Source organism: Allobosea sp. (genome assembly GCF_035944895.1).
In the GTDB taxonomy this organism is placed as follows: domain Bacteria; phylum Pseudomonadota; class Alphaproteobacteria; order Rhizobiales; family Beijerinckiaceae; genus Allobosea.
Window position 1 is genome coordinate 56,225 of the sequence record NZ_DASZAT010000017.1, and the last position, 55,397, is coordinate 111,621.

Consider the following 55,397-nt stretch of genomic DNA (forward strand, 5'->3'; position numbering starts at 1 on the left):
GCCGGCCATGGTCGACCGTCAGCTCGGCCGGCTTGCCGAGCTCGATCGTGCCGGAGACAACCTTGACCTGATGGGCGAAGACGTCGCCGAGCTTCTTCTGGACGTCGGTGACCTCGGCCTTGAAGCCGTTGCCGACAAGCGTGCCGGTGTCGCCGACCTGGCCGCCGGATTCGCCGTAGAACGGCGTCTGGTTGAGGATGACGATGCCACTCTCGCCTTCCGTCAGCGAGGTGACCTCGGCATTGTCCTTGACCAGTGCGGTGACCACGCCCTCGGCGCTCTCGGTGTCGTAGCCGAGGAACTCGGTGGCGCCGACGCGCTCGCGCAGCGGGAACCAGAGCGTCTCGGTCGCGGCCTCACCGGTGCCGGCCCAGGCGGCGCGCGCCTTGGCCTTCTGCTGCGCCATCGCCGCATCGAAGCCCTCGATGTCGACGCCGACGCCGCGGGCGCGCAATGCGTCCTGGGTCAGGTCGAGCGGGAAGCCATAGGTGTCGTAGAGGGTGAAGGCGACGTCGCCCTTCAGCTTGTCGCCGGAACCCAGTGCCTGCGTTTCCTGGTCGAGGATCGAGAGGCCGCGCGCCAGCGTGGTGCGGAAGCGGGTCTCCTCCAGCTTCAGCGTCTCCGAGATCAGAGCCTCGGCCCGGAGCAGTTCGGGATAGGCCTGGCCCATCTCGCGCACCAGCGCCGGCACCAGCTTGTGCATCAGCGGGTCCTTGGCGCCGAGCAGCTGCGCATGGCGCATGCCGCGGCGCATGATCCGGCGCAGCACATAGCCGCGGCCCTCGTTCGAGGGCAGCACGCCGTCGGCGATCAGGAAGGCGGAGCAGCGCAGATGGTCGGCGATGACGCGATGGCTCGCGCTCATCGGCCCGTCCGAGGGGACGTTGGTGAGATCGGCGATGGTACGGATCAGTGCCGCGAACAGGTCGATCGAATAATTGTCATGCGTGCCCTGGAGCACGGCGGCGATGCGCTCGAGGCCCATGCCGGTGTCGATCGAGGGGCGGGGCAGGTTGGTGCGAATGCCACCTGCGGCCTCCTCGTACTGCATGAACACGAGATTCCAGATCTCGATGAAGCGGTCGCCATCCTCGTCGGGCGAGCCCGGAGGGCCGCCGGGGATGTGGTCGCCATGGTCGTAGAAGATCTCGGAGCAGGGGCCGCAGGGGCCGACATCGCCCATGCGCCAGAAATTATCCGAGGTCGCGATGCGGATGATGCGCGAATCCGGCAGGCCGGCGATCTTCTTCCAGAGCGTGTGCGCCTCGTCGTCCTCGGAGTAGACGGTGACGGTGAGCTTGTCCTTGGGCAGGCCGAATTCGCGCGTGACCAGGGTCCAAGCATGGGTGATCGCCTGTTCCTTGAAATAGTCGCCGAAGGAGAAGTTCCCCAGCATCTCGAAGAAGGTGTGGTGGCGGGCAGTGTAGCCGACATTGTCGAGGTCGTTGTGCTTGCCGCCGGCGCGCACGCATTTCTGCGCCGTGGTGGCACGGGCATAGGGGCGCTTCTCCTGGCCGGTGAAGACGTTCTTGAACTGCACCATGCCGGAATTGGCGAACATCAAGGTCGGGTCGTTGCGCGGCACGAGCGGGCTCGACGGCACCACCTCGTGGCCGTTCGACTTGAAGTAATCGAGGAAGGTCGACCTGATCTCGTTGACGCCGCTCATCGCAATCTTGGCTCTGGTTCAAGCATGGGGCCGGCAAGCGCCGGCAGGGCTGAAAGGGTTCTAGTCAGCGCACTTATGCCTGTCCAGAAAGGGCCTGCATAGTTCGCAGGCGCGGCAAGCTGCTGACCTCAAAACGGAAACGGGCGACCCGAAGGCCGCCCGTCGACTTAATGGCTGAGTGCCCTGGTTTGAAGGCTCAGGCCTCGCCCTCGTCGAGATCCTCAGCGGTCGGGTCGGCATTCTCAAGGATGCGCTCGGCGACCAGGCCGGAATTCTGGCGGATGGTCGTCTCGATCTTGGCGGCGACGTCGGGATTGGTCTTGAGGAAGGTCTTGGCGTTCTCGCGACCCTGGCCGAGACGCTGGCTGTCGAAGGAGAACCAGGCGCCCGATTTCTCGACGATGCCGGCCTTGACGCCGAGATCGACCAGTTCGCCGGCCTTCGAGATGCCCTCGCCGAACATGATGTCGAACTCGACCTGCTTGAAGGGCGGCGCGACCTTGTTCTTGACGACCTTGACGCGGACCTGGTTGCCGGTCGCCTCGTCGCGCTCCTTCAGCGTCGAGACGCGGCGGATGTCGAGACGCACCGAGGCGTAGAACTTCAGCGCATTGCCGCCGGTGGTGGTCTCGGGCGAGCCGTACATCACGCCGATCTTCATGCGGATCTGGTTGATGAAGATGACCATGCAGTTCGAGCGCGAGATCGAGGCGGTGAGCTTGCGCAGCGCCTGGCTCATCAGGCGGGCCTGCAGGCCGGGCTGATTGTCGCCCATCTCGCCTTCGATTTCCGCACGCGGCGTCAATGCGGCGACCGAATCGACGACGAGCACGTCGATCGCGCCGGAGCGGACCAGCGTGTCGGTGATCTCGAGCGCCTGCTCGCCGGTATCGGGCTGGGAGATCAGGAGGTCGTCGAGATTGACGCCGAGCTTGCGGGCGTAGACCGGGTCGAGCGCGTGCTCGGCATCGACGAAGGCGCAGACGCCGCCCTTCTTCTGGGCTTCGGCGATGGTGTGGAGCGCGAGCGTGGTCTTGCCGGAGGATTCAGGGCCGTAGATCTCGACGACCCGGCCGCGGGGCAGGCCGCCGACGCCGAGCGCGATGTCGAGGCCGAGCGAGCCGGTCGAGACCGTCTCGATCTCGATCGCCTGCTGGTTCTTGCCCAGGCGCATGATCGAGCCTTTGCCGAAAGCCCGTTCGATCTGCGAGAGCGCCGCATCGAGCGCCTTGGCCTTGTCCATCGAAGAGCCTTCCACGAGCCTGAGATTTGCCTGATTCACGACGTGCGCTCCTTATGGCAGGGGCGCGACCACATCTCAATCCGCGCCATGGAAACGACTATGGTCATGGTTTGTTCTCTCTCGCAAGTTCTTTTTTTGTTCCTGTTTCGACGCGCGCCGGTTGTGTTAGGACAGCATGAAAGCAGCCTGATTTCAGAGCTCCGAAGCTGATGCGCAAGTCCCTGGTCAAGCTTCTCCTGATCCCGCTCGACCTCGTCGTCGGGCTCGTCATCCTGCTCGACGAGCTGCTGCGGCCGCTCTACCGGCCGCTGATCGCCTGGTTCGCCGCGCTCAGATTGGTAGCGCGGTGCGAGGAGGCAATCGGGCGGTTGCCGCCTTATGGCGCGCTGGTGGCGCTGGCGATCCCCTTCGCCATTGTCGAGCCGCTGAAGCTGCTCGGCTTGCTGTTCCTGGCGCGCGGGGCGTTCGTGGCCGGCATCGTCACGACGGCGATCGGCCATCTCGCCGGCTTCCTGCTGGTCGAGCGCGTCTACCATGCCGGGCGGGCGCAGCTCCTCACCATTCCCTGGTTCGCGCGGATCATGGGTTGGATCGAGGCGATCCGGCAGGCGGTGATCGGGCGGATCAAGGCGAGCGCCGTCTGGCAACGCGCGGTCGTGCTAGTGCGGGCGGCGCGGGAGCGCTTGCGGGGCCTGAGACTCTGGTTCGCCCGCCTTCGCGCCTGACGGAGAGGCCTCGCTCTCGGGCTCGGCCTGCCATGCGGCGGCGAGCCGCTCCAGCTCCAGCGTGTAGCAGTAGATCGCGAAGACGACCGCGAGGAGAAGGGAGGAGCGCCAGAGCAGAGTGAAGCCGTCGGCGATACTCGTCAGCGCCGGCAGGTGACGCAGGAAATAGATCGAAGCCAGCGCGCCGCCGACGATCGCGCCGAGGCGGGCAGCGAAGGCCAGGAGATGCCCGAGCGGCAGGTTGCGGAAGCCCTGTGGCACGGGCACGCGGTAGAGCCGCGTCCAGTAGCAGATCTGGCCGAGCAGCGCCGCCGCGCAGATCTGCGCCAGGCTTCCGGTCGGCAACGTCTGCTGCTCGCCGATATGTGCGACCAGGACGCGGAAGGCCGTGTGGATGTGGAAGAGGATGACCAGCGCGCAGGCCGTCTGCACGATCAGCAGCAGCGTGTAGGCGAGGGTCGGCCGTTGCGTCATCGGCGCAGGATAGAAGGGTGGCCGGCGCCGATCAAACCGTCTGGCTCCGCGCGGTTGAAGCGAGCGAGGCAGCCGCGCGGCCGGCGGCCTCGACATAAGCGGGGTCGCGATGGACGAGCATGACCGAGAAGGCTCCGTCCATCAGCAGCACGACCTGGCGGGCGAGCTCGTCGGGGGCGGCGACGCCGTGCTCGGCGCAGGCGCCGGCGAGCCAGCGCTCGAAGCCGGCCTTGTGGCGTGCACCGATCCTGATCGCCGGGTGGCCGGGCAGGTTGGCGAGTTCGGCGGCGGTGCGCAGGAAGCCGCAGCCTTTCCAGCGCGGGTGGCGGGCGGAGCGCGCGAGGTTCTGGAAGATCGCCTCGATCTTCTGCGGCAGCCCGCCCTCGGCCTTGTCGAACCAGCCGGCCATCAGCTTGAGATTGGGCTGGTCGCGCGCCTCGAGATAGGCGGCGACGAGCTCGTCCTTGCTCTCGAAATGATAATAGAGCGTGCGCTTGGTGACGCCGGCCTTCTCGGCGACGGCGTCGACGCTGACGGCGCGGATGCCCTCGCCATAGAAGAGCTTGCTGGCCGCTTCGATGATGCGCTTGCGGGTCGGGCTGTCGGGTTCGGCCATGTCTCATGTATACCGTATAGGTAGTATACATCGTCAAGCCCGGAGCGCAGCCTTCCGAGACCCGAAACCGGAAGGACGCCAAGGCCATGCCCGACAATGATCCCATCCTGATTCAACAGCATGAGGCGATCGCGACGCTGACGCTGAATCGGCCCGAGAAGCTGAATGCACTGAGCTACGGGCTGATCGACCGCCTGCTCGAAATCCTCGATGCGATCGAGATCGACCCTTCCATCCGCGCGGTGATCTTGACCGGCGCCGGCGAGCGCGCGTTTTCGGCCGGCGGCGACATCCACGAGTTCTCGCAGAGCGTCGCGGCCGGGCCGGAGCAGGCGGTGCGCGATTTCGTCCGCCGCGGGCAAAAGCTGACCGCGCGGCTGGAAGCCTTCGGCAAGCCGGTGATCGCGGCGGTGAACGGGCTCGCCTATGGCGGCGGCTGCGAGGTCACCGAGGCGGTGCCGCTCGCCATCGCCAGCGAGCGGGCGATGTTCGCCAAGCCGGAGATCAACCTCGGCATGCCGCCGACCTTCGGCGGGACGCAGCGCCTGCCGCGGCTGGCTGGCCGCAAGCGCGCCATGGAGCTGCTGCTGACCGGCGACCCTTTCACGCCGCAGCGCGCGCTGGAGCTGGGGCTGATCAATGCGGTGGTGCCGCATGAGGAGCTGCTGCCGGCGGCGAACGCGCTGGCTGCGCGTATCCTGCGGCATTCCTCTTTGGCGGCAGCGAGCATCCTCACGGCGGTGACGCGCGGCATCAACGCCAGCATTGCCGAGGGACTGCTGATCGAGAGCGAGCAGTTCGCCCGCGTCGTGCCGACGGCCGATCTGCGCGAGGGGCTCGACGCCTGGATGGCGCGGCGCCAGCCGATTTATTCCGGCGACTGGTCGCTGGTCGCCAGGGCCGGTTGAGGGAGCGGCCATGAGCGACCATGCGAGCTTCAGCCGCGAGGCTTTCGCCGCCTTCCGTGCCAATGAGCGGCCGGGGCCGGTGCAGATGCTGAACCTGATCCGGCTCAATGCCGAGGCGCAATATCCGGACGGCCCGAATGGTGGCGGCCGCGAGGCGTTCGCTGCCTATGGCCGAATCAGCGCGCCGGTGCTGACGCGGCTCGGCGGGCGGATCCTCTGGCGCGGCGGCTTCGAGCAGATGCTGATCGGCCCGCGGGGCGAGCGCTGGGACATCTGCTTCATCGCCGAATATCCTAGCGTCGAGGCCTTTGCCGCGATGTTCCGCGATCCGATCTATCGCGAGGCGATGATGCATCGGCAGGCGGCGGTCAGGGATTGCCGCCTGATCCGGCTGGAGGCGCGGGACGCAGGTGTGACCTTCGCGGGGTAGAGCAGGGTCGCTCAGCCCTGCTTCAGGCGCCCGATCAGGCCATGGATGTCGCCGAGCACGAAGAGGTCGCGCACGAGCCCGCCCTCGAAGGTGAAGGCCGGCGCACCATGCCACCACACATGGCGGCCGCTCGGCGGCACTCCGAACATCTCGCGGCGATGGAAGCCGTGGAAGCGCAGGCGCCCGAAGACGCGGTTGCCTTCCTCGACCAGCGCCAGGATGTCCGAGGTGTAGTCGCCGAGCGAGCCGGTGACCCAGTCGACATAACCTGCGAATTCGCGATGGCCATGCAGGACCGGCCCGAGCGAGCCGCGAAAGGTGAAGTCCTCGTGGAAGATCCGCGGGATCAGCGACTTGTCGGCACGGTCCCACATCTCCTTGTAGAAGATCCTGACGAGCTCTTTCTGCGGCGAGAGCGTGACGCCGCCGAAATCCAGTGCGGGTTCGTCAGGCGGCGCCTCGCGCCCCTGCGGCATCTGCGTCATGCTTCCTCTCCCGTGTTGCCGCAGGCTGTCGAGAAGCCGGCCGGATCAAACTCCGCCGAAGCTGCGCCGGAAGGCACAGCAAATCTCGCAAAGCGCTGGTGGCAAACTGCACATGCCGGGCTGGTCTGATCAGCCTGCCGCGTGAGGTGTTTCCGCCGGGGCGGGCGCGGCTGGTTCCTTGCGGCCCAGCCTCCGCGAAAGCCCTTCCATGTAGAGGAAGATCACCGGAGTGATGAACAGCGTCAGCACCTGCGAGACGATCAGCCCGCCGACGACGGCAAGGCCGAGCGGCTGGCGCAGCTCCGCGCTGGCGCCGGCGCCGATCGCGATCGGCAGGGCGCCGAGGATCGCGGCCAGCGTCGTCATGATGATCGGCCGGAAACGGCGCAGGCAGGCTTCGCGGATCGCGGTGTCAGGCGGCTCGCCGGCGCGCTGCAGTTCGAGCGCGACGTCGATCATCATGATCGCGTTCTTCTTGACGATGCCGATCAGCATCAGCAGCCCGATCACGGCGATGACCGAGAGGTCGAGACCGAAGAGCTTCAGCGTCAGCAGCGCGCCGAGCGCCGCGGCGGGCAGCCCGGTCAGGATCGTCAGCGGGTGGATGAAGCTCTCATAGAGGATGCCGAGCACGATGTAGATCGTCAGCACCGCGCCGGCAATCAGCAGGCCCTGGTTGCCGAGCGATTGCTGGAAGGTCTGGGCGACGCCGGCGAAGCTGGTGCCGATCTGCGCGGGCAGGCCGAGCTCGGCCTTGATCGCATCGATGCGCTGCACGGCCTCGCCGAGCGAGCGGCCGGCCGGCAGGTTGAAGGAGAGGGTGACGGCCGGGAGCTGGCCGAGCTGGTTGACGGTGAGGGGGCCGGCCTTGCGCTCGATCCTGGCGAAGGTGCCGAGCGGCACGAGCGCGCCCGAGGAGGAGCGGAAGCGGACCTGGTCGAGCCGGTCGTTCGACCACTGGATGTCGGGATTGAACTCGATGATGACCTGATAGCTGTCGCTGGTGGTGTAGATCGTCGAGATCTGGCGCACGCCGAAGCCGGAATAGAGGCTGGAGCGCAGCACGTCGGCGCTGATCCCCTGCGACTGGGCCTTGGCCCGGTCGACGACGAGGTTGGCGAGCAGGGCCTTGTTCTGCAGGTCGGTGGTGACATCGACGAAGAGCGGGTCGTGCTGCAGCGCCTCCAGCATCTTGCCCGACCAGTCGGACAGAGCGGGCTGGTCGATCGACTGCATCACGAACTGGTACTGGCTCTTCGAGGAGCGCGCGCCGATGTTGAGGTTCTGCACCGGCGACATATAGGTCGCGATGCCGGGGATCGCGGCGAGCTGGCGGCGCAGGTCGCCAAGCATCTGCTGCAGGGGCGGGCGCTCAGCCTTCGGCTTCAGCTCGACGAAAAGGCGGCCGGCATTAAGGCTGCTCGACTGGCCGCTGGAGCCGATGGTCGAGGCGACATGGGTGACATAGGGCGAGCGCCGGAAGACGTCCTCGACCTTCTGCTGCAGGCCTGACATGGCCTCGAAGGAGATGTCTTGGCGCGCCTCGGTCGCGACCTGGAGCTGGCCGATATCCTCCTGCGGGAAGAAGCCCTTGGGGATGGTCACCACCAGCCAGGCGCTGGCGGCGACGCTGGCGAGGAAGGCCATCAGCACGGCCCGGCGATGCTTCAGGCTGAGGTCGAGCCCGAAGCGATAGGCGCCGAGCACGGCGTCGAAGCCACGTTCGAGGAAGGCGAGCCGGTCCTTCTTGCCGGGCTCGGCATGGCCCGCCGCATCCGCACCGAGGCGCGCGCACATCATCGGCGTCAGCGTCAGCGAGACGAAGGCCGAGGCGAGGATCGCGACGGTGACGACCACCGCGAACTCGTTGAAGACGCGCCCGATCACGCCGCCCATCAGCAGCACCGGGATGAAGACCGCGACCAGCGAGAGCGAGATCGAGATGATGGTGAAGCCGATCTCGCTCGAGCCCTTCAGCGCCGCGTCGAAGGCGGAGAGCCCATCCTCCTCCATATGGCGGACGATATTCTCCAGCATCACGATCGCATCGTCGACGACGAGCCCGACTGCCAGCGTCAGGCCGAGTAGTGAGATGTTGTCGATCGAGAAGCCGAACAGGTACATCGCTCCCAGCGTCGCGATCAGCGAGATCGGCACGGCGACCGCCGGGATCAGCGTCGCGGTGAAGCGGCGCAGGAACAGGAAGATCACCGCGACGACCAGCACGATCGTCAGGCCGAGCGTGAACTGAACGTCCTCGACCGCCTGGCGGATCGAGGAGGAGCGGTCATTGAGCAGGCCGAGCGTGGTCGCCGGCGGCAGCAGCGATTGCATCTGGCCGATCGCCGCCTTGACCCGGTCGACGACCTCGACCGTGTTGGCGTCGGGCTGGCGGAAAACGGCAACGACGAGGGCGCGCGAGCCGTCATACCAGCTGGCGAGCTGCAGGTTCTCGACCGAGTCGATCACCTTGGCGACGTCGCCGAGCCGGACCGGGCGGCCGTCGCGGGTGGCGATGATGATATCGGCGAAATGGGCGGCGTCGGCGAGCTGGGTCTGCGCCTCCAGCGTCAATTGCTGCGGGCCGGACTGCATGGTGCCGACCGGGGTGTTGACGTTGGCGGCGGTGATCGCCGCCTGCAATTCGTTGATGCCGATGCCGCGCGCCGCGAGCGCGGTCGGGTCGACCTGGATGCGGACCGCGTATTTCTGGCTGCCGAAGATCTGGACCTGCGCCACGCCCTCGACCGTGGAGAGCGTCGGCGACAGCACCTGCTGGACAAAGGCGTCGATCTTGGAGAGCGGCGTGACCTCGCTCTTCAGTGCCAGCAGGAGGATGGGGGCGTCGGCGGGATTGAACTTGCGGTAGCTTGGCGGCGTCGTCATGTCGATCGGCAGCTGCCGCTGGGTCCGGGCGATCGCCGCCTGGACGTCGGCCGCTGCCGCGTCGATGTCACGGTCGAGCGCAAACTGGATCGCGATCGAGGTGTTGCCGAGCGCGTTGGTGGTCGAAATCGAGCTGATGCCGGCGATGGTCGCGAACTGCTTGATCAGCGGCGTCGCCACCGAGGTCGCCATGATCTCGGGCGAGGCGCCGGGCAATTGCGCTGAGACGTTGACGACCGGGAATTCGGCGCGCGGCAGCGCCGCGACCGGCAGGGAGCGCCAGGCGAACAGGCCGCCGAGGATGAGCGCGCACGACATCAGGATCGTCGCGACGGGGTGGCGGATGCAGAAGGCCGAGACCGACATGGCGCGCCCTCACGGCTTGGCGGATTGCGGGGCGGTGAGCCTGATCCTGGCCCCGGGCGAAAGCCGCGACTGGCCTTCGGTCACGACCTTCTCGTCCTGCGAGAGCCCCGAGGCGAGCGCGGCGACGCCGTTCTCGTTGGAGGCGACCTTGACCGGCCGCGCCTCGACCGTGTCGTCGGATTTGGTGACGTAGACGAACGGGCCTTTCTGCCCCTCCTGCAGGGCGACCGAGGGCACCGTGACCGAGCCGGACAGCATGCCGAGCTGGACGACGACGTCGACATATTGCCCCGGCCAGAGCCGGTGCGGGTCGTTCGCGAACAGCGCCTTGACGCTGACCGTGCCGGAGGGGATGTCGACGGCGGAATCGATGAAGGAGAGATCGCCGGTGGCGAGTTCTTCGCGCGTGCCCGAGGCGTAGGCGGTGACCTTGGCCGGTGTCGATGCCTTCGCCGCCGCCTGCAGCAGGGTCAGGTCGCGCTCGGGCAGGGTGAAGGTGACGCGAATCGGGGCAAGCTCCGTCACCGTCACCAGATTGCTGCTGGCGTCGTTGGCGCGCACCGCATTGCCCGGTGTCGCGGTGATGGCGCCGAGCCGGCCGGAGATCGGGGCGGTGATCGTGGTGTAGCCGAGTCGGACGCGGTCCAGCGCCAGGGTCGCCTCGTCCGCCTTGACGGCGGCATTGGCGACGGCCTCGTCGGCTGTCGCCTGGTCGAGCGCCTGCTGGGTGCCGGCGCCCTTGTCGACCAGGCTCTTCTGACGGGCGAGATCGGCGCGCTTTTGCGCCACGGTCGCCTTGTCGCGCTCGACATTGGCCTCGTCGCGGGCGACCTGTGCCTTGAGTTCGCGATCGTCGAGGGTGAAGAGCAGGTCGCCCTGCCTGACCTCCTGGCCTTCCTTGACGTGCATGTCGGCGATGACGCCGTCGAGGCGGGACTTGACCGCGACGATGGCGACCGGCTCGGCGAAGCCGATCGATCGGCGTGTCACCGGAATATCGGCGCGGCCGGCCAGCACGGTCGTCACCGGGCTGGCCAATGGCCCGGCCCGGCGCTCGGCATGGGCCTGCGGGCCGTCCTGCGGCCTGATCACGCGCCAGGCGGCAAAGGCGGCAATGGCCACCAGAAGAATTATGATCGCGTAACGTTTCATCGCTGGCCCCGGCGCGGCGCTGTGCACGCACGACTTTACCGCCTCCCGGCACGCGGGGCCTGTCCGCCGCATGAACTCTTCGTAATGCTGGCGAAGGGTGCGGCGAGCCGCGAGGCTGGGCGCCCGGTGACGACGCCGGATTCCTTGATCGGATAGGCGCCAATTCTACGATCTCGGGGATAATTATTTAATCTGTCTACGCTATCAGCCTGCCGGTGAATATTTGAGAAGGTTGCGCTGCATGAGTGCGCTGTCGCCGAATGAATTCAGGTCATCGATCGATCTGGAAAAGCGCAAGTTCCATATGAAATCCTATTTCGAAAGCAGCTTCTACCGGCAGTATCGCTCGGCGAATATGGCGCTGGGCGCGCTGGGACGCAGTCCTCGTGTCCTGTCCCTGGGGGCCGGTGGCGCTTTCGTCGAGGAAATCGTCCAGAAACATCTCGATGCTTCGGTTTTCGTCGTCGATTTCGCCGAGACCCTGGCGATCGAGAACGACCTCTACGGCAATTTTGCCGGAATGTTTGCCGGCGACATCTCGGCGCCCGACTGGGTCTCGCCGCTTGACGGCGTCGATGCCGTGTTCTGGTTCGACAATATCGAGCATCTGCGCATCGACCCGACCAGGATCCTCCGCAAGCTGCGGTCGGCCCTGTCGGAGAACGGCCAGGTCTTCATCACCACCGACAATTTCGCGCGGCTGCGGAACATCCTGAAGCTGATCTTCAACCGCTCGATCGTCGCCTTGCCGAAGGATCTCTTCGCCGAGGTCGATTTCGAGCATGAATACGTCCATCGCCGCGAGTATACGCGGCCGGAGCTGGAGGCCTGCCTGCGGGAGGCCGGCCTGAAGCTGGTCGAGGTCGAGATGCTCTGGCAGAGCCCGTCGGAGAGCCTGAAGAAGCTGCCGTTCCGGAGCTTCGAATATCTCTTCCCGCGCTTCCGCCCGCATATGCTGATCCGGGCTCAGAAGGCCTGAGGTGCACCGTGCGCCGATCGTTCACAAGACGGTGCAGGCGGCCTGCTGGACCGTAGGCTGGCGATATCTGATCGGGACGTCGCGACGGCGGGCCCAGCCTTCGTAAGCTGTGAAACCGGGCTTCAGGCGCCATTCGAGGGTGACCGAGCAGGAGCGCGCGCCGTCGGTTTGCAGCCGGATGGCGAAGGTGTGCGAGCGTTCTGCGACGAGGCGCAGCAGGGTGTTTTCGTTGAGCACCTTCCAGTGGGCGCGAGCGTCGAGGCCGTCGCCGAGGGCCCCTTCGCGAACGCGTCCGCGCCCGCCGTGATTGCGGTTGATTTCCTCCCTGACTGTACCGCCCTTGCCGAGGATGACCGTGAGCGTGCGACTCGCCAGCCTGCTCCTTTCCTCCGGCGCGATCTCCGGAACCGTCCAGGCCAGCAAGAGCTGGAAGCGGGCTTCCTGGGCGAGCGTATCAGTGGCCGGGCCGAGCAGGCTAAGGCCAGCGAACGCAGCAAGGGCGAGAGGCCGGTTCACAGAACGTCGCACCGGGCGTAGGGCGAGCTCGGCTCGCCGAGCTTGATAATCTTACCCGAACTGCTGCGGACCTGATACTCAGCAAAGCCCGGCTTCAGGCGCCATTCGAGTGTTGCGGTGCAGGAGTTCTTGCCCTGCGTTCGCAGCCAGATCGCAAACGTGTACGAGTCGCGTGCATGGAGTCTGACAAGTGTCGTTTCGTTGACGACCTTCCACGTGGTTGAACCGCGATCGCCGCGTGCCGCGCCCAGGACGGCGTCCGCTTCGCGCACGGCCAAGCCCGACTCGATCCGTTCCGTTATCGATCCATTCGCTTTGAGCGTCACCTGAAAGGTTCTCAGCCTCTGCACCGACCTGCGCCTGGACTCGACGTAGCTTTCGGTCCAGCTCGCCGTGATCCGGAACGTCACATCGTCTGCGGCTGATGCGGCCTGCGGCGAGAGCCCGAGCAGGAGGAGACAGGCCATCGCGGCAAGGATGAGAGGCCGATTCACAGGACGTCGCACCGGGCGTTGGGCCAGCTCGGCTCGGCGAAGCGAATCTGCGGTCTGTTCGGCTTGGTTGGAGCTTCAAAGAGCGTGAAGCCGGGCTTCAGGCGCCATTCGAGTGTCGCAGTGCAGGAATCCGTCCCTTGAGTCCGCAGCCAGATCGCGAATGTGTGCGACTCGCGTGCGACGAGTCTGACCAGCGTGGTCTCGTTGACGACCTTCCATGTGGTCGAACGGCGCTTGCCGCCGACCTCGCCGAGTTCCTTGTCCAGCTCGAGCAGTGTCGAGCCCGCCCAGCCATTTCCGGTGGTGCGCTCGAGCCGTTCCGTGACGGTTCCATCGCGCTTGAGCGTCACTGTGTAGGATCGGCGCGTGAGCACAGACCTCGCTTTGGGCTCGACATAATTGATGATCCAGGTCGCGGTGATCCGAAACTTCGCTTCGTTGGCGGATACGGCCTGCGGCCAGAGTCCGAGCAGGACGAGCAAGCCCGCAACCGGCATGCGCCCCGTCGATACGCGCTGGTTTTTTGCAAGGCGGCTCACAGGACCGTGCAGTCCGCGCTTGGCGAACTGGGCTCGGCAAAGCGTATCGGCGTATGGCGCCGGCGGGCCCAGCCCTCATAGACCTGGAAGCCGGGCTTCAGCCGCCATTCGAGCGTTGCCGAGCAGGATGTGCTGCCATTGGTGCGAACCCAGATCGCGAAGGTGTGCGAGGGCCAGCCGGCGAGCCTGACGAGGGTGTTCTCGTTGACCACCTTCCAGACGATCGGTGCGCGCCGGCCGCCTTCCTCGCCGAAATCGGTCTCCCGCGAGGAATGGGAGGCTCGCGCACGCCGGTTGCCGGCGCGGTGCTCGCTGTCCTCGCGAACGGTCTTGCCGTTCTTGAGAGTCACCGTGAGGCTCATCTGCACGTTCCGCGAAGCTTGCCGCGGCTCGATCTCGTTGGTGACCCAGCGCGCGTCGATGCGGAAGCGCGCCTCTTGGGCCGAGGCAATCTGCGGCAGGAGGCCGAGCAGAACCGGTGAAGCGAGCACCATCCGATGGAGGGCGAGGGCGCTCATTCGCAGAACGACTGGCCGTTGAAGTTGAAGCAGCGCCCGCGTGCCGCCGGGGCGGGCGCCCGTGCCGGAGCCGACGGGCGTGCGGCGGCCGGGCGGACGGAGCGCTCCTGCGCCACGCGCTTGGGCTTAGGCGCGACACAGTCGCCGTCCGCATCCAGCCGCTCGCCGCGGGGGCAGCTCTTGGCGACGCAGACGCCGTTGCGCTCGGTCTGCCGCGCCGAGCAGGTCAGCGGGCAGATGCGGCCGCTCTGGCGCTTCAGCACGTCGAGAAAATCGGTGGTCGGCGCGCCGGGAACATCGAGATGGGCGAGCCGCGCGAACTCGCGGACGGCGCGGCTGGTCGCCTTGCTCGACCATTCGCCATCGGGCTTGCCGCTGTAGCAGCCGACGCGGCCGAGCTCGAGATTGATGGTGCGCGTCAGGCCGGCCAGGTCGATGACCGCCGGCGGCTTGGCCGGTTCGGGCGTGCCGTCGGGCAAGGCGGCCAGGCGCGTTGCTTCGTCGGTGCGTGCCGGAGCTGCCGCGGTTTCACGCTGGACGCGCTGCAATTCCTCGGCGGCGCGCCGGCGCTCGGCCTCCAGTTCGGCCATGAGCCTGGCGCGGTCGCGCTCGCCGGCCTCGCGGATCTCCTGCTCGGCCTTGAGCCTCGCCGCGAGTTCGGCGGCGGCGCGCTTGTTCTCCTCTTCCAGCTTGGCGAGTCGCTCGGCTATGCGGCGGTCCTCGTCCTGCTTCTGGCGGTTCGCGTCGGTTTCGGCAGCCTTGAGCTTCTCGGACTGGGCGGTCGAGAGGCGCTCCCGTTCGAGGGCCTGGCGCTCGCGCTCCTTATCGTCCCGGGCGCGCCGCGCCTGGTCGTCGGCCCGCGCCGCGAGCTCGGCCTGGGCCTTGCGATTGTCGGCTTCGAGCTGCGCCAAGCGCTCGTCGAGCTTGCGGCGCTGCTCGGCCTGCTGCCTGGCCGCATCATCTTCGGCCTTGCGTCGTTGCTCGGCCTGGGCCGCGGCCAGCTTGTCCTGCTCCGCCTTGGCGGCTGCGAGGCGAGCGGCTTCCGCCAGCCGGGCACTCTCTGCAGCGGCGGCGGCCTTGCGGCGCTCTTCCTCGTAAGTCGCGAGCTGGCGGCGCAGTGCCTCTTCGCGTTGGGTGCGCTCGACCGCCTCGATCCGGGCCTTGGCGGCATCGGCGAGATAGCTCTTCGGAAAGCGCGTGAGGAAATCGCGCAGCTTCGGACCGTCCTCGCTATCGCGCAGCTTGGCCCAGGCCTGCTGGTCGGTCTCGCTGCGGTTGAAGTAGAAGTCGCCGAGCAGGGAGATCGAGAGCTCCGGCGTCTGGCGGCCGCCGGTGCGCTGGTTCACGCCGGCGGCGACGCGCCGGAAAAGCTGGCCGACTTCCAGCCCGGGCTCGGCGAGCTGCTCGACGAGGGCGGCGCTGAACGGGCTGTTGCGGCCCCTGCCGTCGGCGGCGACATCGTTCGCCTGCGTCGCATAGGCGATGACCATGCCTCGGGTCTGCGCGATGCGGGCGAGGCCGCGGCCGATCGAGGTATCGCGCGAGCGGCCCGAGCTGGCGATCCGGTCGGCCAGCGGGTTGTTGCGGCAGGCGTCGAGGATGAGCAGACGCACCCCCTTGGCGTTCTGCAAGGCATCGATGACGTCTGCGACCCGGGTCGTCTCGTAGGGGATGCCGAACTCGTCGTTCGGTGCGCTGTCGACCGGCAGCAGGAAATTCTCGCCGCGGAACTGCAGGCCGTGGCCGGCGTAGTAGAACAGCGCCGCGTCGGCATCAACGGCAGCGCGGGCGAAGCGGCCCAGCGCCTCGCCCATGCCGCGACGATCGAGATCGCGCCCCTCGATCACTTCGAAGCCGACCGCTCTCAGCGCTGCCGCGACGTCCTGCGCGTCATTGCCCGGGTTGGGCAGGGCCGGGGCGGCGCGATAGGCCGAATTTCCGATGACCAGCGCAACGCGCCGCTCGCCCGTCTCGGCCGCGATGGCGCCTGCCAGGCCGCAGAGGAAGGTCAGCGCGACCAGCAGAAACCGAAAAGAGATCTGGTGGAGCGTCGGCACAGTCGCGAGTCCAGCTCATGTATAGGACATGTTTTAGCTGTTGGCGCGGTCAGTGCAACATCCGCCATATGGGTATTGTCAGCTCATCGCCGCCTTCACCGTCTCGACGAGCTGCTTCATCGTGAACGGTTTGGGCAGGAAGTGGAAATCCTCCCCTTCCGGCAGGTTCTTGCGGAAGGCTTCCTCGGCATAGCCGGAGACGAAGACGACCTTGGTCGAGGGGCTGCGCTTGCGCAGTTCGCCGAGCAGGGTCGGCCCGTCCATCTCGGGCATGACCACGTCGGAGATGACGAGGTCGATCTTGCCCTCGTGCTTCTGGAACTGGTCGAGCGCCTCGACGCCGGAGGCGGCCTCGTGGACGGTGTAGCCGCGTGAGACCAGCATGCGGGCGTTGAGGGCGCGTACCGCGTCCTCGTCCTCGACCAGCAGGATGACGCCGGCGCCGGTATGGTCGGCAGCAGCCTTCTTCGGCGCCTCCTTGGCGGCGGCCTCGGCGGCGATGTCCTCCTCGGTGGGGATATAGCGCGGCAGGAAGATGCGGAAATTGGTGCCGCGGCCCACGACGGAGTCGCAGAAGACGAAACCGCCGGTCTGCTTGACGATGCCATAGACCATGGAAAGGCCGAGGCCCGTGCCCTTGCCGACATCCTTGGTGGTGAAGAACGGCTCGAAGATCTTCTCCAGGTGCTCTGGCGAGATGCCGGTGCCGCTGTCCTCGACCTCGAGCAGGACATAATCGGTCGCGGGGAGGGCGTCGTAGCCGAGCTCGCCGACCTCGGCCGCAGGCACGTTGCGGGTGCGCACCTGCAGCTTGCCGCCGTTCTGCATGGCGTCGCGGGCGTTGACGGCGAGATTGACCACGACCTGCTCAAGCTGGCCGAGATCGGCCTTGACCGGCCAGAGATCGCGGCCCTGGCGGACGTCGAGCGCGATCTTGTCGGCGACCACGCGCTTCAGCATCAGCGAGAGGTCGGAGAGCACGTCGCCGAGCGCCAGAACCTGCGGGCGCAGAGTCTGCCGGCGCGAGAAGGCGAGCAATTGCCGGACCAGCGAGGCCGCCCGATAGGCGTTCTGCTTGATCTGCATGATGTCCGGGAAGGACGGGTCGGTCGGCTTGTGGCTGGCGAGCAGGAATTCCGAGGCGTTGATGATGACCTGCAGCACGTTGTTGAAGTCGTGCGCGATGCCACCGGCGAGTTGGCCGACCGCCTGCATCTTGCCGGCCTGGTCCATATTGTCCTTGAGCTTGCGCTCGGCAGTGGTCTCCAGTGCATAGACGATGGCGCGTTCGCCATCGGTGTCCTCGCTCGCCGGGACAGGCGAGAGATAGAGCCTTGCCGAGCGGCCATCCTCGCCGGCGAGCACCACATCGAGCGGGGCGATCTCGCCCTTGCCGGCGAGTGCGGCGTCGAAGGCCTGAGCAAAGGCGCCGTTGCCGTTGACCAGCTCCTGGATCGTCGCTGGCTGGGCCTGGCCTTGCATCAGGCGGGCGAAGGACGCGTTCGAGCGCAGGATCGCGCCATGGCGGTCGACGGTCGCGATCGCCATCGGCGTCGCATGGAAGAAGCGGGCGAAGCGCGCCTCGGCATCGGTATGGCGGTCGGCTCCGGCCTCGCCGGCAGCGCGATTGAGCACGAGGGTGCGTGAGGCGCCGGCGCGTCCGTCCTGGCCGAAGGCGACCTGGTGGTGCAGCCGGACCGGCAGCGACTGGCCGTTGCGGCGGCGCAGATCGACGTCGAGCACCTCGATGCGGACATCGCCAGGCTGGCCGCGAATGGCCTGGATCAGCGCGGCGGCGTTGGGCGAGGCGATGTCGTCGAGCTGCAGGCCGCCGGAGCCGAAGCGGGCGAGATCATAGTCGAGCCAGCCGGCCAGCGTGGCGTTGAGGTAAGGCACTTCGCTGTCGGCATCGATCGACAGGAAGCCCGCCGGCGCATGGTCGAGATAGTCGATCGCGTGCTGCAGCTCCTGGAAGGCGTTCTCCTGCCGCTCGCGCTCGGGGGTGACGTCGGCGACGCTCCACTTGCAGGCCGGGCGGCCGGCGCGGGTGATCGGCGTCACGCGCACCCGGTACCAGCCGACGGCGCCGCGCTCGTTCAACGCCGGTTCCAGCCGGATCTCCTCCGACAGCCGGCGGCCGGCGCGGGCGGCGGTGGCAAGGCGGTAGATCGCCTCGGAGACCTCGGCACGGCCCTTGAACAGGCGCTCGACCGGAGCGATCTCGCTGGCGTTGCGGGCGCCGGCGAAAGCGAGATAGGCCTCGTTGGCGTAGACGATGCGGTTCTCGCCCTCGGTGACGACGACGCCGTCCTCGGCGCCGTCGACGATCGCCTTGGTCAGGTCGTTGCGGGCGGAGCGGCCAGCGAACTGGATCAGCCCGATCGCGAAGGCGAACAGGCAGAAGACGCCTACGACCGAGAGCAGGGCGAGCAGGCCGAGGATCAGCGGCTGCGCCCATTCATTGGCGATGAAGCCGAGCGCGATGGCGGCGCCGACCAGAAGGCCCGCGACCAGGAGAATAATGCCGACATGGCCGGGCCGGTCGGAGCGGTCGATCGCGCTCGGTGCCGTGCTTGCGCTCATTGCAGCGGGTCCGTTTCCTTCAGTCGCCCGTCGGTGATGGGTCGGCGCCGGGCATAGCGTAGAGAGGCCTGCCCGACCAGCGAGTTAGGCGCGGCGGCGCTTCAGGCGCAAGACGTATCCGATGACTTCGGCCACTGCCTGATAGTGTTCGACAGGAATTTCATCGTCGACATCGACGGTGGCATAGAGCGCGCGGGCCAGAGGCGGGTTCTCGACGATCGGGATGCGGTGCTCGCCGGCGACCTCGCGGATCTTGAGCGCGATCGCGTCGACGCCCTTGGCGAGGCAGAGCGGCGCGCCCTGGCCATTCTCGTATTGCAGGGCGATGGCGTAGTGGGTCGGGTTGGTGATGATCACCGTCGCCTTCGGGACCTGCGCCATCATGCGGGAGCGCGCGCGCTGGGCGCGCAATTGCCTGAGCTTGGCCTTCACCTCGGGATTGCCCTCGGTGTTCTTGTATTCGTCCTTCAGCTCCTGCTTGGTCATGCGCTGGCGCTGATACCAGGTGAAGCGCTGATAGCCGAAATCGCCGATGGCGATGATCGCGAAGATGGCGAGGACGCTGGCCATCAGCTTGATCGTCAGCACCAGAACAGCCGGCAGCAGAGCGTGCACGTCCATCTGGGCGAAGCCCTGCAGGCGGTCGCGCTCGCCCCAGAGAACCAGCCAGACGCCGACGCCGACCAGGGCGATCTTGGCGAGGCCCTTGGCGAAATTCACCCAGGCCTCCTTGCCGAAGATGCGCTTGGCGCCAGCCATCGGGGAGATCCGGTCGAATTTCGGCATCATCGGCTCTGTGGTCCAGAGCGGCTTGTGCTGGATCAGCGCGCCGGCGAAGGCGGCGATGAGGATGAAGCCGAGCGGCAGCGCCATGATGGAGAAGCCGGTCATCACGCCCTTGCTGGTGACGTGGAAGAGGGCGCCCGCATCATCCGAAACCTGATGGGCGTTCATCAGGAATGAGCGCAGCGAGAGCGTGGCATCGCGGGCCGCGCTGCCGGCAGCGACCAGCAGTGCCAAAGTGAAGCCGCAGAGCACGAAGAAGGTGCCGATCTCCTGGGATCTCGCGACGTCGCCCTTCTCGATGGCTTCGTCGAGCTTTCGCTGGGTCGGTTCTTCTGTGCGATCTTCGTTCTCGACATCTCCCGCCATCGACCGATCTCCTTACAGGCCGATGAACTGGCGCAGGAAGGCGCCGAGATCGTCGAGGAAGACGCCCATCATCACGCCGACCGAGGCGAGCAGCACCAGCATGCCGCCGAGGATCGAGGCGGGGACCGCGAGGAAGAAGACCTGAAGCTGCGGCATCAGCCGGGCCAGCACGCCGAGGCCGAGATTGAACAGCAGGCCGAAGACGATGAACGGCGCCGAGATCTGCACCGCGACCGAGAAACCCTGGCTCATCGCCTTGACCGCGAGCGTCATCACGTCGCCGATCTCGGGGAAGCCGCCGGGCGGCAGCAGACGATAGCTCTCATGGATGGCGGCGAGCGCCAGGTGATGCAGGTCGGCCGCCAGGATCAGCGTGATCCCGAGCATCGAGAGGAAGTTGGCGAGCGAAGGATTCTGCAGGCCGCCGGTCGGGTCGACCGTGACGGCAAAGCCGAGGCCGAGCGTCTGGGCGATGATGAAGCCGGCGGTCTGGAGCGCTCCCATCAGCAGGCGCGCGCTGGCGCCGATGACGAGCCCGACCAGGATTTCGCTGATCAGCAGGCCGCCCAGCGCTGCGGGGGCCTGCGGGACGGTGATCGTGCCACGCGCCATCGGCAGAATGACCAGCGCGACGAAGAAGGCAAGGGAGAGCCGGCCGCGCCCCAGGATGAGGCGTTCGCCGATGCCCGGCATCAGCATGACGAGCGTGCCGACACGCGCGAAGACCAGCACGAACAATGCGCTGATCTCGGGCAGGACGGAGATCTGCATCGGGCGGACCCGGCTCCCGCGCCAACAAGGCGCGCCGGCCGGACTCCACGACAGGGAGGCGCTGGCTGGCGCTGGACTCATTCGCCCGTGGCGATTCGGACGGCGACTCTGCCCATATAACCCGCCAGAGCGTCGCCCATGAACGGCAAAAACAGCAGCAGGGCGGCGAAGACCGCGATGATCTTGGGTACGTAGACCAGGGTCTGCTCCTGGATCTGGGTCAGAGCCTGGATGAGCGAGACGACGAGGCCGACCACGAGCGCGATCAGCATCAGCGGCGCGCCGGCCTTGAGGAAGACGACGATACCGTCGCGGGCGACGTCGAGAATGGCTGCGGAGGTCATCTTGTTCCGATCCGGCAGGAGTTCGTTCGGATGGCGGCCGTCAGACCGGCATCCGCATGATTTCCTCATAGGCGGCGATCACACGGTCGCGCACGGCGACCAGCGTCTCGATCGCAGCCTCGCTCTCGGCCACCGCGGTGACGACATCGACGACGTCGGAGCGGCCGGCCGCGACTTTGCCGGTCTGGATATCGGCCTGACGGGCGCTCTGCGCCGTCGAATCCAGCGCTTTGCTGACCAGCGAGGAGAAATCGGGCAGGCCGGCTCCGGCGCCGTCGAGGCCACCGACCGAGGCCGGCTTCTTCAACAGGGCGCTGGTGCCCATTCCCTGCATCGAGGCATAGGCGCCGGCGGCAAAGCTCGAGGTGGTCATCGGTTTGGCTCCGCTTCAGCCGTGAGAGGTCAGGCGCGCAGGATGTCGATGGTGCGCTGGATCATCCGGCGCGTGGACGAGATGACGTTGAGGTTGGCCTCGTAGCTGCGCTGGGCCTCGCGCATGTCCATCGTCTCGATCAGCGAGTTGACGTTGGGCAGCTTGACCTGGCCGCTGGCGTCGGCGGCCGGGTGGCCGGGATCGTATTTGCTGCGGAAGTCACTGCGGTCGCGGCTGACGCGGCCGAGCTCGACGACCTGCGCGTCGAGCTCGCGGTCGAGCTTGCCCTGGAAGCTCACGATCTTGCGCCGATAGGGGTCGGCCCCAGCACGCTCGGGTGATGAATCGGCGTTGGCGAGATTTTCGGCGATGACGCGCATGCGGCCGGCCTGGCCCTTCAGGCCGGAGGCGGCGACGGCGAGACTCTTGAGCAGATCCATGACGCGGCTCCTTACCGGCCTTTGCCGATCGCGATCTTCATCAGCCCGAGGCTCTTGCTGTAGAGCGAGGCGGCGAGCTGGTAGTCGGACTGGTTCTGCGCGACCTTCATCATCTCGTCCTCGAGATTGACGCTGTTGCCGCTCGGCGTGGTCTCGAAGCGCTTGGGATCGCGCGGGTCGAAGCCGCCGTTCTGGCCGGAAAGGCCCAGATGCAGCGGCGAGGTCTGCGCCAGCGTCACGCCGCCATTGCCGGCAGGAGACGGTGCGCGCAGGTCATGCGGCTTGAAACGCGGCGTATCGGCATTGGAGACGTTCTCGGCGAGCAGCTTCTGGCGCGCCTGGTGCCAGTGCATCCGCGTCTTCAGCGCCCCCATCAGGCCAAGGCCGTTGTTCGCCATGCCGCAATCTCCCGTCGGCTCCTGCCGAAGTGGGAAATTATTGCCGGGTGCATGGTTAATATCGGGTTAATTCACAGGGATCTGCGTGATGGGGTTAACCATCTGCTAACCATGTTTCCCGAATTGGCGGGGCTTATGATATAGCCAACCCCGTCTATCCGCCTGATCGCCCTTACAAAGAGCGGTCGGCGGCTGTCGCGTCGCTTCATGAGGCAGACCTTGCAGACTCTGTTTGGCTTCGAACTTTCCTCCGGCCTGCGTTGGATCATCGCCTTCGCAGTAGTGCTGCTCCTGGTCGCGCTGCTCGGCTTCTTCCTGCGGCGCGTGAGCGGCGGCCGGCTGAAGTTCAAGGGACAGAGCGGGGGGCGCACCCGCCAGCCGCGCCTCGGCGTGGTCGACGTCTACGATCTCGACCGGCAGCGCCAGCTGATCCTGGTGCGGCGCGACAATGTCGAGCATCTCGTGATGATCGGCGGCGCCTCCGACGTGGTGGTCGAGACCAACATCGTGCGCAGCGGCGGACGCGTCGCGGCGCCCCTGCCGAGCGAAGGCCAGGCGGAACGTCCGCTGGCGTTCGAGCCCGAGTCGCGCCCGCAGCCCGTCGAGGACATCCGGCCGACGCCACCTTTGCCTGTGCCGGCTCCCGCAGTGCCGGTCGATCCCGTGCCGCCGCCGCGGCCGGTCTCGCCGCCGCCCGCGGCCCCGCCGCGCGCGGTCGTCCAGCCGCCGGTTCAGCCTCAGCCGCCGCGGCCGGCCCAGGCGCCGGCCTCGATTGCTCCGGCCGTCGCCGCGGGCGCCGCCGGAATCGGCGCGACCTTGGCGCGCGATCCCGCTCCCGCCGCCAGCGCCAGCGAGCTCGGCGACATGGCCCGCCAGCTCGAAGAGGCGCTGAAGCGTCCGTTCTCCGCGGTGCGGCCCGGCTCGGCCGCTCCGCGAGCTGAGCCCGAAGCGGCGCCGGTGTCCAAGCCCGCTGCGCCGCTGGCTCCTCCGGTACCGCCGGCCCCCGTCAAGGCTCTGGCCCCGACCCCCGAGCCCGCGCGCCCGGCACTCGACATGGAGGCCGAGCTCGAAATGGCGCTGGGGCTGAAGCCGGGGCCCGCGCGTCCGGCCGCGCTCGAGGCGCCGCTGGTCGCCCCGCCGGTCTTCGCGCCGCCGAAGCTGGACGAGAAGAAGCCCGAGTCCGCGAAGGAACAGGCGCCGCCGGCACCGGAGCCGAACAAATCCAGCAAGTTCACGCCTGTCTTCGACGATGTGCTCGATGCGGTCGAGAATGCTGCCAAGGCCGAAGCGCCGGCCAAGAACGAGTCCAGGCCGAACGAGCAAAAGCCGAACGAGCAAAAGCCTCCCGAAGGCAAGCCGGCCGAGGTGAAGCCTGCGGAGCCCAAGTCGACGGAAGCAAAGTCGACGGAAACCAAGCCGGCGGAGACGAAGCCTGCCGAGGCCAAGCCTGCGGACGAGCCGAAGCCTGCCGCCAAGCCGTCCGAGGACGATCCGTTCTCGGTCGATGCGATCGAAGCCGAATTCGCCCGCCTGCTCGGGCGCGATCCGAAGTCGAAGGGCTGAGGTCCCCACGTCATTCCGGGGCGTGGCGGAGCCGCGAGCCCGGAATGACGGGGTGTCGTTCGCTTCGACGCGATCCGCGATGCCGGACCTATCCGTAGGGGATAGCGGCCGAAACGCCGTCGTGCCGCCGCAACTCCTGCTCTAGCGTTCCCGCGAGCCCGCACCTTGATTCGGGCGGGGACGGATGATGGGCAGGCTGCTACCCGGGGGACGAGGATTGCGTTGGCTGGCGGCGTTCGCCGTTGCGCTCGGCGTGCTCGGGATCGCCGCCGTGGCGCAGGCCCAGACGCTTTCGCTCGATCTCGGCCAGGGCGGCGTCACCGAGCGGGCGCTGCAACTGATCGCCGCGATCACGGTGCTGTCGCTGGCGCCGTCGATCCTGATCATGGTGACCTCGTTCACCCGCATCGCCGTGGTGCTGTCGCTGCTGCGCTCGGCGCTCGGCACCCAGACCGCACCGCCCAATGCGGTAATCATCGGGCTCTCGCTGTTCCTGACCGGCTTCGTGATGGCGCCGACCCTCAAGGAGGCCTATCGCGTCGCCGGGGCGCCGCTGATCGCCGGGCAGATGCAGCCGCAGGAGGCGTTCGAGCGCGGCATCGTGCCGTTCCGCGAGTTCATGCTGAAGCATGTGCGCGAGAAGGACCTGGCGCTGTTCATGGAGATGTCGCGCGAGCCGAAGCCGGAGAAGCCGGAAGACATCCAGATTCAGGTGCTGGTGCCGGCCTTCATGATCTCGGAGCTCAGGCGTGCCTTCGAGATCGGCTTCCTGCTGTTCGTGCCCTTCCTGATCATCGACCTCGTGGTCGCCTCGATCCTGATGTCGGTCGGCATGATGATGCTGCCGCCGGTGACGGTGGCGCTGCCGTTCAAGCTGATCTTCTTCGTGCTGGTCGACGGCTGGGGGCTGGTCGCCGGCTCGCTGGTCAAGAGTTACGGCAGCTGAAGCATCCGCTCAGCCCTGGCCCGGCTTCGGCCCGGCATTGGCGGCATCGGTCTCGGCGGGCTTGCGCCGCTCGCGCACGCTGCTGGAATAGGCCGGGTAGCGCTTGCGGTATTCCTTGAGGAAGTCGCTCATCGTGTCGGAGCCGGCGGCGGCGCGCGCCGCTTCACGGATGTCGGCGGCGCTGGCCCGGCTTGCACCGGTGACGAAGCCGAACAGGCGGGCATCGGCGCCCTGCGCCATCTTGGCGGCGAACTTGGTGCGCAGCCGGTCGAGCGAGAGCGACTCGTCCGACATGACATAGCCGATCGCGGCACGCATCACGTCGGCGCGCTCGCCGTCGCCCAGCGGCGCCTGGCCGCGCCAGCTCTCGCCGAGAATGCGCTCTAGCGCCTCGCCGGCCTCGCGCCAGCGCCGGCCGCTCCAGAGGATGTCGGCATTGAGCCGGTCGACCTCCGGGCCGCTCTCGCCTTCGAGCAGGTCGAGCGCCTGGTCGGTGCGCGACAGATCGGAGAGCCCCTTGGCCTCCAGCAGCAGGCGGGCGCGCTTCACATCGGCCGGCAGTTCGGCGAGCCGGGTCGAGACGATCGCCTGCAGGGCCTGCGCCGGCTTGCCGTTCATCAGCTGGATCATCGCGAGCCGCGCCGCCATGGTGGAGCGCGCGGCGCCGGTCAGGCGCCGATCCATCTGGTATTGCAGGATTTCGCTGGCCTGGTCGAGCAGATCGAGCTCGACCAGACGGTCGGCGAGCAGACGGGTGATCTCGTCGCCGCGCCGGCCGATCGGCAGGTAGTCCTTGAAGTCGTAGAACAGTGCCAGGGCCTCGAGCCGCGGCAGCTTCTCCAGATTGGGATCGCTGAACAGCGCCTCGAAGCTCCGGGCGGTCTCGTCATACAGCAGCCGCGTCGCCGGATGTTCCGGGAAGACCTCATTGGCCCGCCGCGCCGTCTGGAAGGCGTCACGCCAGCGCTGCTGTTCGGTATAGAGGCGGCCAAGCTCGGCGAGCGCCTCGATCTCGATCTCGCCACCGCGCCAGATCGCCGAGACGGTCTCGAGCCGGGCGATGGCCTCGTCGGCTGAGAAATCCGCGCGCTTTTCGGCGCGGGCAAGCTTGACGGCGCGCAGTTGCGCCTCGGCGGCGATCGGCCGTGCCTTCGCTTCGAAGAGCGGCTTGTAGCCGTTGATCGCCGCCTCCGGCCGACCGCTGACATCGTCGAGCCTGGCCCGCAGAAGCTCCAGCTCCTCGGGTTGGACCAGATCCTCCGGCATCTCGGCGAGCTGGCCGATCTGCTTTTCCGCCACGCCCGCCTCGCCGGTGGCGAGCGCGGCCCGCGCCATTGCCGGGCGGAACTCGGCCTGGAGATCGGCGGGGTAGCGGTCGAGGATGCTCTCGGCCTGGCGGAAGCCGGCGAGCGCCAGGGCATTGCGGCCGAGCCGCTGTTCGGAGAGGGCACGCCAGAGCCCGGTTTCGGCCTCGTCGCGGATCGGTGCGGCCTCGAAGGCCTTCAATGCCTCGGCGCTGCGATGCATGCGGGTGGCGATCAGCCCGCGCAGGAAGAGCGCGTCGCGATTGCCGCGCATCGCGGCATCGTCGGCAAGCAGCGCGTTCAGCGGCCCGGCCGCTTCCGGCATCATGCCATTGGCGGCGAGGAAGCGGGCGAGCGCCAGCCGGGTCTCGGATTTGCGACCGCGTGAGGCGCCGGCGACCTCGCGCAGCAGGCTGGCTGTGCGGTCGCGGATATCGGGGGTGTGCAAAGCAGACCAGGCTTCGCTGTCGAGCAGCGGGTGGGCAGCCGCCTGCACGCTTTTCTTCTCAGTCTCGCGCGGTTTCTCGGCATCGAGGCTGACGATCAGGCCGTTCTGGCGGCCGATCCGGACCTCGTCGGTGTCGGCGCGGACGGCAAGATCGTCCGCGATGGCGCTGACCACGACGCCATGGGCGCTTTGCGGCAGCCCGAATTCGAGGAAGCGATAGGGTTTGGAGACCGCCCGTGTCGGCCCGAGCGCGGTCGCGACGGCAAGGTTGGGGCCGCCTTCGCTGTTCTCCAGCCAGTGCACGCCGGTCAGGCCCGGCACCGGCACGGCGACGATGGTCTGGCCGCGCTCGTCGGCGTCGCGGCGGGGCGTGAGCGCGACGGCGGGCTTGCCGGCCTTGTCGCCGAAGCTCAGCGACCATTGCGGCCCGTCGTCGGAAAGCCGGACCAACTGCTGGCGACGCGTCTTCAGCCGAACGAGCGTGACCTTGGCCTCGCGGGTGACGGTGACGCCTTCGATCAGCGCAGGCAGAACGCCCTTGAGCTTGTCCGGATCGAGCGTGTCACGGGTGTCGAAGACAAGCGTGACTCGTCCAGGCTCGGTGAAGGCGGCAGCGCCCGTCGGCCGTGAGAAACGGAAATCGATGCGGCCGCCATCGCCGTCGGCCGCGGAGGCGATCTCGACATCACGGGGCGGCGTATCGGCCGCGACGGCGACCACGGGCTTGGGCTGAGCCGCCGGTGCCTCGGCTTTCGGAGCAGGAGAGGGCGCTGCCGCCGGCTTCGGCTCGGAGGCCTTGCCCTCCGCCGGCCTGGTCTCGGCCGGTTTGGCGGCGGCCTGCAGATCGGCGAGCGAGAGCGGGGCGGCGGCGCCGGGATAGGGCAGGTCGATGGTCCAGCCGGCCTCGTCGCGGAAGCTGCGGAGCTGACGATCCTTCGGCACGCTGAAGACGAGCTGCGTGCGGTCGTCCGCGATCGTCGCCTGCTCCAGCGTGAAGTCGGCCGGGAGCAGGCTGCGGATCTGCGATGGCGTCACCGCAAGCGGCTGGTCGAAACTCAGCGTCAGCTTGCCGTCATCCAGGCTGGGGGTAAGAAGAGCCTCGGGCGGCGCCGAGAACATCAGCCGGTCGAGCGTCGGCAGGCGGGCAGTGCGGAAGCCCAGCGGCTTCGGCGCAGGAGCCGGCATGCGGGCGATGTCGCGGGCGCGCGCCTCGGCGAGGCGCAGGCGCTGCGTGAGCTCGGCCAGGACCTCGGGCGGCAGGCCCGGCAACTGGCCGGTCCAGTTCTCGGGCAGCAGGTCGACGAAGGCCTTGTCGCCGGCTTCGAGCAGATTGGCGCGATAGGGCCGGGCGAGCGCCAGGCGCAAGCCGCGGCCGTCGGGGTCGATCCTGATCACGGAGACATAGGCCGGCAGCTCGGCGGCGAGCCGGCTCGGGTCGAGTTTCACCGGCTGGCTGAAGCCGATCATGACGACGCCGTTGGCGACGCGGACCCGCGTCGTCACCGGTTCGTCGAAGGTGAAGGCGATGCGGCCGAAGCCGGCGCGCATGGCTTCGCCCCGCAAGGTCGCGGTGGCAGCCGTTGCCGGCGTGGCAAAGCCGGCAGCAAGGCTCAGTGCCGCCAGGCCGATGCCGAAGCTCAGGGACCGCAAGATACGCACGACCGCTACTCAACCCGACGCGATAGGAAGAGCGGCGACAGGCCGCTCCAACCTGCGCGGAGGCTAGCCCGTCAAGGATAACGGGGGGTTAAGAGTGCTTCATCGTAAGACGGCATAACCAGATATCTGTTCGAAGGATCGGCGCTGACTGCCGCAGGAAACCATGGAGCAAAGCGCGTTGATTGTTGCCAGATCGGCTCGTTTCTGAGTCGGGTCATGATGTCATATTTATCAGTTTGTATTCAATTTTTCATATCTAATCTTGCGCTCTTTGTGCACATCCCAGTGCTTTTTTACGTTATAATACAATACCATTGCATCAAGGATAATTGCAGATGCGTAATATAGAATTTCAGTGGAATCTATTTTGCAGAAATTTATAATATATATAGAAATGACTATTTGATATAAACACGGAGTGCTCAATATTATCATTTGTGATAAGGTTCTTCCGTCTAAAAAATATACTTTTTGTTTCGCCAGATCAGATTCTTCCCAGAATTTTGTACCAGATTTATCTTTCAATTCAATCAAAATATAATTCCATAATTTATCAATAACTAAATGATGTCCGAGAGCAATGTTAGTGAATGCTAAAGATATTAATGGAATTGGTAAAAGTAGCAGTATGGATTCGAAATGACTCACTGATGTCGTACAAGAGCTAATTAGTTTTTGGTGTTTTTCGACTGATAGTGCTGTGTATGCACCAGATGCGGCCATAAAAACAAAAAGAGCCTGATCTCTTAGCGTAAATCTCTGATTTATTTCAGCTCTGACTGAGTTGTATGCAGTTAAGCGTTTTTCATTTGCTCCGGATTTTTCTGCCATGGACTTTTCTCGCTAGGCCGCCATGTGAATCATAACAAAGGTTATTCTCAACAAGAAGCCTTGAGATATCAAGGGCATAATTGGAATAGCGTGGGCAAGGGCCCAGCCCACGACTAGAAGAGCAATGCGTCAGAACAGATATGCGCGTCGAGCGGTGTTTCTGCCGACTCCGAATTAGAGCGCGTGAAGTGGGATGCAGCGGCAGTGCGACGTGGAAAACACGAGGCAGTTCAGGCGTGCCCGGCCGCATATTTGCGCGCGCTGCGCGCCAGATGTCGCGACAGGGCCCGTGCCGCCGGCGACAGGGTGCGCCCGTTGCGCACGCAGATCTTGAGGCAGGCCTTGCGCAGATTGCGACCCTGGAGCGGAACGGCAACCAGGCGTCCTTCGGTGACGTCCCGCCGTGTCGCGCAGCGCGTCAGGACGCTGACGCCGAGGCCGGCTCGCGCGAAGGAGCGCAGCGACTGGATCGAATTGGTGACCAGCGCCGGCTTGAGCGCGACGCCGCTGGCCGCGACCATGTCGTCGACGAGGCGGCGCAGGCCGAAGGTCCGGTCGGGGAGGGCAAGGCGCATCTCGCCGATCTCCGCGATCCTGACCGACTGCCGCTGCGCGACGGCGTCGCCAGGATGGGCGGCGAGGACCAGTGCGTCGGCGATCTCGGCGAGCGAGAGCACGCTGCGATGCAGGATCGGGTTGAACGCCACGATCACCTCGGCCTCGTCGTCGAGCAGGCGCTGCACCAGCTGGTCGGAGCTCGCCACCATGATATCGAAGCTCACCGACGGGTGGGCGGCCGAGAATTCGGCAAGCGCCGGATAGACGAAGTCGTCCATCGCGCCCTCGACCGTCCAGACGCGGACATGCCCGCGCTTCATGCCCTGGAGCTCGTCGACCGCGGCGCGCGCGGTCTGGACGCTGTCGAGGATGATCCGGGCCGTCTCCAGCACGGCCGCTCCCGCCGTGGTCAGCCGCATGCCGCGTGCCCGGCGCTCGAACAGGGCCGTGCCGTACTCCTCCTCGAGGCCGGCGATCTGGCGGCTGATCGCCGAGGGCGCGACGCGGAGCGCATCGGCCGCCTCGCGGACCGAACCGTGATCGGCGACGAGCGCGAAATAGCGATAACGGGTGAGCGACATGGCAACGGGCCGCAGTCGATGCGAGAGATTCAGACCATAGGTAAGTGTTGCCGGATCGGCAACGATCTCTCCGCGAAACCGTGCTGGCTAAGCTGCGGGGCCGCCCTCTACGACTAGGAAAATCAGGCGAGGAAGCGATCCGATGTACACCACCCGCACCAGCCAGGACGGCAGCTACAGGTTCATTCCGGCCGTCTACCAGTATTCGGGCGGGGTCGCGGCCGAGCCGGGCTTCCGGATCGAGCGGGCGCAACTGACGAGCCCGGTTGCGCTGGACAGGGGCCTTGCGCTCATCGAGGCGCATCTGAAGCGGGTCGGCCGGCCGTTGACGGCGCTCTGCGCCTGCGAGCTGCGCTCGCCGGAGCCCTTCTCGGAAGGTGGCTTCGATGCCTTCAACCGGCTCTATGCCTCGCGGCTCGATCAATGGGGCATCCTGCAGGGACAGGTGAATCCCGTCGCCCGCACCAATATCTGTCCCGAGCTCGGGAGGCCGGAGGCCGTGTCACTGCACGCCTTCAGCTACACCGTTCCCGATGATGGCGCCCGGGCGAGCTTCGTGGTGGCGGGCAGCGGCGAGGCGCCCGAAGGCGGCGCGAGCTACGCGCACGGCACGATCCGGCCGGGTGACGCCTCGCCCGAGGGCGTGCGTGCCAAGGCGCAATGGGTGATGGGCGAGATGGAGCGCCGCCTCGCCGGGCTCGGTTATGGCTGGGCGGACGCCACGGTCGCCAATGTCTACACGGTCCGCGACATCCACTCGTTGCTGACCGAGGTCCTCCTGCCGATCACCAGCCTCGGCCGCGCCGTGACCTGGCATTTCTCGCGGCCGCCGGTGGCGGTGCTCGACTACGAGATGGATGTGCGTGGCCTGCCGCGGGACATCGTGATCGAGGCGTCTGCCTGATCGCTTTCATCGATGTGATGCGTTGCCGGAAATCGAACGGTCAAGTGGAGGGGATCCCGATGTTGCTCGATCGACGTGCGCTTCTCCTGGCGGGATTGACCCTGCCGACGCTGGCAAAGGCACAGGCTGTCTGGAAGCCGGAACGGCCGGTGCGTCTCATCCTGCCGTTCACCGCGGGCACCTCGATGGACCCGGTGGCGCGGCTGGCGCAGGAGAGCCTCAAGGACACGCTCGGCCAGAGCGTCGTGGTCGAGAACATCGCGGGAGCGGCGACAGTCATCGCCGGCGCCGAGACGCTGAAATCTCCGCCGGACGGGCATACCATGCTGATGATCGCCAACAGCTTCGCGGCGAACATCACGCTGCGGACGCGCACTGCGGACTGGCAGCGCGCCTTCGTTCCGGTGGTGCAGGCGACGGTGGTGCCGCATGTGCTGACGGTCGCGCCGGCGCTCAAGACGGACTGGGCCGGCTTCGTGAAGCGCCTGCGCGAGGGCGGCGGTTCGATGACTTATGGCTCGCCGGGAATCGGCACCTCGCCGCATCTGGGCGCTGAGCATTTCCTGCGCCTCGTCGGCGGCAAGGCGGTGCATGCGCCCTATAACGGGACCTCGCAGCTCTTCGTCGACCTCTATGCCGGCCGGATCGATTTCGCGCTGAGCAACCTGCCCGACGTCGTGCAGCCGATCGAAGAAGGCAAGCTTATCGCGCTCGCGGTGACGGCCGAGCAGCGGGTACGGGAATTGCCGGGTGTCCCGACCTTCGCCGAGCTCAGCCTGCCGGGCCTGCTGTCGGACAGCTGGTTCGGCATCATGGTGCGGCGCGATACGCCGGCGCCGGCCCGCGAGGCGCTGGAGCGCGCCTGGCTCACGGCGCTGGCGCGCCCTGATGTGCGCGAGCGTCTGCAGGGGTTGAGCTTCACGGTGCTGGCACGGCCGGGCGCCGAGTTCGAAAAGGTGATCGACCGCTACGTTGCGACCTATGCGACGATCATCAAGGAGAGCGGCATCACCGTTCAGCAGTGACGGGCGGCCTCAGCGCTTCGGCGCGGGCTCGATCGCCTGCAGCTCGTTGCCGGCCGGCGTCGGGGCCGGGGCGCGCTCGGTGGCGACGGCGGGGCGGCCGCGCACTGAGAGGGCGACGGTGAGGCGCTCGGCCGCCTCCGGCGACATCGCCGCGAGCACGTCCGACATCTTGCGCGGGCTCATCTGCTGGACGACCGGAACCAGGATGTCGAGCGCCAGCCGGTCGAAGACGCGAGCGGCGTCCTTCGGCTTCATCGTCTCGTACATGATCACCAGGTTCTTGACCGCCTGATTGGCCTCGCTTTCCTGCTTGCGCGGGCCTTCGACCTTCTCTTCCAGCGCCTTGAGGTCGTCGACCCGGCCGCCGAGCTTCTTCTCGGCCGAGTCGAGCAATTTTTCGCGCATGTCGAGCTCGCGCATGCGCGCCTCGATCTCATCGCGGCGCTGACCGAGGCGTTCGAGCAGGGCTTTCTCGGCCGGCGAGACCGGCTGGGCAGTGCCGTTCATCAGCCCGGCCTTGTTGTTCGGATTGGCGTCGCGCTTGGCCTGCTCCTCGGGCGGTAGTTTCGGCTTCGGCGGGTCGATCGTCCCGGTGGTCTCCGGGTCCCAGAAGGCGTCGGGCTGGTGGGCCTTGGCGACGATCTTGGCGAGGCCCCAGGTTTCTTTTTCCGGCTTCGCGGGCAACACCAGGGCGCTGGCGGGCACCTTGCCCGGGTAAGGCTCCCCCGACCAGGCGAGCAGCTTCAGCGCCAGGAGGCCCATGGCGCCGAGGATGACGGCCGGGATGAGGCGGGGCGTCTGGATCACGCTGCCTGGCCTTCGAGCCTGCGGGCGGCGCGGGCGCGGATCGCGGCGGCGGCGTCGGCGGTGCTGGCCATGCGGGAGAGGGCGGGCTTCTCCGCGACGGGCTCGGGCGCCGGCGTGACCATGGTCGCGGCGCTGACGATCTGGCCGATGCGCTCCATCACGGTCTGGCCGGCCTCGATCTGCTGGGCGAGGTCGGCGGCATAGCGCTCGGCGGTCTGCAGCCGCTCGGCGAGGGTGCGGTCGCAATCGCCCAGCGTGAGCTTCAGGCCGGCGATGGCGCGCTCGGCCGTGTCGGTGGCGGAGATCAGAGCGCCGATGGTCTGGCGCATCGCGCTCTCATCGGCCTTCAGCCGCTCGATACGCTTGGAAAGCACGAAGCAGGTGACAATGGTGGCGACCAGCAGGCAGGCGACCAGGACATCGGCGATCAGGGTGATGGTCATTGGCAGGTCTCCCTGGTCAGGATGTCGGGCTGAGATGGCTGGTGTCGAAGGCGGCCATGGTCGTCTTCGAGCGGCGCAGCGGGCTGACGACCTGGACGGCGATCTTGTCGTCGACGCGTCCGATCCGGCCCTCGCTGACGATGAACTCGCCACACCGCAGCGAGGCGACCGAATCGGGGCGGGCGTCGAACATCAGCGTGTCGCCGATCTCGAGCTTCATCACCCGCTTCAGCGGCATGGTGCATTCATGGAGGACGCATTTCACCGCGACGTCCGCCTGCCAGACCTCGGTGGCGAGATGGTTTTCCCAGATCGGGTCGCGCCCGAGCTTTTCACCCATGAAGCTCTCGAGGAGCAGTTCACGGATCGGCTCGATGGTGGCGTAGGGCAGGAGCAGATGGAGCGAGCCGCCGCGCCCTTCCATGTCGAAGCGCAGTTCGACGCGGATCGCGGCATTGGCCGGGCGCGAGATCGAGACGAAGCGCGGATTGGATTCGATCCGGTCGATCTTGAAGTTCACCGGCGAGAGCGGCCGGAAGGCGGCCTCGGCATCGCTGAGCACGACACCGATGACGCGGCGCAGCAGGCTCATCTCGATCGAGGTGAAGGGGCGTCCGTCGACGCGTGCCGCCGCCTGGCCGCGCTTGCCGCCGAGCATGGTGTCGAGCACCGAATAGGTGAGGGCGGACTCGATGGTGACGAGGCCGAAATTGTCCCATTCCTCGGCCTTGAACACCGCCAGCATCGCCGGCAGCGAGATCGAGTTGATGTAGTCGCCGAAACGCACCGAGCGGATGCCCTCCAGCGTCACCTCGACATTGTCGCTGAACAGGTTGCGCAGGCTGGTGGAGAGCAGGCGGACGAGACGCTCGAAGATGATCTCGAGCATCGGCAGGCGTTCATAGGTGACCGAGCCCGAATCGACGATCGCCTGGATGCCGTTGCGCCCGCCCTTGCCGTCATCTCCGATGGAGAAGCCGAGCATGGTGTCGATCTCTTCCTGATTCATCAGGCGATCGATATTGGCTTCGGCCTCGCCGCTTTCGTCCGAGACGACGTCGGACATGGTGGCCCATTCGGCCGCCATGCCCTCCGGCGTCAGCGGCACCTTGTCCTTGTCCTGGGCTTCGAGATCGTCGTTGGCCATGGCGGTCTGCTTTGCGCGATCTGGCTGCCGCTATTGCAGCAGCAATTCCTTGAAGAGGACGGCGTCGACCTTGGCCGGGTAGACGGTGACGTTGACCCGGCGCAGCAGTTCTTCCTTCAGGCGGTACATGCCGGCCGAGCCGTCGAGGTCGGAGGGGCGCAATTCGCGCATGAAGACCTGGAAAGCGTCCTCGACGCGCGGCAGCAGCGGCTTGACCTGGTCGGCGGTCTTGGGATCGGCGATCTCGAGCGCGACCTTGATCTTGACGATCGGCTGGCGCTCCTGCTGCGGGCCGGCGGTGATGCCGATCATCATGTCCTTCATCTCGACGAAGGTGATCAGCTTCTTGGCGGCGGCGGCGGCCTGCTCGGCGGTCACTTCCTCGGCGGGCTTGCTCTTCATGAAGAAGAACCAGCCGCCCCCGCCGAGCGCGGCGACGAGGGCCAGGGCGCCGCCGATCATGACGAGCTTCTTCTTGCCGGGCTTCGGCGCCTCTCCGGCGCCGCCTTCGGCGGCTTCGTCGTCCTTGTTCGCCGTCTTCGCCATCTTGGCCCGCCCGCCCGCGACGGGCGCCGCCCCGGCCCGTCTCTCTGGCGTTAACCTTCGCCCGGTTACGGTTAACGGCCCGTTAAGGGCGGCAATTTCTGCCGGGTCGTTTCTGCCGCGCAGGCGGTTTCCGTCCAGTGTTGGTGAAGGGCGCCTTCCAATCTATCTCCAATGATATCAATAATTTGTGCGGATTAACCATGTTGGCACGTCGCTTGCCACCTGTTTGCCGTGGCCACCGCGCTGGGGAGCGTCGGGGCGGCCATGGGACAGATCGGGAGCAGGAGCCGTGGAAAACGCGCTTCTCGTCAGCCTGTCGCGCCAGATGGCTCTGGCGCGTGAGCTCGACGTCATCGCCAACAACGTCGCCAATGTCGGCACGAACGGCTTCAAGGCCCGTTCCGCCCGCTTTGCCGAGTATATCTCGCCGACGGCGAAGGCCGACACCTTTCCGACCATGGATCGGCGGCTCTCCTATGTCATCGACAAGGGCACGCCGATCGACCTGTCCGGCGGCATGATCGAGCGCACCGGCAACCCGCTCGACGTCGCGCTGCAGGGCGACAACTACCTCGTCGTCCAGACCGCGCAGGGCGAACGCTACACCCGCGCCGGTTCGCTCGAGATCAACGGCCGCGGCCAGCTCGTGACCCAGGCCGGCCAGCCGGTGCTGGGCGATGGCGGGCCGATCGTGTTCGGCTCGACCGAGAGCAATGCCCGCATCGCCACCGACGGCACGGTCTCCTCCGATCAGGGCCAGCGCGGCAAGCTCAGGATCGTTCGCTTCGACAATCCCCGGGCGCTGGCCAGCGACGGCGCCAACCTGTTCTCCTCGACCGCCGCCGCCCAGCCCGCCGGGCCGCAGGCACGGCTCGAGACCGGAGCGATCGAGCGCTCGAACGTCAAGGCCGTGGTCGAGATGACCCGGCTGGTCGAGGTCCAGCGCGCCTACCAGACGCTCTCGGCGATGATGGGCAAGACCGACGAACTGCGTGCCAAGGCGATTTCCCGCCTGGCCGATCAGCAAGCCTGACGCGGAAGGAGCGAGATCCATGCGCGCACTCTACACCGCCGCCACCGGCATGATGGCCCAGGAACTCAACGTCCAGGTCATCTCCAACAACATCGCGAACGTCCGCACCACCGGCTACAAGCGCCAGCGCATCCATTTCCAGGACCTGCTCTACGAGCACTTCCGCCGCGCCGGTACGCAGACCTCGGACCAGAATACGCAGGTTCCGGCCGGCACCTTCGTCGGCTCCGGCGTCAAGACCGCCTCGACCGGGCGGGTGATGAGCCAGGGCAACCTGAGCCCGACGGAGAAGGAATACGACGTCGCCATCCGCGGCGAGGGCTTCTTCCGCATCCAGATGCCGGACGGGCGCACCGCCTATTCGCGCGACGGCTCGTTCGATCTCGACAGCCAGGGCCGGCTGGTCACCCGCGACGGCTATCTCGTCCAGCCGGGCATCACCGTCCCGAACAACGCGACCGGCGTCTCGATCAACGCGCAGGGCACGGTCGAGGTGAGCTTGCCCGGCCAGACCGCGCCGCAGCAGCTCGGCCAGATCCAGCTCTCTCGTTTCATCAACAAGGTCGGCCTCGAATCGATCGGCGACAACCTGTTCGTCGAGACGGCCGGCTCCGGCCCGGCGATCGACGGGCTCGGCGGCGAGGAAGGCTTCGGCACGCTGCAGCAGAACTACCTCGAAGAAGGCAACGTCCAGGCGGTCACCGAGCTCTCCTCGCTGATCGCTGCCCAGCGCGCCTACGAGATGAACTCGAAGGTGATCTCGGCCGCCGACCAGATGATGCAGTCCACCACCCAGATCATGCGCTGACGGAGGATGAGCCAGATGATCCGCTCCGCTCTCATCATCGCGACCCTGACGGCACTTCCGGCCATGGCGCTGGCCCAGGCTCCGACTCCGGCCGAGGAGCGCGCACCCGCGGCGGCGACCGCTGCAGCCGCCAGGCTCAAGCTGAAGGCCGATCTCACCCTGTCGCGCGATATTGTCGGCTTCGGCGACCTGATCACCGGACTGTCGCCGCAGGATGCGGCGTTGCCGGCCTTCCGGGCACCCGCGCTCGGCGACACCGGCACCATCCAGGTCACCCGCATCGTCGACGCCGCGGTGAAGCACGGCCTCCTGCGCGATGCCCAGGAACTCGACAGCCAGGGCGTCGCCCAGGTGGTGGTGACGCGGGCGGCGCGCCGGATCACCGGGCTCGATGTCGAAGCCGCTGTGAAATCGGCCCTGCTCGAACGCTTCGGCTTCGACGGGCGTGCCTTCGCGCTGCTGCTTGACGGGGGGGCACCCTCCGTCGTGGTCGAGCCGGAGCTGACCGGCGACCTCGCGGCGCTCGACCTGAACTATGATGCCCGCACCCGCCGCGTCACTGGCCGGCTGACCATGCCGGGCAGCGCTGCGACGAGGCTGAAGCCGGTGCGTGTTTCCGGCCAGCTGGTGGAGACCGCCGAGGTGGTGGTGCCGCTGCGTACCATCGCGCGGGGCGAGACGCTCAAGGCAGGCGACGTCACCATCGAGCGCCGGCCGCGCGATGCGCAGTTCAACGACGTGCTCGGCGAGATGAAAGCGGCGGTCGGCAAGGTTGCCAAGCGGGCCCTGGTGGCCGGTTCGGTGCTGCGCAGCGGCGACGTCCAACGCGAGGAAGTCGTCGGGCGCGGCGAGATCGTCACCATCGTCTACGAGGCGCGCGGGATCGCGATCAGCATGCGCGGCCGCGCCAACGAGGCCGGCGCGATCGGCGACAGCATCGCGATCACCAATATCCAGTCGAAGCGCGTACTGCAGGGAACCGTCACTGGTCCCGGGCGCGTCAATGTCAGCCCGCATGCCGGCGGCCAGATCGCCGCCGCTCGCTGACCCCATTGCTCAAGTTGCGGACCATTGCCATGACCTCGACCAGCCCTCTTACCCTCCCTGCCGCGCTTAGTCTCAGCCTGATGCTGGGCGCCTGCGGCGCCGCCGACCGGCTCGCCAATGTCGGCCAGGCGCCGGCGCTGTCGCCGATCGAGGACCCGACCGCGACGAAGGGCTACAAGCCCGTGCAGATGCCGATGCCGGCCGTGGAGCACGCCTCCTACGCGCCGAACTCGCTCTGGCGCACCGGTTCGCGCGCCTTCTTCAAGGACCAGCGCGCCCGGCTCGTCGGCGACCTCGTCACCGTCAAGGTCAAGGTCACCGACCGGGCCCAGCTCGACAACACCACCAAGCGCAGCCGCAAGAACGGCGAGGATCTCGGCGCCGAGAACTTCTTCGGCGCGGAGAGCAAGTGGAAGAAGAACGCCGATCCCAGCTCCTTCCTGAAGCTCGACTCGGATTCGTCCAGCGAGGGCTCGGGCTCGGTGCGCCGGGCCGAGCAGCTCGCCACCAATGTCGCCGCCGTGGTCACCCAGACGCTGCCGAACGGCAACCTCGTCATCGAGGGCAAGCAGGAGATCAGGGTCAATTTCGAGGTGCGCGAATTGATCGTCGCCGGCGTGATCCGGCCGGAGGACATCGAATCCGACAACACCATCGACTCGGCCAAGATCGCCCAGGCCCGCATCGCCTATGGCGGCCGCGGCCAGATCACCGATGTCCAGCAGCCGCGCTACGGCCAGCAGGTGATGGATATCCTGCTGCCCTTCTGAGGCATGTCCCGGACAAGTGGAAACCGGTTTTCCGAGGCAGGACAGGCCTGACAGATAAATCCTGATCCCAAGCTTCCGGCGCGACGGCAACGCTCCCCACGTTCCATGCCTTCGCGCCGGGGCGGCGGTCTCTCCCGAGCCGCCATTCCTCCCGGCCGCCCGCCACGCTCCCCAAGCTATCCAGGCTGGCGGCCAGAAGCCCCGCGCTCTCCCGCGCGGGGCTTTGTTTCGTTCGGACGAGGTTGTGTCGTGGGTCTTTCGATCAACTTTCCCCGTCATTCCGGCCGCAGCGAAGCGCAGCTCCGGAATCCATCGTGGAGTTCGAAGCCCTTCGATAGATTCCGGAGCTGCGCTGCTCCGCAGCTTGTCCGGAATGACGGAGATGGTGAGTGAGGGGAACGCCGTCGGCCCTCAGCGCTGCGGCGTCGTCAGATAGGCCCACATCCGGTCGAGGATCGCGCCGGACCAGGTTGCGCGCTGAGCGACTTCCGCCTCGCCGAGGACGACTCCGGCGTCGGCGATCCCGGCAGCCCGGGTCTCGAATTCGACGCGTGCCGCGTCCTCAAGATACCAGGTCAGCACCACCGCCTCTTCCAGACTTCCGCCGGCCGTTACTGCGCCGTTGCCACGCATGACAATGGCCCGGGCCGGGCCCATCTGCTCGGCGAGAGTGGCCGCCTGCTCGTCGTTGCGCAGCAATTGCGGATCGTCCCAGAGCGGCGGCTGCGGCGCGAAATAGCTGCCGAAACCGTGCCGTGGCTTTGGCGTGATCCGGGCCGTGCCGAGCGTCATCACCCTAGGAGGCATCGAGCGCACGACGCCGCCGACCTCGGGCCGTCGGCGATAGATCTCGCGATGGATACGGACCTCGCCGAGAACGCCGTCCGGCAAGGGGCCGTCGAGGGGCACGACGCTGCAAATGTCCTCGTCGGAAACGAGTCCGAGCGGCTTCGCCGGCGAGACCAGGAAATGGCCCTCGTCGAGGCGCATGCTGCAATGGCCATAGGCATGGACGAGGCCGTGGCGCGCCAAAGCACGCCCGGCCTGCCGGACCAGATCTTCTTGAGCGGCGCTCGGCCGCGGCATTGGTGCGCTCACTTGGGCGCGCTCACTTGTTGAATTCGGTGATGTTGGGCTTGGCGCCCCATTTGCAGAAGCCCTTCGGCTCGAACATGTACTGCCGTTCGCGCCAGAGCAGCTCGTCGGCGATCTCGCGCACGCCGCTGGAATATTCGAAGACCATGCCCTCGGGCCCCTCGAAATAGAGGAACTTGGCCGAGGAGGTCGGATGCCGGCCGGGGCCGAAAACCATGCGCACCTGCCGATCCTTCAGGAACTGGTGCGAGCGCATGATGTCGTCGCCGGTCTCGACCTGGTGATTGATGTGCTGGATGCCGGCCTTGGGTGACGGGAACAGCGCGATGGTGTGATGGACTTCGTCGATGCGCAGCAGCGGCGCGTCGCCGATCCGGTCAGAGACCTGGGCATTGGTGACCTTGGTCCAGAACGCCTCGTCACGGGCGAGGTCGCTGGAGCAGAGGCCGACATGGCTGAAGCCGGTGATGCCGGCATCGCGCGCGCCGTGATAGCGCCGCCCGCTATAGGCCGGCCGCCAGGCGAGCTCGATCGGGTTGCCGGTCGGGTCGCGGAAGGCGATGAAGTCGTGGACCTTGCGCAGCGCCGCCTCGGAGGCGGTGCCGCGCCGGACGGGGTGGCCGAGGCTTTCGAGCTGCGTCGCGGCCTCGTCGAGATGGAACTGCTCCTCGACCTCGAAGCAGACGACCTGATCGCCCGGATCTCCCTCGAAATAGCAGAGCGTGTGCTCGCGCGCGTCCGACTTGAAATAAACCGAGCCCTTGGCGCGCTCGGCGACGTCGAGGCCGAGATATTCGGTGGCGAAATGGGTCGCACCTTCGAGATCACGGGTCCCGAGCCGGACATAGGAGACATCGGCAAGCTTGATCATGGTCGCTCCCTCCTGCCGGCGCGGAGCCGGCGAAGACGCTTCACTGGTATTCGGGAATCTGGGTGTCGCTGCCCCAGGCGCAGAAGGAGTCGCGCTTGCGCGGGAACTGCCGGGCGCGGCGCGGAGAGGCGAGGCGCTCGCCCTCGGCGACATAGGAGAAGTTGACGCCGTCGGGGCCGGCGACGCTGAGGAAGAGCTGCTGCGAGGTGGCGCGCCGGCCGGGGCCATCCATGATGCGCGCCTGGGCGCCACGCAGATGATAGGCGTTCTGCATGACAAGATCGACGTCCTCGACGCCGAACTCGATGGAGAGGATGCCCTTCTCCTGCGAGGGGTGCACGGCGATGCGGTGATGCGCCTCGTCGAAGCGGATATAGGCGGCCTCGCCCACCCAGTCGCTGACCTTGCCGCTGAGCAGCTTGGTCCAGACCTGCTGGTCGGAAGCGTCGGGCGCGCCGCGCAAGGCGATCGCTTCCAGCCCGGTGATGCCGGCATCGCGCGGGCCGTGATAGCGCCAGCCCGATTCCAGCGGCCGGACTACCAGCTCGATATCGTAGCCGGCTGCCATGCGGAACGAGACGAATTGCCGGACCTTTCTGACGGCGCAAGCCTCGGCAGCGCCACGCGTCGTGGTGAAGCCCGCGCCCTGCAGCACCGTCTCGGCATGGGCCAGCGCATCGGGATCGCGCACCTCGAAGCCGATCGCCTGGCCGGCATCGAGACCGTCGACATAGACCAGCGTGTGGTCGCGATAATCGGAGCGGAAATAGGCGGCCGTGTCGGTCCGATCGACCAGCTGGAGGCCGAGGATGCGCGAGGCGAAATCGGCCGCGCCCTTCAGATCGGCGGTGCCGAGCCGGACATAGCGCAATTGCTCGATGGTGATCGCGTCGCTCATAGCCCGAGATGCTCTTTCTGGAGGTCCTTGTCGGCCATCAAGACGTCGGACGGCCCGTCGAAGACGACGCGGCCATGGTCGAGGACCAGCGCCCGCTCGGCGAGCTTCAGCGCCATGGCGAGGTTCTGCTCGGCGATCAGCAAGGTATAGCCCTCGCCGCGCAAGCGCCCGACCGTGCCGATGATGACCTCTTCGATCGCCCGTGGCGAGAGGCCCTCGCTCGGCTCGTCGAGCACGATCAGGTCGGCCTGCGTCAGCAAAGCGCGGGCGATCGCCAGCAATTGCCGCTCGCCGCCGCTGAGCGCGCCGCTGGAGAAGGAACGGCGCTCGGCTAGGCGCGGGAAGTCCTCGTAGATACGCTCCTTGACCCAGCGCCGGTTCGGCTGCTTGCGCGACCACAGGGCGGCCATGGTCAGGTTCTCGTCGACCGTGAGGTTGGCGTAGACGCCGCGGCCCTGCGGCACCAGCGCGACGCCGAGCCGGGCGATGCGGTGCCCCGGCCAGCCGGCGACCTCCTGACCCTTGATCGCGATGCGGCCGGTGACCTGCGGCTCCAGCCCGAACAGGGCCGAGCAGAGCGTACTCTTGCCGGCGCCGTTGCGGCCGAGCAGCGCCACCGCCTCGCCCTGCGCCAGCGAGAAGTCGACGCCGTGCAGGACGCGCACGCCGTCATAGCCGGCATCGAGCCCGGCGACCTCGAGATAGGTCGCGGCAGCCGCCTGTTGCTGTGTTTTTGCCGACATCATGCGGCCTCCCCGAGCGAGGCGCCGAGATAGGCGGCCTGCGCGCCCTCATGCGCCTTGATCGCGTCCGGCGTATCGCAGGCGATCAATCGGCCGAGATCGAGCACGGCGACGCGGTCGCAGACACCGAAGACGATATCGAGATCGTGCGCGATCAGAATGGTCGAGAGGTCCTCGCCGAGCGTGCGGACGACCTCGATCAGATGCTCACCCTCGGCCCGCGACAGGCCGGCGGTCGGCTCGTCGAGCAGGAGCACGCGCGGGCGCATCGCCAGCGAGACCAGCACGTCGACGATGCGCTGCTCGCCATAGGACAGGCCGGCGACCGGCAATTCGGCCCGCTCGCGCAACTGCGCGCGGGTCAGCAATTCATCGGCGGCTTCGTCCGCGGACGCGACCGCCTTGCGGCTGCCGGACCAGCCATAGCCTTCGCCGCTCCGGGATCGTGCCGCCAGAGCAAGGTTCTCGCGGACGCTGAGCTCCGGGAAGGCCATGCTCTTCTGGAACGTGCGCACCAGCCCGGCGCGGACGCGCACATCCGGCTTCGCCCTGGTGATGTCCTCGCCGGCGAAGGCGACGCGGCCCTGGTCGGGGATCAGGAAACCGGTGACGATGTTGAACAGCGTTGTCTTGCCGGCGCCGTTGGGGCCGATCAGGCCGAGGCATTCGCCCTGTCCGAGCGTGACCGAGACATCGCTCAGCACCTTCAGCCCGCCGAAGGATTTGGCGATGCCCTCGATCGCGAGAGCGGGAACGGCGTTCGCGCTCATGAGCGGCCCTCCGCATCCTTGCGCCGACCGAAGGCGGCCCTCAGCCCGGCGACGACGCCCTTCGGCATGATCATCACGGTCAGCACGAAGACGAGGCCGACGACCAGTTGCCAGCGATCGGTATAGGACGAGACATAGGTCTGGATGCCCAGATAGATCGCCGAGCCGATGAAGGCGCCATAGAGCGAGCCGACGCCGCCGATCACCAGCATGATGATCATCATCGCCGACATCGTCCAATGCACGGCATTGGGGCCGACATACTGGTTGACGAAGGGATAGAGCGCCCCGGCTGCTCCGGCGATGGCGCCGGAGGCGAGCAGCGCCATCAGGCGGATACGCGGGATCGAATAGCCCAGCGCGCTCATCCGGAGCTGTCGCTCGCGCGTGCCCAGCAAAGCGCGGCCGATCGGCGCTGTTACGAAGGAGCGGGCGGCGAAATAGGCGGCGAGCGCCAGCACGAGCGCAGCGAGATAGAGCGCGACGCCATTGTTGAGCGGGATCGTGGCGAAGCCGGTGTGCAAGGTGAGCACCGGGAAGCCGCGCAGGCCGTCGGCGCCGCCGGTGACCTCGCGCCAGTGGAACACCACCTCCCAGACGATCTGGCCGACGATCAGGCTGAGGATCAGGAAAAACAGGGCGATGGTGCGCATCACCACGACGCCCATCAACAGCGCCGAGGCCATGCCGGTGGCGATGCCGACGGCGAGCATCACCACGACATCGGCGCCGAGCGTCTGCGCGGCGATCGCGGCGGCATAGGCCGCGCCGCCGAAGAAGACGGCGTGGCCGAGCGAGACCAGCCCGCCGAAACCAACCAGCAGGTCGAGGCTGAGCACGGCGGTGCCGATGATCAGGATCTCGGCCAGGAAGCGCAGCTGGTAGTCGCCGGCGAACAGCAGGGGAACCGCAGCGGCGAGGGCGAGCAGCGCAGCCTTCGCGGTCATCGGCAGGCTGCGCCGCTCACTGGCGGGGGACGCCTCCACGCGGCCGGTCCCGTCGGCGATCGAGCTCATACCTGCCTCACCTTTTTGGCGACCAGGCCTTCCGGCAGCGCGACCAGCAGCGCGGCCATGACGGCGAGGGCGACGACGTTCGAGAATTCCGGCACCCAGACCTTGGAGAAGGTCATGGCGAAGCCGAGCAGCAGCGCGCTCAGCACCGTGCCGCGGAAGGTGCCGAGCCCGCCGGCGACGACGACGATCAGCGCCAGGATCAGCACCTCCTCGTCGAGGCCGGGATAGGCGGAGAGGATGCCGGCGCCGAGCGCGCCGGAGATGCCGCCCAGGCCCGCCGAGATCACCAGCACGGCGGTGAAGATCCGGCGGGTGTCGAGGCCGAGGGTCTCGACGAAACCGCGATCGGTGACGCAGGCCCTGACCACCGCGCCCCAGATGGTGCGGTCGATCACGAACCAGAGCGCGAAGGCGAGCGCTGCGCCGAAGCCGATGATGAAGAGCCGGTAGATCGGGAACGGCATGTCCATGATGAAGACGACGCCGCGCAGCGCCTCCGGAATCTCCGCCGAGAGGATCTGCGCGCCGAAACCCCAGCGCATCAGGTCGGCGAAGATCACCGAGAGGCCGTAGGTCAGCAGCACCTGCATCAGATGCGTGCGCGCATAGAACTGCCGGAACGGAAAGCGCTCCAGCAGGAAGCCGGCGAGGCCAGCGGCCGCGAAAGCGACCGGGAAGGCGAGCCACCAGGGCGCGCCGGAGGCCAGCCAGTAGACGCCGACATAGGCACCGAGCAGGAAGAAGGAGCCGTGGGTCAGGTTGACGAAGTTCATCAGGTTGAGCACCACCGACAGGCCGAGGCCTGTCAGCAGCAGCAGCATCGAGAACGACAGCGCGTTCAGGCTCTGGACGGCGTAGAAGCCCACGGAAAAGCTCCTTCGTAGGACTTAGGCCACCGGGCCCGGATCGCGCACGGCCTTGTAGGTGTGGATCACCTGGTTGACCGGGCCGCCGGTGCCTTCCTTGATCTCGTTGACGTAGATGTCGAGGATCGCCTGGTTGTTGCGGGGGTCGAACGGCATCGGCCCGAACACCGTCTCGACTTCCTTGGCGAGCAGCGCTTCCTTGACCTTCTCCTTGTTGGAGAGATCGCCCTGGACGCGCTCGGCCGCGGCCTTGATCACCTGGCCGGTGACGTAGCCGGCCGTGCCCATCTCGCCGGGCATGGCGTTGCGGAGCGCCTGATAGGCCTTGGTGAAGGCGGCCGAACTCGGCGCCGTCGGTGACTGGTTGCAGGTATTGAGCCCGCCGAGCGCCGCTTCCTTGACGGCCGAGACCACGTCCTCCTGGTCGAACAGCGCGCCGCTGCCGATCAGCTTGACCTTGCCGTGCAGGCGGTACTCGCGCATCTGGCGCAGGAAGCGCACCGCATCCGAGCCGGCGAAGAAGGAGAAGATGAACTCCGGCTTCTCGGCGGCGATCGTCGTCAGCAGCGGCCCGAAATCGGTGGTGCCGAGCGGCGCCCAGAGCTGCTTGCCGACCTTGCCGCCCTGCTGCTGGTAGCTCGCGACGAAATCGCCGACGGATTCGCGGCCGGCGGCATAGTCGGCGGCGATGGTCAGGCAGCCGGACTTGCCGAGCTTCTCGAAAGCCCACTGGCCGGCGGTGTGGCCGAGCATCCAGTTGGTCTTGGTCGGCCGGAAGACGAAGGGGCTCGCCGCCTTGCGGGCGAGATCATTGGCCGAGCCGGCCGAGATGAAGGTCAGTGCCTTGGCCTCGGTCACCACGTCGCGGACGGCGAGTGCCACGGCGGAGGAGATCACGCCGGAGACGATGTCGACATTGTCCTGCCCGAGCAGCTTGCGGAATTTGCGCACGCCCTCGTCCGGCTTGGCCTGATCGTCCTCGACGATCAGTTCGACGGCGCGGCCGGCGAGCTTGCCGCCATTTTCGGCGAGGAACATCTGCATGCCGGCGCGCATGCTCTCGCCGAGCGCCGTGAACGGCCCCGACAGCGAGGTCACCATGCCGATCTTCAGGGGCTTGGCGCCCTGCGCCAAAGCGGGCGCGCTGATCGCGCCGGAGAGGGCGGTGGCGCCTGCGGTCGCGAGGAAGCTGCGGCGGGACAGCGGAAAGCGCTCGGTCATGGGACGTCCTCCAACGGGGCGATCTTGGTGCCACTCGATTGGCCGGCATCCGATCAGAACAGCTTTGGGCTGTCAACATTATTTCGATATTTTTTCGACACACTGAATTCGCCTTCACGCGGCCTCTTATAGAGAATCCTTTGAATTATAGGAATTAAAGGGATTCTGCGTGACCTCGATCGATCTCATCGGGATTGTAATTTCGAAATTCAATGGTAGAGAGGGTTATCGACAACGGGAGCTGCGTGCTTCGGAATGTCCTCTTCCGACAAGACTCTGGCCGACCGGACCTACCGCCAATTGCGCGGCGACATCGTCAATGGCCGGCTCGCTGCCGGCAGCAAGCTGAAGCTCGAAGGCCTGGCGCAGGACTATGAAGTCGGCATGTCGCCGCTGCGCGAGGCGCTCGCCCGCCTGATGGGCGACCTGCTCGTCGTCTCGGAAGGGCAGCGCGGCTTCTGGGTGGCGCCGCTCTCGCTCGACGAGCTCGACGATGTCTCGCGCGTCCGCGCCCTGATCGAGGCCGAGGCGCTCAATGCCGCGATCCGCAATGGCGATGCGGCGTGGGAGCGCGAGGTCACGGCGGCGTTCGAGGCGCTGGCTGAGATCGAAGAGCATCTGCCGCATACCAGCGAGGCGCTGCCGCCGGGGCAGATCGAGATCTGGGAGGCGCGCAACCGCGCCTTTCATGCCGCGCTTGTCTCGGCCGCCGGCTCGCCGATGCTGATCAAGCTGCGGGACCTGCTCTACCAGCAGTCCGAGCGCTATCGCCGCGTCTCGCTCAACGTCTCGCGCGGCTGGCGCAACGTCCATGACGAGCACCGCGCCATCTACGACGCCACCATGCAGCGCAATGCGCTGCGGGCTTGCCGGATGACCGAGCTGCACCTGTCGCGCACTGCAGAAGAAGTCCGCAAGGCGATGGCTGCGCTGGCGCGGGACGACGACCAGATTTTCGGAGGCAAGGCGTGAGCGGTTTTGATCTGAGCGGCCAGACCATTCTGGTCACCGGTGCGGCCGGTGGCATCGGCGCAGTGACGGCGCAGGTGCTGGCAAATCTTGGCGCCGCGCTCGTCCTGACCGACCGCATCTCCTGCGAGGCGACGATCGCGGGGCTCGGCGAGAAGGCGGGTGCAGCCCGCGAGATCGTCATCGATTTGCTTGACGATGAGGCGCCGCGGCGCCTGTCCGAACAGGCCGGGCCGATCGATGCCGCCGTCCTCGGCGCCGGCATCTATCGCCCGCTCGACTGGGATGCCGATGGCTGGGAGGAGGTCGCCGAGACCACGCTGTCGCTCAACCTGATGGCGCCGATGCGGCTGGCGCGCGAGCTCGTGCCCACCATGGCAGGGCGCGGTGGTGGGCGGGTCGTCCTCGTCGGCTCGATCGTGGCCGCGACCGGCGGCTCCTTCCCGGGCGTCGGTCCGCATTACGCGGCGTCCAAGGGCGGCCTGCACACGCTGGTGCGCTGGCTCGCGGCCCGTTTCGGCGGGCAGGGCGTGCTCATCAACGGCGTTGCGCCGGGGGTCACCGACACGGCCATGGTCGGCGTCCACGACCTTTCGGCGACGCTGGCCAAGCATCCGCTCGGCCGGGCCGCCCGGCCGGAGGAGATCGCCTGGCCGATCGCCTTCCTCTGCTCACCGGCGGCGAGCTTCGTCTCCGGCGCCATCCTCGACGTGAATGGCGGCGCGATGATGCGCCCATGACGACAACAACAGACCGGGAGTGAGACGATGAACAGCGCCGTTCCGCGCTACCAGAGCGCTGCTGCCAGCGCCGAGACCGCCCGCCTGTCGCATTTCATCGACGGGCGCTTCGTGCCGGCCGGCCGCAGCAGCTTCGAGAACCGCCATCCGGCGACGGGCGAGCTGATCAACCTCGTGCCGGAGGCCGACTCGGCCGCGGTCGATGATGCGGTCAAGGCGGCCAAGCGCGCGCTCAAGGGGCCGTGGGGCAAGATGAGCGAGCAGCAGCGCTCGGCCATATTGCGCAAGGTCGCCGACGGGATCATGGCCCGCTTTGACGATTTCCTCGCCGCCGAGGTGCTCGACACCGGCAAGCCCAGGAGCCTCGCCTCGCATATCGACATTCCGCGCGGCGCCGCGAACTTCAACGTCTTCGCCGACCAGGTGCTGACGCTCTCGACCGAGACCTTCCGCATGGCGACGCCGGACGGGGCAGGGGCGCTGAACTATGCGATCCGGGGACCGCGGGGCGTCATCGCCGTGGTTTGCCCCTGGAACCTGCCGCTGCTGCTGATGACCTGGAAGGTGGCGCCGGCGCTCGCCTGCGGCAACACCGTCGTGGTCAAGCCCTCCGAAGAGACGCCGACCACGGCGACCATGCTCGGCGAGATCATGAACGAAGCCGGCGTGCCGCCCGGCGTCTACAATGTCGTGCATGGGTTCGGCGAGGACAGCGCGGGGGAATACCTGACCAGCCACCCCCTCGTCGACGGCATCACCTTCACCGGCGAGACCCGGACGGGCGAGGCGATCATGCGGGCGGCGTCGAAGGGAGTCCGCCCGGTCTCGCTCGAGCTCGGCGGCAAGAACGCCTCGCTGGTCTTCGCCGATTGCGACATGGACAAGGCGATCGAGGGCGTGAGCCGCGCCGTCTTCGCCAATTGCGGCCAGGTCTGCCTCGGCACCGAGCGTGTCTATGTCGAGCGGCCGATCTTCGATCAGTTCACGCAGCGGCTGAAGCAGGCGGCAGAAAAGCTGAAGCCCGGCAACCCGTTCGAAGCCTCGACCACGCTCGGCCCGCTGATCAGCCAAGTCCATCGCGACAAGGTGCTGTCCTATTACGCCAAGGCGAAGGCCGAGGGGGCTGAGATCATCACTGGCGGCGGCATCCCCGAGCTGGCGGCTCCGTATTCCGCCGGCTCCTTCGTCGAGCCGACGATCTGGACGGGTCTTGCCGAGGATTCGGCGGTGATGCGGGAGGAGATCTTCGGGCCCTGCTGCAACATCGTGCCCTTCGACGAGGAGGACGCGGTGATCGCGCTGGCGAACGACAGCCCCTACGGCCTCGCCACCTCGATCTGGACGCAGAACCTGACGCGCGCCCATCGCGTCGCGGCGCAGGTCGAGGTCGGCATCACCTGGGTGAACTCCTGGTTCCTGCGCGACCTGCGCACGCCCTTCGGCGGCTCGAAGCAATCAGGCATCGGCCGCGAGGGCGGCGTGCACTCGATGGAGTTCTACACCGAGCTGCGCAACGTCTGCGTCAAGCTCTGAGGGCTCTTCGCTTTCTCCATCACACCCGGCGGTCGCCGCATGCGATCGCCGTTCCCACAAGCGCGCTCAGCGCCGCAAATCATAGGAAACGTCCATGCTGACCGAAGCCCAGCGCGCGCAGGTGGTGCGCTCTTTGCTTGAAAGCCACCGCACCAAGAAGCAGGGCGAACGCCCCTCGCAGATGTTCCCCGAGATCGAGATCGCCGATTCCTACGCGATCTCCTCGGCGGTGGCGCAGGAGCGGGTCAAGGCGGGCGCCCGCATCATCGGCCACAAGATCGGCCTGACCTCCAAGGCGATGCAGGCTTCCTCGAAGATCGACGAGCCCGACTATGGCTATCTCTTCGACGATCTCCTGCTGAACGACGGCGCCAAGGTGAAGTTCGAGGACTTCTGCGTACCGCGCGTCGAGCCGGAGCTGACCTTCATCCTGAAGGAGCCGCTGAAAGGGCCGGGCATCGGGCTGATCGATGTGCTCCGCGCGACCGAATATGTCGTGCCCTCGATCGAGATCATCGATGCGCGCGTCACCGAGCCGCGCAAGATCTTCGACACGGTCGCCGACAATGGCGCCGCTGCCGGCATCGTGCTGGGCGGCCGGCCAGTGCGGCCCGAGGATGTCGACCTGCGCTGGGTTGGCGCGATCTTCTATCGCAACTCCGAAATCGAGGAGACCGGCCTTGCCGCCGGCGTGCTCGGCCACCCCGCCATGGCGATCGCCTGGCTCGCCAACAAGCTTGCGCCGTTCGACATCACCCTGCAGCCGGGCGACCTGATGCTGTCGGGCTCCTTCACACGGCCGGTCTGGGCGGCTAAGGGCGATACGCTGCACGCCGATTTCGGGCCGCTCGGTAGCGTCTCCGTGCAGTTCGTCTGAAGGAGCCGTCGATGGACCTGCCCCGCAACGCCTTCAAGGCCGCGCTCGCCCGCGGCGAGCTTCAGATCGGGCTGTGGAGCAGCCTGTGCAGTCCGATCGTCGCCGAGCTCATCGGCCATAGCGGCTTCGACTGGATCCTGGTCGACACCGAACATTCGCCGAATGAGCCGCCGGCCGTGCTCGCCCAGCTCCAGGCCTTGCAGGCCGGCACCGCGACGCCGATCGTGCGCCCGGCCTGGAACGATCCGGTGCTGCTGAAGCGCCTGCTCGACATCGGCACGCAGGCTGTGCTGGTGCCCTTCGTGCAGAATGCCGAGGAAGCCGCCAAGGCCGTCGCTGCCTGCCGCTATCCGCCGGCCGGCATCCGCGGCATCACCGTTAGCGGGCGCGGCAGTCGCTATGGCCGCGTGCCGGATTATCTCAAGCGCGCCGATGCCGAGATCTGCGTCCTCGTCCAGGTCGAGACCGGCGAGGCCTTGGCGCAGCTCGAGGCGATCGCCTCGGTCGACGGCGTCGATGGCGTCTTCATCGGTCCCGCCGATCTCTCGGCATCGCTCGGCCATATCGGCAATCCCGGCCATCCCGAGGTGCAGGAAGCGATCAAGGGCGCGGCCGAGCGCCTGACGGCGCTCGGCAAGCCGGCCGGCATCCTGACGCCGTCCGAGGCCGATGCGCGCCGCTATATCGAATGGGGCTATCGCTTCGTCGCGGTCGGCTCTGATCTTGGCCTGCTGACCAAGCACGCCGACGCACTGGCGAAGGCATTCCGGTAGGGCAGAGCCCATCGGCCTGACCGGCCGTTCAGCCTTCTACGCAAAAAGGCCCCGCAGTCGCCTGCGGGGCCTTTTCGTTTGAGCGCGATGCGCGCTTTCCTCAATCGTCCCGGAACACGCGTTCATTACGCTCGTGGCGCTCCTGCGCCTCCAGCGAAAGCGTCGCGATCGGGCGGGCTTCCAGGCGCTTCAGCGAGATCGGCTCGCCAGTCTCCTCGCAATAGCCGTAGGAACCGTCCTCGATGCGGGAGAGGGCGGCGTCGATCTTCGAGATCAGCTTGCGCTGGCGGTCGCGGGCGCGCAGCTCGATGGCGCGATCGGTCTCGGAGGAGGCGCGATCGGCGATGTCCGGGTGGTTCTCGCTCTCGCTCTGCAAGGTGACCAGGGTCTCCTTGGCCTCCTTGAGGATCTCTTCCTTCCAGGCGAGCAACTTGCTGCGGAAATACTCCCGCTGCCGCTCGTTCATGAACGGCTCGCTGTCGGAGGGCTTGTAGTCAGGGGCAAGACTAATCTGCTTCGACATGGCAGGCCTTCTGCATGAGCGCTCGAAGACCTCGCCGGCTTTGCCGTGTCGAGGCCGCCGATTTGGCGCCCTTATAGCGATTGGTCACACCGGGAACAATCGCTTTCGCGCAGCCGTGAACAACCTGGCAAAGCGCTGGAAAATCAGGGTAATCCGGTGACCCCTGCAGCGATGCCGGGGCCGGGCGGTGCCGCGGCCTTCCGCGATTGCCGGGTCTGGCCGAGATCGTTGCCCGGCTCTCGATTCTCCGGGCGAGGGTATGCCAGTCGCGAAAGGCGATACGTGGCCGGCTCAGGGTGGGCTCCGCAGCATCCCGGCGTCGCTGCCGGTGCACGTCAGAACTGGAAATAGATGAACTCGTAGTTGGCGTCGTCGCCGATCTTGAAGAGGATCAGCACGAAGAGGATGGCTGTTACGACGGCGAGCCAGCGCGCCGGCGTCGCCTTATGCACCGCTGCCCAGGCGGTCGGGCCGATCATCGCCACCGCTATCGCCGGCAGGAAGGCGCGCCATTTGAAGCCGGTGCCGACGGGACCGAGGCCGAGCATGGCCTTGTAGATCGCCAGCGCCGCGTCGAAGGACGTCGCGCGGAACAGCACCCAGCAGACGGCTACGAAGAGGAAGGTCAGCGCCCAGCCGAGCAGCCTGGGCATCGGCAGCCCGGCGCGCCGCCAGAGCACGCCGATGGCGAGCACGACGCCATGCGCCGCGCCCCAGGCGACGAAGTTGAGGCCGGCGCCGTGCCAGAGGCCGCCGAGCGCCATGGTGGCGAACAGCGCCCAGAGCTGCAGCGGCAGGCCATGCCGCGAGCCGCCGAGCGGGATGTAGAGATAATCGCGCAGGAAGCGCGACAAGGTCATGTGCCAGCGCCGCCAGAAATCCTGCAGACTGACGGCGCGATAGGGCGCGTCGAAATTCTGCGGCAGCACGATGCCGAACAGCAGGGCCAGGCCCAGCGCCATGTCGGTGTAGCCGGAGAAGTCGAAATAGATCTGGAAGGTGAAGGCCAGCGTCCCCTGCCAGGCCTGTACCAGGCTCACGACGTCGCCGGCCGCGGCGGCGGCGAAGACCGGGTTGGCATAGTCGGAGAGCGGGTCGCCGATCAGCACCTTCTTGGCCAGGCCGATCGTCAGCAGCATGATGCCGTGGGCGATGCGCTCGGCCGCGTCGGGCCTGAGGTAAGGCCGCTCCTCGAACTGGTGCATGATCTCGCGCCAGCGCACCAGCGGCCCGGCCAGTACCTGCGGGAAGAAGGCGATGTAGAGCGCGTAGCGCACGAGATCGTAGCGCGGCGCTTGTCCCCGGCGCAGATCGGTCAGGTACATCACATGGTGGAAGGTGAAGAAGGAGATGCCGAGCGGCAGCGCGAGGTCGAGCTTCGTCGTCGGCAATCCCGGAATCATCGCAGCGAGATCGGCGAAGAAGTTGAAGTACTTGAACAGCGCCAGGATCGCGAGGTTGATCGCGATGGCGAGCGTGATCAGGCCGCCGGCCCTGGTCTTCTGGAAGGCTTCCGCGATCAGCCAGTTGAGCAGGATCGAGAAGGCGAGCAGCGGCACGAAGCGCCAGTCCCACCAGCCATAGAAGGCGAAGGAGAGCACCGCCAGCAACGGCAGCCGCCAGGTCGGCGCGAAGCGCTCGACCAGCCAGTGCAGGGCGAGTGCGAGCGGCAGGAAGCCGAGCAGGAAGGCGAAGGAGTTGAACAGCATCGAGCGGGCGAGGGGCGGGAGAGCGCCGCCTTAGACGATTATCGCTGCCCTGTCATGGTCAGCACCGTCGCACACCACTCTCGCCAGCGCCCCCGTCGCTCAGATGTTGTCGCCCCTGAGTGCCTCGCAGACGGCCTGCGTCACCTGTGCCGTCGTCGCGCTGCCGCCGAGGTCCGGCGTGTGCAAGGCAGGATCAGCCGTGACGCGCTCGACCGCGCGCATCAGGCGCGCCGCCGCGGCCCTCTCGCCAAGATGCTCCAGCATCATCGCCCCGGTCCAGAAGGTCGCGACGGGATTGGCGATGCCCTTGCCGGTGATGTCGAAGGCCGAGCCATGGATCGGCTCGAACATCGACGGTGTCTTGCGCTCGGGGTTGAGATTCGCTGTCGGCGCGATGCCGAGCGAGCCGGCGAGCGCCGCGGCGAGATCCGAGAGGATGTCGGCATGGAGATTGGTCGCGACGATGGTGTCGAGCGTCTCCGGCTTCAGCGTCATGCGCATGGTCATCGCATCGACCAGCATCTTGTCCCAGGCGACATCCGGGAAGCCTGCTGCGACTTCGGCGGCGATCTCATCCCACATCACCATGCCGTGGCGCTGAGCGTTCGACTTGGTGACCACGGTCAGGAGCTTGCGTGGCCGTGAGCGGGCGACCTCGAAGGCGTAGCGGATGATCCGGGTAACGCCGGCGCGGGTGAACATGGCGACATCGGTCGCGACCTCCTCGGGCAGGCCCTTGTGGACGCGCCCGCCGACGCCGGAATACTCGCCCTCCGAATTCTCGCGCACGATCACCCAGTCGAGCTCCGGACCGGAGACATGGCGCAGCGGGCTGGTGATGCCGGGCAGGATGCGCGTCGGGCGGACATTGGCGTACTGGTCGAGCGGCTGGCAGATCGCGAGCCTGAGACCCCACAGCGTCAGGTGGTCGGGGATATCGGGCGCGCCGACGGCCCCGAAATAGATCGCGTCGAAGGCGCGGAGCTGATCGGCCCCATCGGCCGGCATCATCACGCCGTGCCGGCGATAATAGTCGGACCCCCAGTCGAAGGCTTCGATATCGAGGCGGAAGCCGCCATCGCGCTCGGCGCAGACATCCAGGGCCTGGAGCCCGGCGGCGATGACCTCGGGGCCGATACCGTCCCCGCCGATGGCGGCGATCCTGTGCGTGCGCATGCTCTCGTCCGATGCTGTGGTGCTATTGCTGTGATGATGCGGTGCCCGGGAGGACCGGGCACCGCCATGGTGACTACTGGGCGGTGACGCCGGCATTGCGGATGACCGGCACCCATTTGTCGATCTCGCTGCGGACGAGCTCGCCGAGTGCGGCTGGCGTCTGGCCGGCCTCGTCGGGCAGTTCTGCGCCGAGCTCGAGGAAGCGCTTGCGCGTCGGCTCGTCCTTGAGCGCAGCGCGGGCGGCGGCGTTCAGCTTGTCGACGATCTCCTTCGGCGTGCCCTTGGGCGCGAACATCGCGTTCCAGCCGGTGGCCTGGAATTGCGGCAGGCCCTGTTCGGCCGCGGTCGGGACATCGGGAATGACCGACAGCCGGCTCTTGACCGCGACGACGAGGCCGTTGCCCTCCTTGGCCTGCACGCTCGGGACGATGGCGACGGTCTGGTCGCAGACATAGTCGACCTGGCCGCCGAGTAGCGCGTTCAGCGCCGGCCCCGAGCCGCGGAAGGGAACGTGTTGCGGCTTGGTGCCGAGCAGCGAATCCAGGAAGAGGCAGGTCAGATGCGAGGTCGAGCCGACGCCGCCGGAGCCGTAGTTCAGCTTCTCGGCATTGGCCTTGAGATAGGCGACGAACTCGCGGAAATCCTTGACGGGCAGGTCCTTCTTGGCGACCACCAGCATCGGCGTCGAGGCCGAGTTCATCACCGGCTCGAAATCGGTGCGGGGGTCGTAGGCGAGCCTGGGATAGAGCCCGACGCTGGCCGCCTGCGTGCCGAGATTGCCCATCAGCAGCGTGTAGCCATCGGGCGTCGCCTTGGCGACGCGGGTCGCGCCCGTGGTGCCGCCGGCGCCGGCGACGTTCTCGACCACGACCGACTGGCCGAGCGTGCGGCCCATATGGTCGGCCATCAGCCGAGCCACGATGTCGGTGGTGCCGCCCGCCGCGAAAGGCACGACCAATGTGATCGCGCGGGTCGGGTAGGGCGCCTGCGCCATCGCCGGAGATGTCGCCGCCAGCCCGAGCGCCAGCGTCAGCAGCATTCGCTTCATCGGTTCTCTCCCTGTGCGAGCGCCGTTCGGC

55 protein-coding genes (1 of these 55 cut by a window edge) are annotated in these 55,397 nt (G+C 67.1%); 17 read left to right on the forward strand and 38 right to left on the reverse strand.

Annotation, left to right across the window (positions count from 1 at the left end; genetic code table 11):
* Both alaS and recA read right to left on the reverse strand, forming a co-directional pair.
* On the reverse strand, positions 1–1,669 hold the 5' portion of the coding sequence (alaS, locus tag VGV58_RS28535) for an alanine--tRNA ligase (protein ID WP_326877455.1). It extends 983 nt beyond the left edge of the window; only the first 1,669 of its 2,652 coding nucleotides appear in the window; the start codon lies at positions 1,667–1,669; the stop codon falls past the left edge of the window.
* Positions 1,670–1,865: 196 nt separating this feature from the next.
* The gene (recA, locus tag VGV58_RS28540; protein WP_326877456.1) at positions 1,866–2,951 is read right to left on the reverse strand and encodes a recombinase RecA; all 1,086 of its coding nucleotides are present in this window, start codon (positions 2,949–2,951) and stop codon (positions 1,866–1,868) included.
* 170 nt (positions 2,952–3,121) lie between these two features.
* On the opposite strand from recA, the gene VGV58_RS28545 reads away from it, so the two are divergent.
* Positions 3,122–3,637 carry a hypothetical protein gene (locus VGV58_RS28545; protein WP_326877457.1) on the forward strand — a complete coding sequence of 172 codons (516 nt, stop codon included), beginning with the start codon at positions 3,122–3,124 and terminating at the stop codon, positions 3,635–3,637.
* Here the strand turns inward: VGV58_RS28545 and VGV58_RS28550 are convergent.
* Complete coding sequence (locus tag VGV58_RS28550) at positions 3,572–4,111, reverse strand: hypothetical protein (protein ID WP_326877458.1); 540 nt, start codon at positions 4,109–4,111, stop codon at positions 3,572–3,574. The genes VGV58_RS28545 and VGV58_RS28550 overlap by 66 nt on opposite strands.
* A gap of 31 nt (positions 4,112–4,142) precedes the next feature.
* Positions 4,143–4,727: a TetR/AcrR family transcriptional regulator gene (locus tag VGV58_RS28555; RefSeq protein WP_326877459.1), complete on the reverse strand. Its 585-nt coding sequence runs from the start codon at positions 4,725–4,727 to the stop codon at positions 4,143–4,145.
* An 86-nt stretch (positions 4,728–4,813) separates the two neighbouring features.
* Between VGV58_RS28555 and VGV58_RS28560 the strand changes: the two genes are divergently transcribed.
* The gene (locus VGV58_RS28560; RefSeq protein ID WP_326877460.1) at positions 4,814–5,635 is read left to right on the forward strand and encodes a crotonase/enoyl-CoA hydratase family protein; all 822 of its coding nucleotides are present in this window, start codon (positions 4,814–4,816) and stop codon (positions 5,633–5,635) included.
* A gap of 10 nt (positions 5,636–5,645) precedes the next feature.
* Complete coding sequence (locus VGV58_RS28565; RefSeq protein WP_326877461.1) at positions 5,646–6,065, forward strand: DUF1330 domain-containing protein; 420 nt, start codon at positions 5,646–5,648, stop codon at positions 6,063–6,065.
* An 11-nt stretch (positions 6,066–6,076) separates the two neighbouring features.
* On the opposite strand, the gene VGV58_RS28570 is transcribed toward VGV58_RS28565, so the two are convergent.
* The 3 genes from VGV58_RS28570 to VGV58_RS28580 all read right to left on the reverse strand — a co-directional run bounded on the left by VGV58_RS28570 (position 6,077) and on the right by VGV58_RS28580 (position 10,954).
* Positions 6,077–6,550 (reverse strand): ester cyclase, encoded by a 474-nt coding sequence (locus VGV58_RS28570; protein WP_326877462.1) that lies wholly within the window; start codon positions 6,548–6,550, stop codon positions 6,077–6,079.
* A gap of 129 nt (positions 6,551–6,679) precedes the next feature.
* Positions 6,680–9,802 (reverse strand): efflux RND transporter permease subunit, encoded by a 3,123-nt coding sequence (locus VGV58_RS28575; RefSeq protein WP_326877463.1) that lies wholly within the window; start codon positions 9,800–9,802, stop codon positions 6,680–6,682.
* 9 nt (positions 9,803–9,811) lie between these two features.
* A complete protein-coding gene (locus VGV58_RS28580) occupies positions 9,812–10,954 on the reverse strand; it encodes an efflux RND transporter periplasmic adaptor subunit (RefSeq protein WP_326877464.1) in 1,143 nt (380 codons plus the stop codon).
* A gap of 241 nt (positions 10,955–11,195) precedes the next feature.
* On the opposite strand from VGV58_RS28580, the gene VGV58_RS28585 reads away from it, so the two are divergent.
* Entirely contained in the window at positions 11,196–11,933 is a 738-nt protein-coding gene (locus VGV58_RS28585) for a methyltransferase domain-containing protein (protein ID WP_326877465.1), read from the forward strand.
* A gap of 21 nt (positions 11,934–11,954) precedes the next feature.
* Here the strand turns inward: VGV58_RS28585 and VGV58_RS28590 are convergent, their stop codons facing one another.
* The 12 genes from VGV58_RS28590 to flgB all read right to left on the reverse strand — a co-directional run bounded on the left by VGV58_RS28590 (position 11,955) and on the right by flgB (position 22,118).
* The gene (locus VGV58_RS28590; protein ID WP_326877466.1) at positions 11,955–12,449 is read right to left on the reverse strand and encodes a hypothetical protein; all 495 of its coding nucleotides are present in this window, start codon (positions 12,447–12,449) and stop codon (positions 11,955–11,957) included.
* Positions 12,446–12,943 carry a hypothetical protein gene (locus VGV58_RS28595; RefSeq protein ID WP_326877467.1) on the reverse strand — a complete coding sequence of 166 codons (498 nt, stop codon included), beginning with the start codon at positions 12,941–12,943 and terminating at the stop codon, positions 12,446–12,448. Before VGV58_RS28595 ends, VGV58_RS28590 begins: the two co-directional genes overlap by 4 nt.
* The gene (locus VGV58_RS28600) at positions 12,940–13,482 is read right to left on the reverse strand and encodes a hypothetical protein (RefSeq protein ID WP_326877468.1); all 543 of its coding nucleotides are present in this window, start codon (positions 13,480–13,482) and stop codon (positions 12,940–12,942) included. The genes VGV58_RS28595 and VGV58_RS28600 overlap by 4 nt, the downstream gene beginning before the upstream one ends.
* On the reverse strand, positions 13,479–14,000 hold the full coding sequence (locus tag VGV58_RS28605; RefSeq protein ID WP_326877469.1) for a hypothetical protein: 522 nt from the start codon (positions 13,998–14,000) through the stop codon (positions 13,479–13,481). Before VGV58_RS28605 ends, VGV58_RS28600 begins: the two co-directional genes overlap by 4 nt.
* Positions 13,997–16,057 carry a caspase family protein gene (locus VGV58_RS28610; RefSeq protein ID WP_326877470.1) on the reverse strand — a complete coding sequence of 687 codons (2,061 nt, stop codon included), beginning with the start codon at positions 16,055–16,057 and terminating at the stop codon, positions 13,997–13,999. Before VGV58_RS28610 ends, VGV58_RS28605 begins: the two co-directional genes overlap by 4 nt.
* A gap of 78 nt (positions 16,058–16,135) precedes the next feature.
* Positions 16,136–18,640: a cell cycle histidine kinase CckA gene (cckA, locus tag VGV58_RS28615; RefSeq protein WP_326877471.1), complete on the reverse strand. Its 2,505-nt coding sequence runs from the start codon at positions 18,638–18,640 to the stop codon at positions 16,136–16,138.
* A gap of 84 nt (positions 18,641–18,724) precedes the next feature.
* Positions 18,725–19,792, reverse strand: a complete 1,068-nt coding sequence (gene flhB, locus VGV58_RS28620; protein ID WP_326877472.1) for a flagellar biosynthesis protein FlhB — start codon at positions 19,790–19,792, stop codon at positions 18,725–18,727.
* A 12-nt stretch (positions 19,793–19,804) separates the two neighbouring features.
* Positions 19,805–20,563 (reverse strand): flagellar biosynthetic protein FliR, encoded by a 759-nt coding sequence (fliR, locus tag VGV58_RS28625; protein WP_326877473.1) that lies wholly within the window; start codon positions 20,561–20,563, stop codon positions 19,805–19,807.
* Between the two features lie 77 nt (positions 20,564–20,640).
* Positions 20,641–20,907 carry a flagellar biosynthesis protein FliQ gene (gene fliQ / locus VGV58_RS28630; protein WP_057188754.1) on the reverse strand — a complete coding sequence of 89 codons (267 nt, stop codon included), beginning with the start codon at positions 20,905–20,907 and terminating at the stop codon, positions 20,641–20,643.
* A 40-nt stretch (positions 20,908–20,947) separates the two neighbouring features.
* A complete protein-coding gene (locus VGV58_RS28635; RefSeq protein ID WP_326877474.1) occupies positions 20,948–21,280 on the reverse strand; it encodes a flagellar hook-basal body complex protein FliE in 333 nt (110 codons plus the stop codon).
* A gap of 29 nt (positions 21,281–21,309) precedes the next feature.
* Complete coding sequence (gene flgC / locus VGV58_RS28640; protein WP_326877475.1) at positions 21,310–21,720, reverse strand: flagellar basal body rod protein FlgC; 411 nt, start codon at positions 21,718–21,720, stop codon at positions 21,310–21,312.
* Positions 21,721–21,731: 11 nt separating this feature from the next.
* On the reverse strand, positions 21,732–22,118 hold the full coding sequence (gene flgB / locus VGV58_RS28645) for a flagellar basal body rod protein FlgB (RefSeq protein ID WP_326877476.1): 387 nt from the start codon (positions 22,116–22,118) through the stop codon (positions 21,732–21,734).
* 219 nt (positions 22,119–22,337) lie between these two features.
* On the opposite strand from flgB, the gene VGV58_RS28650 reads away from it, so the two are divergent.
* Together VGV58_RS28650 and fliP are read left to right on the forward strand one after the other, a co-directional pair.
* Entirely contained in the window at positions 22,338–23,681 is a 1,344-nt protein-coding gene (locus VGV58_RS28650) for a hypothetical protein (RefSeq protein WP_326877477.1), read from the forward strand.
* 187 nt (positions 23,682–23,868) lie between these two features.
* Entirely contained in the window at positions 23,869–24,627 is a 759-nt protein-coding gene (gene fliP, locus VGV58_RS28655; protein ID WP_326877516.1) for a flagellar type III secretion system pore protein FliP, read from the forward strand.
* 9 nt (positions 24,628–24,636) lie between these two features.
* On the opposite strand, the gene VGV58_RS28660 is transcribed toward fliP, so the two are convergent.
* The 3 genes from VGV58_RS28660 to VGV58_RS28670 form a co-directional block, all read right to left on the reverse strand.
* Positions 24,637–28,038: a hypothetical protein gene (locus VGV58_RS28660; RefSeq protein ID WP_326877478.1), complete on the reverse strand. Its 3,402-nt coding sequence runs from the start codon at positions 28,036–28,038 to the stop codon at positions 24,637–24,639.
* 231 nt (positions 28,039–28,269) lie between these two features.
* A complete protein-coding gene (locus VGV58_RS28665) occupies positions 28,270–28,869 on the reverse strand; it encodes a hypothetical protein (RefSeq protein WP_326877479.1) in 600 nt (199 codons plus the stop codon).
* Between the two features lie 230 nt (positions 28,870–29,099).
* Entirely contained in the window at positions 29,100–30,008 is a 909-nt protein-coding gene (locus VGV58_RS28670) for a LysR family transcriptional regulator (protein WP_326877480.1), read from the reverse strand.
* Between the two features lie 142 nt (positions 30,009–30,150).
* Here VGV58_RS28670 and cnbZ point away from each other — a divergent pair, with 142 nt between their 5' ends.
* Entirely contained in the window at positions 30,151–30,912 is a 762-nt protein-coding gene (gene cnbZ, locus VGV58_RS28675; protein WP_326877481.1) for a 2-amino-5-chloromuconate deaminase CnbZ, read from the forward strand.
* Positions 30,913–30,971: 59 nt separating this feature from the next.
* Entirely contained in the window at positions 30,972–31,937 is a 966-nt protein-coding gene (locus tag VGV58_RS28680; RefSeq protein WP_326877482.1) for a Bug family tripartite tricarboxylate transporter substrate binding protein, read from the forward strand.
* A 9-nt stretch (positions 31,938–31,946) separates the two neighbouring features.
* Here the strand turns inward: VGV58_RS28680 and VGV58_RS28685 are convergent, their stop codons facing one another.
* From VGV58_RS28685 to fliL, 4 genes are read right to left on the reverse strand one after another with little or no spacing between them, the layout of a single operon-like run.
* Complete coding sequence (locus VGV58_RS28685) at positions 31,947–32,744, reverse strand: MotE family protein (RefSeq protein WP_326877483.1); 798 nt, start codon at positions 32,742–32,744, stop codon at positions 31,947–31,949.
* Complete coding sequence (locus VGV58_RS28690) at positions 32,741–33,187, reverse strand: DUF6468 domain-containing protein (protein ID WP_326877484.1); 447 nt, start codon at positions 33,185–33,187, stop codon at positions 32,741–32,743. The genes VGV58_RS28685 and VGV58_RS28690 overlap by 4 nt, the downstream gene beginning before the upstream one ends.
* 16 nt (positions 33,188–33,203) lie before the next feature.
* Positions 33,204–34,334 carry a flagellar motor switch protein FliM gene (gene fliM, locus VGV58_RS28695; protein ID WP_326877485.1) on the reverse strand — a complete coding sequence of 377 codons (1,131 nt, stop codon included), beginning with the start codon at positions 34,332–34,334 and terminating at the stop codon, positions 33,204–33,206.
* A 30-nt stretch (positions 34,335–34,364) separates the two neighbouring features.
* On the reverse strand, positions 34,365–34,880 hold the full coding sequence (gene fliL / locus VGV58_RS28700) for a flagellar basal body-associated protein FliL (protein ID WP_326877486.1): 516 nt from the start codon (positions 34,878–34,880) through the stop codon (positions 34,365–34,367).
* A 289-nt stretch (positions 34,881–35,169) separates the two neighbouring features.
* Here fliL and flgF point away from each other — a divergent pair, with 289 nt between their 5' ends.
* Genes flgF through flgH form a run of 4 tightly spaced genes read left to right on the forward strand, consistent with a single transcriptional unit; the run spans position 35,170 to position 38,538 of the window.
* A complete protein-coding gene (gene flgF, locus VGV58_RS28705; protein ID WP_326877487.1) occupies positions 35,170–35,913 on the forward strand; it encodes a flagellar basal-body rod protein FlgF in 744 nt (247 codons plus the stop codon).
* Positions 35,914–35,932: 19 nt separating this feature from the next.
* Positions 35,933–36,721, forward strand: a complete 789-nt coding sequence (flgG, locus tag VGV58_RS28710; protein ID WP_326877488.1) for a flagellar basal-body rod protein FlgG — start codon at positions 35,933–35,935, stop codon at positions 36,719–36,721.
* Positions 36,722–36,736: 15 nt separating this feature from the next.
* On the forward strand, positions 36,737–37,768 hold the full coding sequence (gene flgA, locus VGV58_RS28715; RefSeq protein WP_326877489.1) for a flagellar basal body P-ring formation chaperone FlgA: 1,032 nt from the start codon (positions 36,737–36,739) through the stop codon (positions 37,766–37,768).
* 29 nt (positions 37,769–37,797) lie between these two features.
* Positions 37,798–38,538: a flagellar basal body L-ring protein FlgH gene (flgH, locus tag VGV58_RS28720; protein ID WP_326877490.1), complete on the forward strand. Its 741-nt coding sequence runs from the start codon at positions 37,798–37,800 to the stop codon at positions 38,536–38,538.
* Positions 38,539–38,949: 411 nt separating this feature from the next.
* Here flgH and VGV58_RS28725 read toward each other — a convergent pair whose 3' ends face one another.
* Genes VGV58_RS28725 through VGV58_RS28760 form a run of 8 tightly spaced genes read right to left on the reverse strand, consistent with a single transcriptional unit; the run spans position 38,950 to position 46,018 of the window.
* Positions 38,950–39,624, reverse strand: a complete 675-nt coding sequence (locus tag VGV58_RS28725) for a class II aldolase/adducin family protein (RefSeq protein WP_326877491.1) — start codon at positions 39,622–39,624, stop codon at positions 38,950–38,952.
* Between the two features lie 22 nt (positions 39,625–39,646).
* The gene (locus VGV58_RS28730; protein WP_326877492.1) at positions 39,647–40,504 is read right to left on the reverse strand and encodes a VOC family protein; all 858 of its coding nucleotides are present in this window, start codon (positions 40,502–40,504) and stop codon (positions 39,647–39,649) included.
* Positions 40,505–40,544: 40 nt separating this feature from the next.
* Positions 40,545–41,402 (reverse strand): VOC family protein, encoded by an 858-nt coding sequence (locus tag VGV58_RS28735; protein ID WP_326877493.1) that lies wholly within the window; start codon positions 41,400–41,402, stop codon positions 40,545–40,547.
* Entirely contained in the window at positions 41,399–42,145 is a 747-nt protein-coding gene (locus VGV58_RS28740; RefSeq protein ID WP_326877494.1) for an ABC transporter ATP-binding protein, read from the reverse strand. Before VGV58_RS28740 ends, VGV58_RS28735 begins: the two co-directional genes overlap by 4 nt.
* Positions 42,145–42,915 carry an ABC transporter ATP-binding protein gene (locus VGV58_RS28745; protein WP_326877495.1) on the reverse strand — a complete coding sequence of 257 codons (771 nt, stop codon included), beginning with the start codon at positions 42,913–42,915 and terminating at the stop codon, positions 42,145–42,147. Before VGV58_RS28745 ends, VGV58_RS28740 begins: the two co-directional genes overlap by 1 nt.
* Complete coding sequence (locus tag VGV58_RS28750) at positions 42,912–43,931, reverse strand: branched-chain amino acid ABC transporter permease (protein ID WP_326877496.1); 1,020 nt, start codon at positions 43,929–43,931, stop codon at positions 42,912–42,914. Before VGV58_RS28750 ends, VGV58_RS28745 begins: the two co-directional genes overlap by 4 nt.
* On the reverse strand, positions 43,928–44,797 hold the full coding sequence (locus VGV58_RS28755; RefSeq protein ID WP_326877497.1) for a branched-chain amino acid ABC transporter permease: 870 nt from the start codon (positions 44,795–44,797) through the stop codon (positions 43,928–43,930). The genes VGV58_RS28750 and VGV58_RS28755 overlap by 4 nt, the downstream gene beginning before the upstream one ends.
* Before the next feature lie 21 nt (positions 44,798–44,818).
* Positions 44,819–46,018, reverse strand: a complete 1,200-nt coding sequence (locus VGV58_RS28760) for an ABC transporter substrate-binding protein (RefSeq protein ID WP_326877498.1) — start codon at positions 46,016–46,018, stop codon at positions 44,819–44,821.
* Between the two features lie 255 nt (positions 46,019–46,273).
* On the opposite strand from VGV58_RS28760, the gene VGV58_RS28765 reads away from it, so the two are divergent.
* The 5 genes from VGV58_RS28765 to VGV58_RS28785 all read left to right on the forward strand — a co-directional run bounded on the left by VGV58_RS28765 (position 46,274) and on the right by VGV58_RS28785 (position 50,910).
* The gene (locus VGV58_RS28765; RefSeq protein ID WP_326877499.1) at positions 46,274–46,990 is read left to right on the forward strand and encodes a GntR family transcriptional regulator; all 717 of its coding nucleotides are present in this window, start codon (positions 46,274–46,276) and stop codon (positions 46,988–46,990) included.
* The gene (locus VGV58_RS28770; protein ID WP_326877500.1) at positions 46,987–47,727 is read left to right on the forward strand and encodes an SDR family NAD(P)-dependent oxidoreductase; all 741 of its coding nucleotides are present in this window, start codon (positions 46,987–46,989) and stop codon (positions 47,725–47,727) included. The genes VGV58_RS28765 and VGV58_RS28770 overlap by 4 nt, the downstream gene beginning before the upstream one ends.
* 27 nt (positions 47,728–47,754) lie before the next feature.
* A complete protein-coding gene (locus VGV58_RS28775; protein WP_326877501.1) occupies positions 47,755–49,260 on the forward strand; it encodes a 2-hydroxymuconic semialdehyde dehydrogenase in 1,506 nt (501 codons plus the stop codon).
* A 94-nt stretch (positions 49,261–49,354) separates the two neighbouring features.
* Positions 49,355–50,137, forward strand: coding sequence for a 2-oxo-hept-4-ene-1,7-dioate hydratase (gene hpaH, locus VGV58_RS28780; RefSeq protein ID WP_326877502.1), 783 nt, complete (start codon positions 49,355–49,357; stop codon positions 50,135–50,137).
* 11 nt (positions 50,138–50,148) lie between these two features.
* A complete protein-coding gene (locus VGV58_RS28785) occupies positions 50,149–50,910 on the forward strand; it encodes an HpcH/HpaI aldolase family protein (protein WP_326877504.1) in 762 nt (253 codons plus the stop codon).
* Between the two features lie 100 nt (positions 50,911–51,010).
* Here the strand turns inward: VGV58_RS28785 and dksA are convergent, their stop codons facing one another.
* The 4 genes from dksA to VGV58_RS28805 form a co-directional block, all read right to left on the reverse strand.
* Positions 51,011–51,433: an RNA polymerase-binding protein DksA gene (gene dksA, locus VGV58_RS28790; protein WP_326877505.1), complete on the reverse strand. Its 423-nt coding sequence runs from the start codon at positions 51,431–51,433 to the stop codon at positions 51,011–51,013.
* Between the two features lie 335 nt (positions 51,434–51,768).
* Positions 51,769–53,142, reverse strand: a complete 1,374-nt coding sequence (locus VGV58_RS28795; RefSeq protein ID WP_326877506.1) for an MBOAT family O-acyltransferase — start codon at positions 53,140–53,142, stop codon at positions 51,769–51,771.
* Positions 53,143–53,241: 99 nt separating this feature from the next.
* Positions 53,242–54,318, reverse strand: a complete 1,077-nt coding sequence (locus tag VGV58_RS28800; RefSeq protein WP_326877507.1) for a tartrate dehydrogenase — start codon at positions 54,316–54,318, stop codon at positions 53,242–53,244.
* A gap of 73 nt (positions 54,319–54,391) precedes the next feature.
* On the reverse strand, positions 54,392–55,366 hold the full coding sequence (locus VGV58_RS28805) for a tripartite tricarboxylate transporter substrate-binding protein (protein ID WP_326877508.1): 975 nt from the start codon (positions 55,364–55,366) through the stop codon (positions 54,392–54,394).
* Positions 55,367–55,397: the final 31 nt, after the last annotated feature.

Bases quoted from the DNA above. Each gene is read 5' to 3' on its own strand.
- VGV58_RS28545 (WP_326877457.1), top strand. From the start codon at position 3,122: ATGCGCAAGTCCCTGGTCAAGCTTCTCCTGATCCCGCTCGACCTCGTC.
- VGV58_RS28550 (WP_326877458.1), bottom strand. From the start codon at position 4,111: ATGACGCAACGGCCGACCCTCGCCTACACGCTGCTGCTGATCGTGCAG.
- VGV58_RS28555 (WP_326877459.1), bottom strand. From the start codon at position 4,727: ATGGCCGAACCCGACAGCCCGACCCGCAAGCGCATCATCGAAGCGGCC.
- VGV58_RS28560 (WP_326877460.1), top strand. From the start codon at position 4,814: ATGCCCGACAATGATCCCATCCTGATTCAACAGCATGAGGCGATCGCG.
- VGV58_RS28565 (WP_326877461.1), top strand. From the start codon at position 5,646: ATGAGCGACCATGCGAGCTTCAGCCGCGAGGCTTTCGCCGCCTTCCGT.
- VGV58_RS28570 (WP_326877462.1), bottom strand. From the start codon at position 6,550: ATGACGCAGATGCCGCAGGGGCGCGAGGCGCCGCCTGACGAACCCGCA.
- VGV58_RS28575 (WP_326877463.1), bottom strand. From the start codon at position 9,802: ATGTCGGTCTCGGCCTTCTGCATCCGCCACCCCGTCGCGACGATCCTG.
- VGV58_RS28580 (WP_326877464.1), bottom strand. From the start codon at position 10,954: ATGAAACGTTACGCGATCATAATTCTTCTGGTGGCCATTGCCGCCTTT.
- VGV58_RS28585 (WP_326877465.1), top strand. From the start codon at position 11,196: ATGAGTGCGCTGTCGCCGAATGAATTCAGGTCATCGATCGATCTGGAA.
- VGV58_RS28605 (WP_326877469.1), bottom strand. From the start codon at position 14,000: ATGAGCGCCCTCGCCCTCCATCGGATGGTGCTCGCTTCACCGGTTCTG.
- cckA (WP_326877471.1), bottom strand. From the start codon at position 18,640: ATGAGCGCAAGCACGGCACCGAGCGCGATCGACCGCTCCGACCGGCCC.
- flhB (WP_326877472.1), bottom strand. From the start codon at position 19,792: ATGGCGGGAGATGTCGAGAACGAAGATCGCACAGAAGAACCGACCCAG.
- fliR (WP_326877473.1), bottom strand. From the start codon at position 20,563: ATGCAGATCTCCGTCCTGCCCGAGATCAGCGCATTGTTCGTGCTGGTC.
- fliQ (WP_057188754.1), bottom strand. From the start codon at position 20,907: ATGACCTCCGCAGCCATTCTCGACGTCGCCCGCGACGGTATCGTCGTC.
- VGV58_RS28635 (WP_326877474.1), bottom strand. From the start codon at position 21,280: ATGACCACCTCGAGCTTTGCCGCCGGCGCCTATGCCTCGATGCAGGGA.
- flgC (WP_326877475.1), bottom strand. From the start codon at position 21,720: ATGGATCTGCTCAAGAGTCTCGCCGTCGCCGCCTCCGGCCTGAAGGGC.
- flgB (WP_326877476.1), bottom strand. From the start codon at position 22,118: ATGGCGAACAACGGCCTTGGCCTGATGGGGGCGCTGAAGACGCGGATG.
- fliP (WP_326877516.1), top strand. From the start codon at position 23,869: ATGGGCAGGCTGCTACCCGGGGGACGAGGATTGCGTTGGCTGGCGGCG.
- VGV58_RS28665 (WP_326877479.1), bottom strand. From the start codon at position 28,869: ATGGCAGAAAAATCCGGAGCAAATGAAAAACGCTTAACTGCATACAAC.
- VGV58_RS28670 (WP_326877480.1), bottom strand. From the start codon at position 30,008: ATGTCGCTCACCCGTTATCGCTATTTCGCGCTCGTCGCCGATCACGGT.
- cnbZ (WP_326877481.1), top strand. From the start codon at position 30,151: ATGTACACCACCCGCACCAGCCAGGACGGCAGCTACAGGTTCATTCCG.
- VGV58_RS28680 (WP_326877482.1), top strand. From the start codon at position 30,972: ATGTTGCTCGATCGACGTGCGCTTCTCCTGGCGGGATTGACCCTGCCG.
- VGV58_RS28690 (WP_326877484.1), bottom strand. From the start codon at position 33,187: ATGACCATCACCCTGATCGCCGATGTCCTGGTCGCCTGCCTGCTGGTC.
- fliM (WP_326877485.1), bottom strand. From the start codon at position 34,334: ATGGCCAACGACGATCTCGAAGCCCAGGACAAGGACAAGGTGCCGCTG.
- fliL (WP_326877486.1), bottom strand. From the start codon at position 34,880: ATGGCGAAGACGGCGAACAAGGACGACGAAGCCGCCGAAGGCGGCGCC.
- flgG (WP_326877488.1), top strand. From the start codon at position 35,933: ATGCGCGCACTCTACACCGCCGCCACCGGCATGATGGCCCAGGAACTC.
- flgA (WP_326877489.1), top strand. From the start codon at position 36,737: ATGATCCGCTCCGCTCTCATCATCGCGACCCTGACGGCACTTCCGGCC.
- flgH (WP_326877490.1), top strand. From the start codon at position 37,798: ATGACCTCGACCAGCCCTCTTACCCTCCCTGCCGCGCTTAGTCTCAGC.
- VGV58_RS28725 (WP_326877491.1), bottom strand. From the start codon at position 39,624: ATGCCGCGGCCGAGCGCCGCTCAAGAAGATCTGGTCCGGCAGGCCGGG.
- VGV58_RS28730 (WP_326877492.1), bottom strand. From the start codon at position 40,504: ATGATCAAGCTTGCCGATGTCTCCTATGTCCGGCTCGGGACCCGTGAT.
- VGV58_RS28735 (WP_326877493.1), bottom strand. From the start codon at position 41,402: ATGAGCGACGCGATCACCATCGAGCAATTGCGCTATGTCCGGCTCGGC.
- VGV58_RS28740 (WP_326877494.1), bottom strand. From the start codon at position 42,145: ATGTCGGCAAAAACACAGCAACAGGCGGCTGCCGCGACCTATCTCGAG.
- VGV58_RS28745 (WP_326877495.1), bottom strand. From the start codon at position 42,915: ATGAGCGCGAACGCCGTTCCCGCTCTCGCGATCGAGGGCATCGCCAAA.
- VGV58_RS28750 (WP_326877496.1), bottom strand. From the start codon at position 43,931: ATGAGCTCGATCGCCGACGGGACCGGCCGCGTGGAGGCGTCCCCCGCC.
- VGV58_RS28760 (WP_326877498.1), bottom strand. From the start codon at position 46,018: ATGACCGAGCGCTTTCCGCTGTCCCGCCGCAGCTTCCTCGCGACCGCA.
- VGV58_RS28765 (WP_326877499.1), top strand. From the start codon at position 46,274: ATGTCCTCTTCCGACAAGACTCTGGCCGACCGGACCTACCGCCAATTG.
- VGV58_RS28775 (WP_326877501.1), top strand. From the start codon at position 47,755: ATGAACAGCGCCGTTCCGCGCTACCAGAGCGCTGCTGCCAGCGCCGAG.
- hpaH (WP_326877502.1), top strand. From the start codon at position 49,355: ATGCTGACCGAAGCCCAGCGCGCGCAGGTGGTGCGCTCTTTGCTTGAA.
- VGV58_RS28785 (WP_326877504.1), top strand. From the start codon at position 50,149: ATGGACCTGCCCCGCAACGCCTTCAAGGCCGCGCTCGCCCGCGGCGAG.
- dksA (WP_326877505.1), bottom strand. From the start codon at position 51,433: ATGTCGAAGCAGATTAGTCTTGCCCCTGACTACAAGCCCTCCGACAGC.
- VGV58_RS28795 (WP_326877506.1), bottom strand. From the start codon at position 53,142: ATGCTGTTCAACTCCTTCGCCTTCCTGCTCGGCTTCCTGCCGCTCGCA.
- VGV58_RS28800 (WP_326877507.1), bottom strand. From the start codon at position 54,318: ATGCGCACGCACAGGATCGCCGCCATCGGCGGGGACGGTATCGGCCCC.
- VGV58_RS28805 (WP_326877508.1), bottom strand. From the start codon at position 55,366: ATGAAGCGAATGCTGCTGACGCTGGCGCTCGGGCTGGCGGCGACATCT.